We start from the raw sequence: 54,915 nt of genomic DNA on the forward strand, positions 1-54,915 counted from the left end.
GAATCCGGCTGTCCCCCGTCGTGACGATACCGGCCCCTCGGCCGCTCATACCCCGTACAGCTCGCCGTACTTCTTCTCGACGTAGTCGGTGAACGCGTCCGCGGAGAGCTCCTCGCCGGTCGCTCGCTCCACGAGCTCGTTCGTCTCGTAGCGCGCGCCGTGTCGGTGGACGTTCGCTGCGAGCCACTCCTGGAGGTCGTCGAACTCGCCGTCTGCGGTCTTCGCGTCGAGGTCGTCGATCTCGCTTTCTGCGGCCGCGTACAGCTGGGCGGCCATCACGGAGCCGAGCGAGTACGTCGGGAAGTAACCGAAGTTACCGTGGCTCCAGTGGATGTCCTGCAGACAGCCCTCGGCGTCGTTCTCGGGTCGGATCCCGAGATACTCCTCGTACTTGTCGTTCCACACTTCCGGCACGTCCTCGACCGCGAGGTCGCCGCGGACCAGGTCGCGTTCGATCTCGAAGCGGACGACGATGTGGAGGTGGTAGGTCAACTCGTCGGCCTCGACGCGGATCAGGTTGTCCTCGTACACCTGGTTTACGGCCTCGTAAGCGTCCTCGACGGTCGCGTCTGCGGTCTCGGGGAACCGTTCGTGAAACGTCGGGAGGAACCGCTCCCAGAACGCGCGGCTCCGACCGACGTGGTTCTCCCAGAGGCGCGACTGCGACTCGTGGACCGAGAGGTCGCGGTCGTCGCCGAGCGGGGTGCCGAACTGCTCTTTCGGGAGGCCGAGCGCGTACTGCGCGTGGCCGTACTCGTGGATCGTCGACCCGATCGCTCCGAGCGGGTCCGACTCGTCGAACCGCGTCGTGATCCGGCAGTCGAACTGGTTGCCCGACGTGAACGGGTGCGAGGAGACGTCGAGTCGTCCTCGGTCGAAGTCGTAGCCGACCAGATCCAGCGCGTCGCGCGCGAGCGCCTCTTGGTCGTCCTCGGGGAACTGCCCTTCGAAAGTGTCGACGGCGAGGTCGGCGTCCGACTCTCGGATCGCGTCGATGAGCGGCACGAGCGTCTCGCGGAGTTCGTCCAAGATGGCCTCCGTGCGCTCCATCGAGAGGCACGGTTCGTACTCCTCGAACAGCACCGCGTAGGGGTCCCGGTCGGGGTCGATGTGCTCGGCGTACTCGCGTTTCAACTCGACGTGCCGTTGCAGGTGCGGTGCGAACCGATCGAAGTCGTCCTCGGCTTTCGCCGCCTCCCACGCCTGCAGCGCCTCGGTGCTCGCCTCGGAGATCTCCTCGACGAGTTCGCGCGGGACGGCGTCGGCGCGCTCGTACTCGCGCGAGACCTCGCGCACGACGGCCGCCTGCTTGTCGGAGAGGTCGGCGTCGGCGAGCCGGTCCAGAAGCTCACCGGTCTCCGCGTCCGTTATCATCTCGTGGCGGACTGACGAGAGCGCCGAGAGCTGTCTCGACCGGGCGGGTGTGCCGCCCTCGGGCATCATCACCTGCTGGTCCCAGCCGAGCACGCCGGCCGCGCTCCCGACCGCGTTCCAGCGTCGAACGCGGTCCAGGAGGGCGTCGTACGCGTCTGGCGCGTCGCTCGCGTCGTCTGCGGCGGCTTCCGTTGCCATACGACACGGATCGGCCGCGTCGCATAAGAAGTGACCGCCGACTGGCGTAGCAACGCCGGCGACGAGTGTGGCCGCGCCTCCGACACGCCCGACGACGGACCCGACGGATCGCCCCGTCGCGAGCGCGACCTATATCTCTCCGGGCGTCGAATCCCCGCCAACGAATGACCGACGACGACTTCATCGACCTCCGGTCCGACACCGTCACGCGACCCTCAGACGCGATGCGCGACGCGGCCGCAACCGCCGAGGTCGGCGACGACGTGTACCGAGACGATCCCACCGTCAACGAACTGGAGCGGCGCGCCGCCGAAGCGGTGGGCACCGAGGCGGCGCTTTTCGTCCCCTCGGGAACGATGGCCAACCAGATCGCCGTCCGCGTCCACACCGACCACGGACAGGAGCTGCTCCTCGACCGGGAGTCCCACATCTACCGGTGGGAACTCGCCGGCGCGGCGACGCTCTCGGGCGCCCAGACGCGGCCGGTTGACGCCGGCGCGCGCTGCGTCCCGACCGCAGACCGGGTGCGCGCGGAGACTGTCACGGAGGACCTCCACCGGCCCGGAACCGGTCTGCTCGCGCTCGAAAACACGCACAACTACCGCGGCGGGCGGGCGGTCCCCGTAGACCGGATCGACGCGGCGGCAGCGGCGGCACACGAAGGTGGCGTACCCGTCCACCTCGACGGCGCGCGCGTGTTCAACGCCGCGGTCGCGCTCGGCGTCGAGGCGAGCGAGATCGTCGCGCCCGTCGACAGCGTCACTTTCTGTCTCTCGAAGGGACTCGGTGCGCCCGTCGGGTCGATACTCGCGGGGGAAGCGGCGTTCATCGAGGAGGCCAGACGGGTCCGGAAGCTGTTCGGCGGCGGCATGCGGCAGGCCGGGATGATCGCCGCGCCGGGACTGCTCGCGTTGGAGAGCGTCGACCGCCTCGCCGACGACCACGCCAACGCCGAGCGACTGGCCGCGGGGGTGGACGCCATCGACGGCGTCGACGCCGCGGAGCCCGACACGAACATCGTCGTCGCCGACACCGAGAGGGCCGGGATCCCAGCGAGCGACCTCGTCGCGGCCTGCGAGGAGCGCGGCGTCGGGTGCGTCGAGTTCGACACGCACACCGCGCGGTTCACGACGCACCGCGACGTGGACGCCGCCGACGTCGATACCGCGGTCGAGCGTGTCGGCGACGTGATCGCAGATCTCACCGCGTAGGTCGCAGATCGTGACGGGAAGTTCGCGGATCACAACACGTTGTCCGCGGATCGTGACTGGTAGCCGTCCCGCCGCGGCTCACCGGCCGAACCCGTTTTCGGCGACGATCCGCCTCACGCCGACGTACCCGACCGCGGCGATACCCACGTACGCGGCGGCGAGCGCCGTGGTCGTCGCGTCCGCGCTGCCGATCGCGAGCCTAGCGACCGCGTTGGCCGGGCCGCCGGCCATGGCCGTCGCGCCGCCGAAGAGTCCGAGGACCCCGAGCGAGTAGAGGAACTGCGCGGCGCGGCGGTCGGGCGCGAGCGCCGAAATGGCGACCGCCAGCGCAACGACGAGCGTCGTGAGCGCGGTCATCAAGACGAGTATCGTGGGGACGTTGGCGACGGGCGTGCCGTTCGCGCGGAGCAGCAGCAGCCATAAAAGCGCCTGCGCTGGAGCGATGGCGACTGCCGCGAGCGCCTTTCCGTCGACGATCTCCCCCAGCGTCACGGGCGCGACGCGGAGGAGTTCGAGCGTCCCCTCGTCGATCTCCTCCGTGATCGAGTCGACGACGAGCGACCCCGAGATGAACACCGGCAGGAACACTAACACCGGGATCAACACGGTGTACGTGAACGTGAAGTACGGACTCGAACCGCTCTGTGCCGGCAGCGGAAGCGGCGACTCGGTGAGATGCGCGGCGCGGTCCCTGCGCTCGTCGAGCTCGTAGGCGCGTAGCACCTCGCGAAGCTGGACGACGAGGACGGTCGTCTCGACCGTGGCGTCCGGCGCGGTGACTCGTACCGCGATCCGGTCGCCGCCGCCGTCGCCCGCGTCGACCCGGTTCGCGACCACCACCGCGTCGGCGGCGTTGCGGTCGAACGCGCGCCTCGCGGCACCCGCGTCCGCGTACGTCGTGACGCCGACGCTTTCGACGTCGGCGGCGGCGCGTTCGAGTCCGTCGACCGCGTCGCCGCTCGCGGCCACCTCTATCTCCGCGGCGTCGAGCGCGCCGGGGTCGTACATTGAGACCAGTCCGACGACGAGGAACGACGAGAACGCCGCGATGAACAGCTGGATGCCGATCGCGAGCAGGATGGTCTTCTCCGCGCGCAGCCCCGCAAGCTCGCGGCCGGCGATCGTCAGGCGGCTATCCATGGACGCTCACCACCGCGAAGTTGTACGCCGCGTGAAGCAGCGTCGCCAGCGCAAGCGTCAGGACGTACCGCGTCCGGCCGCGGCTCGCGCCCACCGCGGTCACCGCCGTCGCGACGCCGTGGAGCGCGAGCGGCGCGAACGCCAGCGCGACCAGCACGGGCACGGACAGTCCCTCCAGCCCGGCGACGCCCCCGAAGGCGGCGCGGCCGACGTACAGCTCCGTGAGTCCAACGGCCTGCACGACGGCGGTGGCCTTCTCGGCGAGGAAGAAGCCGACGGCGGAGGCCGCGCCGACCGCGACGGCGACCCGGTCGGTTCGGGCGAAGACGCCGCGCTCGAACCCGGCGTAGAGGTGGACGCTCTTCGCGACTTCCTCGACGAAGGCGATCGTGACGAGCAACACAGGGATCGAGACGGTGATGGGCAGCGCAAAGAGCAGGGCGACGGCCATGAGTTCCGCGACGAACACGAAGGGGATCGCACAGGCGGTGAGAAGCGCCACCGGTGCGAGCGCGCGGAGGCGGCCCCGCGCTCCCGTCCCGCGCCCCCGGTGAGCGTCCCCGCCGACCGGCGCGAGCCGCACGGCGAGCGCGTCGAGGAACTTCCGACCGACCGGCTTCTGCGTGAACATGTCCTCCTCGCGGTAGACGCCGAGCCCGAGCGCGAACAGGAGTCCGGCCCCGATCGACATCGGCGTCGTCGCGAAGAGCACGTCGCCGGCGGAGACGGCCTCGCCCTGGAGGTCGAAGACGACGAGCGTGAGCGGCGACACGAGCGCGACCGGCGTGACGTTGGTGAAGATCGCGGGGACGAACGCGTAGGTCGTGAGCAGGACGCTCACGCCGACCGTGACGAACGTGAGCTCCTTGAACGACCGCGCGAACATCGCGCCGACGAACGTCGCCCCGAGGAACGCCAGCGCGACCGGGAACACGGCGACGACGGAGAGCGGACCCCCGCCGACCGCGAGGGCGATGAGCGTCGTGACCGCCGCCGCGAGTGCGACATACGGGAGGGTCTTGCCGGCGACGATTTCGACCGGCGACAGCGGCGTGACGAGGAGCGGCTCGCCGCGCCGGTTCGTCCGCTCGTCGAGGATGGAGGAGCCGTACGCCTGAATGAGGAAGTTCATGGGCACGAGGAAGACGAAGGCCAAGAGCAGCGAGACGAACGGGAACGGCGGGGAGATCGACCCCGGCGATCCGACCGTGGCGGCACCGAAGGTCCCGCCCGCGATGGAGGGGACCGCGAGGTCGCCGTCACCGCCGTCACCGCCGTCACCGCCGTCAGCGGCTGCGCCCGGCGCGTCGGATACCCCTCCGCCTGCCGTCCCGTCGTCGGAGGTGTCACCGTCGCCGGCTCCTCCGTCGCCTGCGCTCCCGTCCGCAGATCCCCCTCCGCCGAGCGTCGCTCCGTCGTCGACCCCGCTTGTTCGGCTCACGTATCTGATCGTGACCGCGATCGGAAACGCCGCCGTCTCGTTCTCCTCGGCGGCCATCAGCCGCTCGTTGTGCGCCTCGACGGCCTCCCGAAACTCGGCCGCCGCAGCCGCGCCCTTCTCCGTGTCGCTGGCGCTGACCGCGACGCCGACGACGGTCGGTCCGCCTCCGGCCGCCCCCCCGCTCGTCTCACCGTCAGCCGGGACGCCGCGGACGTCTCGGACGATCAGGTCAGCCGAGGTGCCGAGCGACGCGCCCTCGACGGGGACCGCGGTGAGCGCGGGCGCGTTTTCGACCGCCTCGGCGTACGGCGAGTCGTCGTCGACGCCAATCCGGTAGACGTCGCGGTCGACATCGAGTCCGACGACGCCGGCCGCGAGGCCGCCGCCGACCACGCCGCCCACGACGACGAGGAGCGCGAGCGCCGCGAGCAGCGTTCGGCGGTCGACGCCGCCGCCCGCGCGGGCGGTCTCCCATCGGGCGACCCGGAGCACCCTCCGGAGTCGGTCGATCACTCGACACCCTCCGGTTCGTTCGGCACCTGCTCGCTCGTCTCCTCGTCTGCGGCGTCGTCGCTGGTGCCGGCCGTGTACCGCCCCGGCATCGGACGGCCGACGATGTCGAGGAAGACGTCTTCGAGGCTCGGTTCGCGCGTGCGGATGTCGACCACCTCACCGCCCGCGGCCGTCACCGCCTCGCGGACCGCCTCGACCGCCGTCATCGTCGGCACCGCGGTCCGGAACCGGTCGCCGACCTCGACCGTGAGCGCCGGCGCGTCGTCCGACTCGCCCACCCCGTTGTCAGACTCGCCCGCCCCGTCGTCCGCGATGTCACTCACTTCATCGTCCGCGAGGTCGGCGAGCGCGTCGGTTTGGCTCGGTGCGACGTCGGAGAACACATGGTAGGTCGTCTCGCCATGTCGCTCGCGGATCCCGTCGACGCTCCCGCGAGCGACGATTCGCCCCTCGTTCATCACGACGACGCGGTCGCAGACGGATTCGACGTGATAGAGGTTGTGCGCCGAGAACACGACCGTCTTTCCGGCCTCGCGTAGCTCGCGGGTGAACTGGAGCACGGAGTCCGTCGTCACCGGATCCAGTCCCGAGGCCGGCTCGTCGTACACGAGCACGTCCGGATCGTTGACGAGCGACCGCGCGATGGCGACCTTCCGTTTCATCCCCTTGGACATGTCTCCGAGCCGGCGCTCGCGGTGGTCGAGCTGGAGCCGGTCGAGTGCGGACTCGATCCGCTCGTCCGCGACGTCTCCCGGGACGTCGTAGAGGTCGGCGAAAAAGCGGAGGTACGACCGCGGCGTCATCTCCTCGTACAGCGGCGACTCCTCGGGGAGGAAGCCGAGCCGGCGGCGCATCTCTGGATCGTCGGAGTCGAAGCCGGCGACAGTCACCTCGCCGTCGGTCGGTTCGACGAGCCCCGAGAGCACCTTGAGAGTCGTCGTCTTTCCCGCTCCGTTCGGGCCGACGATGCCGAACACCTCGCCCTCTCCGACGGAGAACGTGCTGTCGACGACGGCGGCGAACTCCCCGTACGTCTTCCGTAGGCCCGCCACCTCGATCATGCGTCGCGATCTGCCCTCTGTCGGGTTAAACCCACCTCCGCGGTTATCGCCGCCGAGAACGCTCGCCGGTACGCTTACAGGACCGGTCGACGAACACGCTGGCAATGACCGACGCGGGGGAGACCGGCAACGGCGCTGACCGCCGAGTCGGCGCTGACCCCGACCGCGGGCGTGAACGCAACTGCGACGTCAACCGCAGGCGTGACGTCGACCGCGAGGGCAACCGCGACGTCGACCGCGGGACCGAGATCGATCCCGCGGTCGCGGCGACCGCCCGAGAGGAACTGCGCACGACGGTCACCTATCAGGTCGAGCGGCTCCGCGAGATCGACACCAAGGCCATCGAGATTCTCAAGGCGAATCTGGTTCTCATCGGCATCGTCGTCACGGGCGGCTCGCTCGTCGTGCAGACCGAGTTCGACCTCGGCGGCTTCCTCAACCCCTTCACGCTCGCAGGCGGCGTGATTCTGCTCGTCTCGACCGGGCTGGCGGCCGTCACCTACACCGCCTCCGACCTCCGAGGCGGACTCACCATCGCCGACGTCGACGCCCTGATCGCCGCCGAACGAGCCCGCAGCGGCGGCGAGAACGGACTGGGAGCCGACGCGCGCGACGCGACCGCTGACGACGAGGCCCGTGACGCGACCGCTGACGACGACGCGCACGGCGAGCCGCCGGCGGGCTTCGACGAGCGGCTGCTGCGCAGCTACGCCGAGTGGATCGACTACAACGCCCGCGTCATGGCCGTCAACGATCTGCTCGCGACAGTGACCGTCCTCTTGGTCTTCCTCGCGTTCGTCTACGTCGTCGCGGGGGTCGTGACCGGCGCGGTTGGACTCTCGGCGACGGAACTGTGGACCACGTTTGCCGTCTTGACGCTGTTCGCGGGCGGGTTCACATGGGTCGCCGCGCACATGGATCACCTCGGGCCCGAGACGCGGCACGCCGCGGCGTCGTTCGAGGGCGTGCAGATCTCCAAGGGGGCGGACCGAAGCGAGGCGTGGTCGTCGCTCCGCGCGATGATCGGGCGCGAGCCGCCCACGGAACCACCGGAACCGGACACCACACCACCTGACAGGACACGAGACGGGACGCGCGAGGACTAATCGCGGCTCCCGGGCGCTGCAAAATGGACGCAGACGTCGATCGAACGAGACCGCTACTCCTCTTTTTCCGCTGTTTCTCCCGGAACGCGCCCTCGCTCCCAGACGGCGTGAGCGGAGGTGCCGTTCGGCTGTCGGGCGTCGCCAGCGGCCCACTCGACCGTGTGTGCGGCCTCGACCGCGCGGTCGACGTTGGCCGGCGTCCCACGCGGGACCTCGCCGAGCGTTTCGCCGGTCGCCGGCTCCGGCTCGCGGACCTTCCCGAGCGAGAACTCGGCGAGCTACTCGCCGTCGACGTGCCGTTTGTTGATGTCTGCCATGTGTGTCGTTCGCGATCGTGAACAATCACCTCCGGTAGGGTATCGACTGGACGTCGCGAGACCGGATCACTCTCCCGTGGCGGCCGCGTCGCCGCTTGGACCGGTCGTCGTTGCGCGCTTTTCGAGTTCCCCGTTCAGTGCCGCGGCGTCGAAGTCGTGATCGGGACGGATGGCGACGAAATCGAGGAACCGTCGGGCGGCGAGCAGTTCCGCGGTCGAGTAGCTCGTGAGTGCGGCGTCGACGGCCGTGGACGCACCGACGAGCGGTTCGAGGGCGGCGAGCGCGCTCGCTAAGTCGTACGAGCGCGCCGACTCGCGTCCGTCGCCGCCCACGTTCGTCGCGTCGATGACGTAGAGGTCGCCGTCGCGAACGAGCACGTTCTCAGCACGGAGGTCGCCGTGTGCGAGCCCGGCGTCGTGGATCGTCCGAAGGGTGTCGAAAAGCGCCGGCGCGAGCGCGGCGACCGTCTCGTTCTCGAGGTCGTCGAGGGTCCGAAACTCGGGGAGGTACTCCAACACGAGCACGCCGAGGTCGCCGACCGAGAACGCCTCGACGGGTTCCGGGGCGTTCACACCGAGCTCGCGGACCTTCCGGGTCGCTTCCAGTTCGTGGAGAGCCATCTCGTAGGGGGTCTCGTGGCGCTCGAAGAACCCCTCGGTCCCCGCCGAGAAGGCTCCGAGGTTCCGTCCGGTGGTGAAGAGCGCGTGAACCAGCGTGTTCTGTCGCGTGATCACCTTCACGAACAGGTCGTCGTCGACGACCATCGGCGTCGACAGCCAGTTGTCGGCGTCGAGAAAGCGCACTCGCATCTCGTCGCGGTCGTACCGGTCCGCCAACTCGCGGACGACCCGTTCGATGTCGGGCCAGTCGACGCGGCCGCGAACGAGCTGCCGGAGCTCCATACCGAAACGGAACGCGGCGACGACAGATAAGTGGCGTCGTCGCGCGGGGGTCCGCGACGGCCGGCCGCCCGCGGGTCAACCGCGTTCGGTGCTCGCTGCGCGCGACCGATGGGGTTCGAACCGCGCGACCCGCTACTGCTCACGTCGTTCGCAGATCGCGGGCACGGCGGGATCCCCGCGAGCGACGTGCGGGCGGGGGTCAGCCGTGCCCGTGACTGAGCGGAGCGAAAGAGCGGGCACGGCGGGATTCGAACCCGCGATCGAGAGGTTAGGAACCTCTCGCCCTGTCCGCTAGGCCACGCGCCCGAATCGTATGGAGAAAACGCCGCGGTCGGTAATCGGTCGGCGTCGCAGGCGGGGATTACGCGCTCGTTTCTTTTTCGGTTTCGAGGTCCTCGAACTCCTCGTCGTCATCCTCGAGCGTCGAGTCAGTCTCCTCTTCGTCGCCCTGCATCTGTTTCAGTTCGTCTTCGACCTCCTCACGCCCCTTCTTGAACTCGCCCATCGCCTGTCCGGTGGACCGTGCCAGCTTCGGAATCTTGTTCGCCCCGAACAGAAGGACCAAGACGAGCAGGATGATGAGGAGCTCCGGCCCCGCCGGAATGCCGCCGATCAGTGGAATCGCGCTTGCCATCTCTATACGGGCGTAGCTCTCTGGCGACTATAGTCTTTTTGCCTCGATGGGTTCGAGGCCCGAAACGCGGGTCAGCCGCGAGCGGGACGATGGGGTCACCACTGGCGGCTCGCCGCCGCCGAAACTGTGATACGCCCCGCCGCTGATCGGAAGGTATGACAGACGTCGGTGATGACGCGCCGAATTTCGACGCGTCGATCGTAGACGGCGGCATCGAACCGTTCGAGTTGGCCGATCGCATCGGTGACGAACCGGTCGTCTTAGCCTTCTTCCCGGCAGCCTTCTCGAACACCTGTACCGACGAGATGGAGGCGTTCCGCGACGAGTTCGACCGCGACGGCTGCACACTCCTCGGGGTGAGTACGGACCTCCCGCACGCGCTCGAAGCCTACCGGGTGCAGTACGACCTGCCGTTCGCGCTCGTCGGCGATCCCGATCATCGCGCCATCGAGGCGTACGACGCGATAGAAGAATTCGAGCGCTACGGCGTCGACACGGTCGCACGGCGAGCCATCTTCGTGATCGACACGGACGGCGTCGTGACCTACCGCTGGCTCGCCGAGCACTCGGGACAAGAACCCGACTACGACGTGGTCGCGGAGGCAGTCGAAGCGGCGTCGTAGCCGGACGCTCTTACTGCGACCGTCTCGAACCGAGCTACTCGTCGTCCACGCTCCCGTCGACCTCGTCCGCGTACGCCGCTTCGGAGACGATATCCACGGACGCGACCTCGTCGTCCGGATCGAGGTTCATCACGATGACGCCTTTCGTGTTGCGACTCACCGTCGAGATCTCTTCGACGCGGGTCCGCATGATCTGACCGTCGCCGCTCATCGCGAGCAGGTGGTCGCCGTAGGTGACCGCCTCGATGGCGACGACCTCGCCGTTTCGGTCGCCGGTTTTGATGTCGATCAGCCCCTTTCCGTTGCGGGACTGCAAGCGATACTCATCGAGGTCCGAGCGCTTCCCGTAGCCGTTTTCCGTCACGGTGAGCACCCAGTTGTGCTGGTCCTCGTCGATCGCGGCGACGCCGGCGACGGCGTCGTCCTCGCGGAGATCGATCCCAATCACCCCCCGAGCGGTGCGGCCCATCGCGCGAGCGTCGGCCTCGTCGAACCGGATCGCCATCCCGTGTCGGCTTCCGATGACGATGTCTCGATCGCCGTCGGTCACCTCAACGTCGACGAGTTCGTCGCCGTCTTCCAGTCGAATCGCGCGGATCCCTGTCGAGCGGATGTTCCCGAACTCGTCGACGGCGGTCCGCTTGATGTACCCGTCGCGGGTGACCATCGTGAGGAACTCGTCGTCGTCGAGATCGTCCGTGTTCACCACTGCCTCGATCTCCTCGCCGTCGTCGAGATCGAGGAGGTTCACTGCCGACTTCCCGCGGGCGGTCCGCGACATCTCCGGGATCTCGTACGTCTTCAGCTCGTAGATCTGTCCGCGGTTGGTGAAGACGAGGAGGTAGTCGTGAGAGTTGGCGGCGAACACGGAGGAGACGCGGTCGCCCTCCTTCAGCCCAGTGCCGATGATCCCTTTCCCGCCGCGGTTTTGCGCGCGGAAGGTGTCGAGTGACATCCGCTTGATGTAGTCGTCCTCGCTCATCACGACGACGCACTCCTCTTCGGGGATCAGGTCCTCGTGGGTCACGTCGCCGACGTCCTCGATGAAGCTCGTGCGACGCTCGTCGTCGTACTCGTCTTTGATAGCCGCTAGCTCGTCGACGATCACCTGATCGAGTTCATCGGGATCGGCGAGGATCGCCTCCAGTCGTTCGATCCGGTCGACGACGTCCTCGTACTCCGATTCGATCTCCTGGGTCTCCATCGACGTGAGCGACCCGAGCTGCATCCGAACGATGTGTTCGGCCTGCGCCTCGCTGAACTCGTAATCGGTCTCAAGCGCCGCCTTCGCGGCGTCGCGGTCGGCGGAGTCCTGGATCGTCTCGACCACGCTGTCGACGTTGTCGAGGGCTTTCAGCCGCCCTTCGAGGATGTGCGCGCGGTCCTCGCGCTCCGCGAGCTCGTGTTCCGAGCGCCGCCGGATCACGTCGCGGCGGTGCTCGACGTAGTGTCCGAGCGTCTCTTTCAGGTCTAAGACCTGCGGTGAGCCGTCGACTAAGGCGAGGTTGATGACGCCGAAGGTGCGTTCGAGGTGACTCTCCAGGAGCTGATTCTTGACGACCTCGGCCATCGCGTCGCGCTTGAGGTCGACGACGACGCGGATCCCGTCGCGGTCGGACTCGTCGCGGAGGTCGCGGATCCCCTCTATCGCGCCCTCGTTTACGTCCTCGGCGATCCGCTCCACGAGACGCGATTTGTTCTGCTGGAAGGGAAGCTCCGAGATGACGATCCGGCCTTCTTCCTCGTCGACCTCGAACTCGGCGCGGACGCGGACGCGACCGCGACCCGTCTTGTACGCCTCGTGGACCGCGTTCCGGCCGACGATATTCGCGCCGGTCGGGAAGTCCGGTCCTTTGACGTGTTCCATCAGGTCCTCGACGGTGCAGTCGGGATCTTCGATGAGCGCAACCGTGGCGTCTATCACCTCGCCGAGGTTGTGCGGCGGGATGTTCGTCGACATCCCCACCGCGATCCCCGAAGAGCCGTTGACGAGCAGGTTCGGGAACGCCGACGGCAGCACCTCCGGCTCCTCCAAGCGGTCGTCGTAGTTGGCGGTGAACTCGACCGTGTCGCGCTCGATGTCCGCCAGAAGCTCCTCCGCGATCGGCGACATTCGCGCCTCCGTGTAGCGCATCGCAGCCGGCGGGTCGCCGTCGACGGAGCCGAAGTTACCCTGTCCGTCCACCAGGGGGTACCGCATCGAGAAGTCCTGTGCCATCCGCGCGAGCGTGTCGTAGATGGCGCTGTCGCCGTGCGGATGGTAATCACCCATCGTCTCGCCGACGACGGAGGAGGACTTGCGGTGTGCGGAGTTGCTCGTCACGCCCGCCTCGTGCATCGCGAACAGAATGCGGCGGTGAACGGGCTTGAGCCCGTCCCGGACGTCCGGGAGCGCGCGGCCCGCGATGACCGACATCGCGTAGTCAATATACGACTGCTCCATCTCGTCTTCGATGCGCGCGTTCGTTACCTGTGCGGCACGCACGTCCGTGGGATCGACGTCGGGGGTGTCAGAGCTCATATATCCACCCACTCCGCCTCGGTCGCGTGCTCCTTGATGAACTGCTTTCGCGGCTCGACCGCGTCACCCATCAGGATGTTGAACATCCGGTCTGCCGCGGCCGCGTCGTCGACGTTGATCCGCTTGAGCCGCCGGTTCTCCGGGTCCATCGTCGTGTCCCACAGTTGGTCGGGGTTCATCTCGCCGAGCCCCTTGAACCGCTGGACCTGCGTCGGGTTCCCGTCGCACTCTTCTTCGACGATCCGGTCGCGTTCCTCTTCGGTCATCGCGTCGTACGTCTCTCCGCGGTAGCGGACGCGGTAGAGGGGCGGCTGCGCCGCGTACACGTAGCCCGCCTCTAAGAGCGGCTTCATGTGGCGGTAGAGGAGGGTGAGGAGAAGGGTTCTGATATGGGCTCCGTCGACGTCAGCATCCGTCATAATAATTATTTTATTATATCTCACATTATTGATGTCGAACTCCTCGCCGATCCCCGCGCCGATCGCCGTGATCAGCGCGCGGATCTCGTCGTTCTCCAGAATGCGGTCGAGCCGGTGTTTCTCGACGTTGAGGATCTTTCCCTTCAGCGGGAGGATCGCCTGGTTCTCGCGGTTGCGGCCCTGCTTGGCCGAGCCGCCAGCGGAGTCTCCCTCCACCACGAACAGCTCCGCCTCCTCGGGGTCGCGCGTCTGACAGTCAGCGAGTTTGCCGGGCAGCGCCGTCGACTCCAGCGCGGACTTCCGGCGGGTCAGCTCCTCGGCCTTCTTCGCCGCCTTGCGCGCTCTGGCCGCCTCTGCCGCCTTGTGAACGACTTTGCGGGCCGTGTCGGGGTTCTCCTCGAAGAACGTGCCAAGCTGCTCGTGTGTCGCGGATTCGACGATGCCGCGGACCTCGCTGTTGCCGAGCTTGGTCTTCGTCTGGCCCTCGAACTGCGGGTCGGGGTGTTTCACCGAGATGACCGCGGTGAGCCCCTCGCGGACGTCTTCGCCCTTGAGGTTCGCGTCGAGGTCGTCGACGAGCCCGTGCTCGTTGGCGTAGTCGTTGACGGTCCGCGTCAGGGCCGTCTTGAACCCGGTGAGGTGGGTGCCGCCCTCGCGGGTGTTGATGTTGTTCGCGAACGCGTGGACGGAGCCCTGCAGCTCTTCGGTCGCCTGCATCGCGACCTCGACGTGGATGTCCTCCGCCTCGTCCTCGAAGTAGATCACCTCGTCGTGGATCGGCGTGCGCGTCTCGTTGAGGTACGAGACGAACTCGCGGATACCGCCCTCGTACTCGAAAGTGGTCTCCGCGCCGGCGTCGTCGACCGCCTCGGCGTCGCGCTCGTCGAGAAGGGCGATGGCGACGCCCGAATTGAGGAAGGCGAGCTCGCGCAAGCGGCTCGCGAGCGTCGAGAAGGCGAACTCGGTGGTCTCGAATATCTCTGTATCGGGCCAAAATTGGATCTCCGTGCCCGTCTCCTCGCCCGCTTCCATGTCGCGGACACGCTCGAACCCGTCTTCTTCGGGCTCGCCCCGTTCGAACGCGTGCCGGTAGACACCGCCGTCGCGTTTCACTTCGACTTCCAGCCGCTCGGAGAGCGCGTTGACGACGCTGACGCCGACGCCGTGGAGGCCGCCGGAGACCTGGTACGACTTCGAGTCGAACTTGCCGCCGGCGTGGAGGACGGTCATGATCACTTCGAGCGCCGGGCGGTCGTACTTCTCGTGGGTGTCGACGGGAATCCCCCGCCCGTCGTCGGCGACGCCGACGGAGCCGTCCGCGTGGAGCGTGACCGAGATGTCGTCGCAGTGCCCCGCGAGCGCTTCGTCGATCGAGTTGTCGACGACTTCGTAGACGAGATGGTGTAACCCGCGGTCGTCCGTGGATCCGATGTACATCGCCGGACGCTTACGGACGGCCTGGAGGCCTTCGAGGACCTGGATCTGGCCGGCTCCGTACTCACTCTGCTCTGACATAGAACTTACCTGAGGTAGTTCGTGGCGGCTTATAAAGCCGGCGCACGCCCGCGCGCGTGCGAGCGTCGATAGACCGGCGGTTCGGAACGGGTCGGCCGCCGTCGCCTCACCGCCTTCCCGTCCGCTCGTCGAGGTGCGCCCGTGCGCGATCGAGGACTGCAGTGCGGAACGCCTCCGGATCCACACCGCTCCTGTCGCCGACGCTGACGGCGGTTTCGCGGGCGATCGACTCGACGACTCGGTCTGTGAGATCGGCGACCGTCACCGGGTCACCGCGCCGTTCGAGCGCAGCGACGACGCGCTCGAACCGGTTCGGCGTCGCGTGGGCCTCCGCGAGTGCGTCGGGGGCACGCGCCTCGGCGGGAGGCGTCTCGGCCAGATTGTTGCGGTCGGCGTTTGCGAGCTTCCCGCGGCCGCCACGCTTGTTCCGGACCACGACGCCGGCCGCGGGACCGTCGCGCCACGCCGACTCCGGGATCGCGTACTCGGCCGGGTCGAAGTCGCGGGCGCGCACCTCGCGCTCGACGGCGTTGACGGCGGTGAGTCCCACGCCGTCGAAGATCGCCCCGACGGCGTCCGGCGGACGGAAGGCGTCAGCGTCCGCCGAGTAGATGTCGGTCCCGAGGAACGGCGGGAGGCGGTCCCAGTCGTAGTCGGTTCCGCGGTGGCGGGTCGCGACGCCGAAGAACGTGACGCCCGCGGGGTCGTCGGCGGCGGCCCGGAGCGCCTCGCGGTCGAACGTCTCGCGGACGTGCCGGACCGCGGGACGGAGCGCGAATGGAACGTCCTCGTCGTCGGCGTACGTCGTCTCCGGACCGCCGAATCGAAGCAGTCCCGACTCCGCCATCTGGAAGCGGAGCCCTGTCCCGTCGATCAGTTCGAGAATCCAGAGGTGCCCGTCGAGGAGGCCGTCGGGAGCGTTCGTACCCGTGAGCTTCGGGAGCGGGGGAAACGAGTGCATGCGGGAGTGTGACCTCGAAACGTGCGGCCCCGAGCGGGTTGGGTCTTTGGGACGCGGTGGACGCGACCGCCGCCTGCGCGTTGGGTCGCCACCTGCACGCCGGATCGCCGCCGGTGCGTCGGGAGCACCGCCAACGCGTCTGTCGCCGCCGGCGGATCAGACTCGCGTCTGCGGCTGCACTCCCACAGCTACAAGCCATCGCCCGACGACCGACCGTCCATGCTACCGATCGCGGACTCGTTCGACCACGCGTATCACGGCTGTGAGATACTGTACGGGCGCGGCCGCGCCGCGGATCTCGGGGAGTTTCTCGGTGACCGGGGCCTCAACGACGCGCTCGTCGTCTGCGGCTCGAACGTGGGTGCGAACGACGACCTGATGGAGCCAATCCGCGAGGGACTCGGCGACCGGTTCGCCGGCGTCTTCGACGGCACGACGCCCGACAAACGGATCGAGGACGCGTACGCGCTCCTCGACGAGCGAGCGGCCGCGGGCGCGGACGTCCTCGTCGCCGTCGGCGGGGGGAGCAGCCTCGACACGGCGCGGCAGGCCCCGATGCTCGCCGCGGACGGGCGCGACCTCGACCGGATCCGGGCGGCCGCGGAGGAGTCGCCGAGCGACCTCGGGCCGCTCGCGCCCGACGCCGACCCCGCGTTCCCGGTCGTCGTGATCCCGACGACGTTCGCGGGGGCCGACCTCTCGACTGGCGGATCGCTCGTGGTGCGTTCCGCCGACGCCTCGCCGACCGGGCAGCCGCTCACCGTGAGCGGCGACGCGCCGATGCCGATCGCGGACCTTGCGGACCCGGCGATTTTCGAGACCAGCCCGGAGTCGGTGCTCGCGGGGTCGGCGATGAACGGCTTCGATAAGGGGATCGAGACGCCCTACGCCGCCGACGCGACGCCCGTGAGCGACGCGGCCGCGATCCACGGCCTGCGCCTGCTCACCGGTTCGCTGCCGGTCGTCGCGGGCGATCGAGCCCACTCCGACCCCGAGGCCGCGATGGACCGCGCCGTGGTCGGCGCGCTGCTGGTTCAGATCGACCGCAAGATAAGCGTGATCCACGCGGTCGGCCACGGGTTCGCCCGGCGATACGACGTCCAGCAGGGTGCTGTCCACGCGATCGCCGCGCCCCACGTCTTGGCGTACCTCTTCGAGGAGGTAGACGGGAGCCGGCGCGCGCTCGCGGCCGGGCTGGGCGTCGACACCGAGGGACGGTCGGGCGCGGCGGTCGCCGAGGGTGTCGTCGAGTCGGTCGCCGCGGTCCGCGACGACCTCGCCGTCCCCTCGCGGCTGCGCGATCTCCCGGAGACGAGCGAGGATGATCTGCCCGCGATCGCCGAGTACGTCGTCGACGACTGGTGTATGGACCGCGCCCCTGACGGCCTCGACGCCACGCCCGAGGAGATCGAGGGCGTCCTGCGCGCCGCGTGGTGAGGCGTCGGGGAGTCGTGAGCGTCTCGCTGGGTCAGGTCAGTCGTCCGCGGCCGCGTCGGGCCTGTAGGCCTCGCTTATCTTCTTCCACTTGCCGGAGCGGAACCGCCAGTAGTTGATCGCGGCGGGGATCGTCGTCTCGGCGAGGAACGCCAGATACACCCCCCACAACCCGATCGCGGGCAACGCGATCTCGGGGGTCGTCACGCCGACGAGCGGCACGTCGATCGCGGGCGTGGCGTCGTGCGCGCCGACGTACGCGAGCGGGATCGACACGCAGAACATCCCGATGAACTGGCTCGCGAAGGGGATCTTCGTGTCGCCGGCCGCGTCGAGCGGCCCCGCAGCCCCTCCTGAGACGCCCCGAAAGACGACGGCGACGCAGGCCGCGTACACGAGGGTCACGGCGATCGGTATCTCCGGGCTCTCGGGGCTCTCGGCGAACAGCGTGACGATTTCGGTCGCGAAGCCGGCCGTAAGCGCCGCGAAGACGACGTAGGTCGCCACCGAGAACCGAATGATGTCGCGGGCGTACGCCTCGGCCTCGGCGACGCGCTCGACACCCAGTTCCTGTCCGACGAGACTGGAGGAGGCGAGCCCGAACCCCCACCCCGGCGTGTTCATGATCCCCCAGATGCGCCGCGCGATGACGAACGCCGCGACGGTGTTCTCGCCGAAGACGTCGAGGATGGCCAGCATCGGGAACTCCGCGACGGTCCACACGAGGTTGCGCGCGCCGACGGGGAGCCCGATCGAGACGAGGTCGCTGAGCATGTCCGGATTCACGTACGACCCGAACGGATCGATAGACACCGGGAACGCGCCGACCCCCGGCGCGCTGCCGCGGACGAGACCGACGGTGAAGGCGCTGGCCGCGACGACGTTCGAGAGCACCGTCCCGACGGCCGCCCCCTCGACGCCCCAGCCGAAGCCGAAGATGAACAGCGCACTGAGGACGATGTTTGCGAGCGCGCCGCCGGCGCGGACCTGCATCGCGGTGTAGGCGTCGTCACAGCCGACGAGCGTGCGGCTTCCGACGAGGTTCAGCGCAGCGAATGGAACGCCGAGCCCGACGATCCGGAGGTACGCGGAGCCGTACCCGATCGCCGCCTCGTTGCTGCTCAACACGTCGATGAGGGCGGCCGACTGCGTCCAGAAGGTCACGGAGACGGGAATGGTGACGGCCACGACGAGGAGGACGCTCGCCCGGACGGCGTCGCCGAGTTCCGCGAACGCCTCGGCACTGTACCGCTGTGAGACCAAGGCGATGGTACCGCCCGCGACGCCGCCGCCGATCGCGAACGCGAGCCCCCAGTAGGGTCCGGCGAAGCCGACGCCGGCGACCGCGCTGGTGCCGACGGCGACGCCGACCATTGCCACGTCGACGGCGTTCTTCGACATCCGGGCAATCCCCGTGACGATCCGCGGCCACGCGAGGTCCGCCGTTCGGACCACTCGGTGGCGGTCGATCAGGCCGACACGGGCGAGGGCCAGACCGATGTACACGATCGCGGCACGAAACGGGTTCGGGAAGCGGGTCACTGCGGGGGTGACGCTACCCCCGTATGGAGTATAGGGATTTCGCCACGTGCGCCGCACGAGGTGGCGTCGCGTCCCAGACGCGCCGTGGCGTCACGCCGCTGATGGAACTGCGAGCGCGATCTCGAATCGGGTGTCACGCCCCGGACACGAGGTATACCGACGCGGCCGCGAGCGCGATTCCGAACGCCTTGCGAGCGGTGAACGACTCGCCCAAGACGAAGAACCCGATCACGGAGGAGAACGCGAGAAACATCGCAAAGATTGGCGTCACGACGCTCACCGGGCCGAGCGCGAGCGACCGGTATAGCGCCAGGATGCCGATTCCCAAGAACAGTCCGGCCGCGAGGACGTACGGCAGCTTCGGCGAGCCGAGGTGCGTCGAGAATCCCTGACCGGTGTACGCCAGCACGCCGAGCGCCATCGCGACGAGAAGCGTGTTCGAGAGGACGACGGCGACATCGCTCGGAACCGCGTCCGGACCCGTCGTGGCGACGCGCATGAGCGGCGGCACGAACGCGTACGCCCCCATCGCGAGCAGCGCGTACGAGAGGTATCCTGTGTTCACACTGTTACCGTCGGGTCCCCGCGCGAAGTGCCTGCCGAAAGCGGTCGAAACATCTCCCACGGCTGCGGGGTGCAGTACGCTTTTGAGGCGAGCGGCCGATACTCCAGGCGTATGGACGGAACCTTTGATCACGTAATGATCCGCGTCGAGGACTTAGACGAGAGTCTCGACTGGTACCAGACGCACCTGAACTACGAGGAGAAGGACCGCTGGGAGGCAGACACGTTCACCAACGTCTACCTCGGTCCCGAAGACATGCACGAGGATGGCGCGCTTCTCGAACTCACGTACAACCACGGCGATCACACCTACGAGAACGGCGACGCGTGGGGACACATCGCCGTTCGCGTGCCGGAAGACGCCTTACAGGAGTCGTACGACCAGCTGATGGAGGAGGGCGTCGACGACTACCGCGACCCCGAGTCCTGTGACAACCGCTACGCGTTCGTGAAAGACCCCGACGGCCACGAGATCGAGATCGTCAAACGCGATCACGGCGCGAAGTGGAGCATCGACCACACGATGATCCGCGTTGAGGACGCGGACGAGGCGCTCGGCTACTGGACCCGCAAGTTCGAGCACACCGAGGTTCCGGGCCGCTGGGAGGCAGACACCTTCGCGAACTACTTCGTGGCCCCCGACGACGCCCCGCAGGAGGCCATGAAGCTGGAACTGACGTACAACTACGACGGCCGCGAGTACACGATGGGCGACGGCTGGGGACACGTCTGCGTCCGCGTCGACGACCTCGACGAGGCGTGGGAGACGCTCATGACCCGCGAAGCGCCCGACTACCGCGACCCCGAGTCGTGTGACCACCGCTACGCGTTCACGAAGGATCAGGACGGCCACGAGATCGAACTGCTCGTCACCGAGTAGTCCGTTTCAGCTTCTCTGGCCCTCTGCCGTCCCGCGACGCCTCACTCGTCCGTCGGCTGAAACACGACGATACGCTCGCCGTCCGTTTCGCGCGTTCCGACGGACGCTTCGAGTTCGTCGCCGATGTCTATCGCGTCCGGCTCCGGGTCGATCCCCCGCACGACGCCCGTGACTCGAACCGGACCGAAGTCGGCGATCGCGGTCACGTACGGCGCGTCCTCCGCGAAGCGCGGAGACGGCACATGCACGACGCTTTGCGTCTCGACCGCCCCCGTCGCGTCGAGCGGCTCGCGAGAGAGTTCCGTCGACCCGCACTCGGGACACACCCGGCGCGGCGGGAGCGACCCGTGGCCGTCCGGACAGACGAGCGCGTACCCCTCGCCGTCGGCGACCGCGTTGAGCCACTCGTCGTAGCCGGCGTTCGTCGCCGGCACTGACTCGCCGTCCGCCGTCTCGTCGCTCATTCCGCCACCTCCAGCACGTGGACGACGGCGCTCGCGACGGTCCCGCCGGCGTTGTGCGCGACGCCCACCTCCGCGTCGGCGACGTGCTCGCTGTTCGGATGATCTCCCCTGAGTAGTCGAGTCAGCTCCGCTATCTGTGACCCGCCGGTCGCGCCGACGGGGTGACCCTTCGCCTTCAGCCCGCCGGAGAGGTTCACCGGCACGTCGCCGTCGGCGGTGGTGAGCCCGTCGCGAGCGGCCGTGATCCCCTCGCCGCGCGGCGCGATTCCGAGCGACTCGATCGCGAGCACCTCCGCGATGGTGAAACAGTCGTGGACCTCGGCCACGTCGACATCGTCGGGACTCACGCCGGCGGTCGCGTACGCCGTCTCCGCCGCGTCGTCCGCGGCGGGCGTCTGCGCGACGTGCGCGCGGTCCGCGAGCGCCAGCCGGTCCGTCCCCTGACCGACGCCCGTCACCGCCACGGGCGCGTCGACGTCGTGGTCGGCGGCGTACTCCTCGGAGACGATCACCAGCGCGCTCGCGCCGTCGGTGATCGGACAGGCGTCATAAAGGTGCAACGGCTCCGCGACCGGCGGGGCGTCCATCGCTTCCTCGATAGACACCTCCGAGCGGAACTGTGCGTACTCGTTCGGGACCGCGTTCGCGTGATTCTTCGAGGCGATATGCGCGAGATCCTCTCGTTCGCCGCCGTACGCGTCGAAGTACGCGTTCGCCATCAGCGCGTACGCGCCGGGGAACGTCACGCCCTCTCGGACCTCGAAGAGGTCGTCTGCCGCGATGGCGAGGCCCTCCGTCACTTCCGCGGTCGGGAGGTTGGTCATACGCTCCATCCCGCCGGCCAACACCACGTCGGCGTCGCCCGCGCGAACCGTTCTGACCGCCTCGCGAACGGCGACGCCGGCCGAGGCACAGGCCGACTCGTATCGGGTCGCCGGACACCGAACGCCGGCCGCTTCCGCCATCAGCGGAGCCTGATGACCCTGGTGTTCGGCGAGCGCCCCCATGAAGTTGCCGTAGTTCAGTTCCTCGACGTCCTCGCGGGGGACACCGGCGTCCTCGAACGCGCGGAGCGCGGCAGTCGCGAAGAGGTCACGCCCCGTCCGCTTCGGATGGTTCCCGAAGCGAGTGAGCCCGACCCCCGCGACGCGTACGTCTGTCATACACGAACGATGATCCGGGTCGGGTTTATCCCTGCCGGAATCGGTGAGAATCGAACCGCGCGAGCCACAGACGACGGCCGATCAGCCGATGTACCGGAGGTCGTCGTCGGGGACTGCCGGCCCGTCCTGCATCTCGCGGATCTTGCCGACGACCTCCTCCATCTCCTCGGCGCGCTCCTCGAGCGTCTCGTAGTCGATATCGAAATCGAGCAGGAGTTCGATCGTTTCCAAGACGGTGCGCGCGCTCTTGGGATCGACGAGATAGCCGCTCGTCTCGCCCATCAGGCAGGCAGCGTCGAAGCCGCGGCGCTCGCCGAGCCCGAGCACGAGCCCCGAGACCCCGACGATACCGCCGGCCGGCTCGTCCGGACGAAACTCGACGCCGGCGTCTTCGAGCCCCTCGATAAGATCGGCGTCCGAGACCGCACCGAGCACAGTGTACTCCTCGACGAGCTCACCGGTGGGCACGCCGCCGAGCGCGTACGCGCGGTCTGCCCCGAACTCCTCGGCGATGTCGAGGAACGTCGTAGTGAGCCTGTAGTGTCCCGCGTTCGAGCCGGCCTGGTGGTCGCCGGTCAACACCAGAAGGTCCGCGCCGTCGGTCTCGATCGCGTGGAACTCCGCGCAGGTCAGCTCGGCGACGCCGTCGCCGTCGACGCTCACCTGCGGCGGGAATTCGGTGGTGTACACGCGTCGAACCAGTTCGCTTTCGAACTCTTCGAGCAGGTGCTCTGCGGCGAGCTTCCCAACGTGGCCGACGCCCGGTAGCCCCTCGATGAGCACCGGATCGTCGAGCGCTGGCGTCGCGACCGCGTCGATCTCGATGTCGTCCATGTCCAACCCCTCCGAGCGGCGTTCACAAGAGGGTGGCTATTCGTCCGGGCACGGCGGCGGGTCACCGCCGGCGAAGTGTGCGTCGCCGCTACCGGTCTTCCGCGCGTCGCCGGACGCGACGGCGATACTCGCCGTACGGATCCTCGGGGCTGAACGGCGCGGGCGCGCTGTTCTCTGTCGGACCGCCACACTCCGGACAGCGGTCGCCGAGGGCGTACACCGGGCGGTCGTGAGCGGTCTCCCAACTCGCACAGACGCGAATATCGGATTTCACAAAAACGGGGTTACTCGTCGTCTTCGCGGCGATCGCGGTGGTACGCTCCGGTGCCGCCCGCGGCCTCGATCGCCTCGCGGGCGCGGTCGGCCGCGGCTTCAAGCTGGTCCTCGGCCGTTTTGTAGTCGGGCGCGCGGACCTTGATCCGGTACTCCGGTGAGCCGACGTAGCCGACTTCGAGATCGACGCCGTCGGGGATCTCACCGTTGCCTTCGGCCGCTTCGAGCGCCGCCTTCACGTCGTCGACGCCGTCGGACGCCGCGGATTCGAGGTCGACGTATCCGGTCACGTCGACGTAGGGGACGGAGACGTTGTCGCGAGCTGCCTCGACGATCGACTCCGCGGCCGCGTCGTCGACGTCGACCGCGTCGAGGGCCTCGCTCCCGCTGATCGCGGCCGACTCGAAGGCGTCGTAGAGCGTGTCGTACTCTTCTAAGAGCGCGTTGGCGACCTCGGTGTATCGGTCGTCGTCGACGTCCTCGCCGAGCGCGATGAGCATCCAGTTGTCGGCCTTCTGTGAGTTCTTCCAGGCCTGTATCTTGTCTTTTCGCTGGTGCTCGTTGACGTCTTTGATCGACAGATCGATCTGGTTCGCGGACTCGTCGACATCGAGCACCTTCGCGACGACCGTCTGTCCCTCGCGGACGTGGTCGCGGACGTTCTTGATCCAGCCGGAGGCGACCTCGCTTATGTGACAGAGGCCGCGCTTGTCCTCGTACTCGTCGAGGTCGACGAAGACGCCGAAGTCGGCTATCTCGTCGACGTCGCCGACAACCAACTCGCCGGGTTCGGGCCAGCCGCTGTACTTCATGACGGAGCAGTGAGGCGGTTACCGTGCCTCAACGGTCTCGACTATCTCGCCGTGCAGCTCGGCCTCTCCGCCGGTCGGCGTCGCGAGGGTCGTACCGCAGACCGCACACGATACCGTCGAGGAGGCTTTGCCGAAGACGACCTGTTCGTTCTCGCAATCGCCGCAGGCGACGCGGTGGAAGCTTCCCGCCATGCTTACTCCTGGAACGTGAGCCGGCCGGCGCGCCAGCCCTCGCGCATGTGCGCTTTGCCGCAGTCGCCGCAGCGGTACTTCAGGTGGGTCTTCTTCGTCGGCTTGTCGCCACCGGGCACCTTCGAGTACCCGCCGGCGTTGCCGATCGTCGCGAGCGCGCGGCGTCGCTGGCGCGCGTCGCGTTTCATTCCGGTCGCCCGACCCGATCGAACCTTCTCCACTTCGTGCTCCTGATGGGAGTCACAGTTGGGACAGTACGTGTTGAAACGACGTGGCATCTCCATGTATATCGACCTTGAATCGCGGTTCGTCGCCGACGCTTAAAACGGGTTTGGTCTGTCTCGCACCCGGGGACGCCCGTGCGAGGCGGGTCCCAGTCCGGCGTCGAGCGTCACGCCTCCCACTCTGCGACCGCCCGCACCGGCGATCCGTCGCCGTCGCGGAGGCGGAGCGGAAACGCGTACAGGCGGAACCGGTCCGGCAGGTCGGCGAGCGAGCAGAGGTTCTCGACTATCGGCAGTCCGGCACCCAACAGCACGTCGTGGGCGGGCGTGCCGGTCGGCTCGCCGGCAGACGGATCTCCCGACTTTGACGCCGTCGGAGCCGAGGGCGTCGGGTCCGGCCCGAACGTATCGAGGCCGACGCCGACGCCCAGGTCTCGACAGCGCTCCGCGGCCGCCGCGGTCAGGTACGGGTGATCGCGGTAGCTGTCGGCTCCCCAGCGGTCCGCCCATCCGGTGTGGACGACGAGGAGATCGCAGTCGTCGCGGACCGATCCGGCGGTCGGGAGCGCCGCGGCCGTGATCGGCTCGCGGGCGTCGAATTCCCCCGCGAGGTCGACGAGGCGGGCGTCGAGCGCGAACGACCCTACCCCGACCGCGTCGACCGGCTTCCCGCCGGCCAGCGTGTGTCGGGGCGCGTCGACGTGCGTGCCGGCGTGGCTCCCGGTCTGGAGTTCGCTCGTCGCGTAGCCGTCCTCAGCGTGGGTCGCGTCCGGCGACAGCGTCACCTCTGGGTCGCCGGGATAGGTCGGCATCCCCGTCTCGATCGGCCGCGAGAGGTCGCGGAACATGGTCGGAGATGGCCCCGTATCGGATAAAAGTCGTCGTCCACCGCGTCACGGGTCGTCTCAGTGCTCGACGAACTCCACGAGCACGCCGCCCGTTGACTGCGGGTGCAAGAAGGCGACCTCGTGGCCCCACGCGCCCGGTCGCGGTTCCTCGTCGATGAGATCGACGCCGAGGGTACGGGCGCGGTCGAGCGCCGCCGAGAGGTCGTCCGTCGCGAGCCCGACGTGGTGGATCCCCGGACCCTCGCGCTCCAAGTAGTCGGCTATCGTCCCGTCTTCGGCCGGCTCCAACAGCTCGAAATAGCCACCGTCGTCGAGTTCGAGGAAGACGATGGACATCCCGTCGAACGCTTCCTCGTGAGCGATCGGGGCGTCGAACAGTCCGTCGAACAGGTCGGCGAGGTCGGCCGCGTCGCGCGTGGCGACCCCGACGTGATCGAAGCGCATGCGTTCCGGATCGGCCGTCGATACCTTATAACGACCGAGATGTCGGACCCATCCCGCCGGGATCCAAAGGTTTGGGTGCGAGCCGGGAGTAGCGGGGGTGGACCCCGACCAGTGAGCGACTCACCAGCAGACCCAGAGACGGAGCAGATGACGTCGCGGAACATCCTCGGCTCGCTGCTCGACAGCGGGCTTCATGAGATGAATCGAGAGCGGTCCGGACTGCTGCTCTCGGGGGTGTCGGCCGGTCTCGACATCGGGTTCGGCCCGCTGATGATGGCGGTGGTTCTAACGCTCTCACCCGGTGGGTTCGGCGATCTAACGACCGAACTCTTGCTCGCCAGCGTCTACTCGATCGGATTCATGTTCGTCATCTTAGGCCGCTCGGAGCTGTTCACAGAGCACACGACGCTGGCCGTGATCCCGGTCCTCGACGGTCAAGCCTCCCTCCGGCAGTTAGGGCGGCTCTGGGGACTGGTGTACGTCGGAAACCTCGTCGGCGGACTCCTGTTCACGCTGCTCGTGACGCTTTTGATGCCGGAACTCGGCGTCGTCTCGCCCGGATCCTTCGAGACGATCGCGTTGAAGCTCGTCGACCACGACCTCCCGTGGCTGTTCATCGGCGGCGTCTTCGCCGGGTGGTTGATGGGACTGCTGGCGTGGCTCGTGACGGCGGCCCAAGACACGACCGCTCGGCTCCTCCTCGTGCTGATCGTTACCGGGACGATCGGCCTCCTCCACCTCCCGCACTCGATCGCGGGCAACGTCGAGGTGCTGTTCGGACTGCTCGTCTCGGACGCGATCACGCTGACGGAGTACGCTGGGTTCCTGAGTCTGGCGACGCTCGGCAACGCCTTCGGCGGCGCGGTGTTCGTTGCGCTGTTGAAATACGGCCACGTCGTTCGCGGCGCGAACTGAGACCGTCGCAGTCGGCGGTCATCCGTCCCCGGCAGAGCGCCGCTCGCTAAGCTCCGACGCGAGTTCCTCGTCGATATCTCGGAGCCGCGCGACGAGTTCGTCGGTGACTTCCTCCTCAACCTGCTCTTCGACCTGATCTGTGACCTCTTCTTCAACCTGATCTGTGACCTGCTCCTCGACCTGATCTGTGACCTGCTCCTCGACTTTATCCGACACCTCCGTCTCGACTTTGTCCTGCACTTCTGTCTCGACTCGGTCCGATACCTCGGCTTCGACCTCTGACGGCACTTGCTCTTCCACCTCGGAGGCAACCTGCGCTTCGGCCTCGCCGGGGACTCGCTCGGCGACGGCCTCCGCCGCCTCGGCCGCGACTTCCTCCTCCAAGACGCGCTCGTAAATCGTCACGTTCTCCCACACCCGGAGGAAGTAGCCGAGAACCAGCCCGCCCTGGAAGGCGGCGACGCGCGGGTCCATGCCGACGAAGAGGAGGTAGCCGAACCCGATCGCGAAGGCGATCCCGTAGACGATGTCGATGTAGAACTGGGTCTGCCGTCCGGACAGGTCCATGTGTGACATGATGGTGCAGATGATACTTCACTGCTCCGTCGAGGCGACGGAATACACTTGACGCCGGACGGCGAATCCGGGGATGCAATGCAGGTCGGCACAGCGCTTGTCGTGGGCGTCGCCATCGCTTGCTTCGTCGCATACAACATCGGCGGAGCGACGACGGGGCCGGCGTTCGGGCCGGCAGTCGGCGCGGAAGCGATCTCGAAGACCGGCGCGGCAGCGCTCATGTCCGTCTGTTTCGCGCTTGGGGCGTGGACGCTCGGTCGACGCGTCGTGACAACGCTCGGGACGAGCCTCGTCCGCGATCCGAGCGTGTTCACGCTGCCGACGAGCGTCGGCGTCCTCGCGTTCATCGGCGGAGCGCTGCTCGTCGGCAATCTCTCGGGTGCGCCCGCGTCGACCTCGATGACGGCAGTCGGTGCGATCGCCGGACTCGGACTTGCGGCCGGCGAGCTGAACTGGACCGTGTTCGCCGAGATCGCCGTGTGGTGGGTCGTCTCGCCCGTTGCCGGTTTCTGGATATCCCTCGTTATCGGACGATATCTCTACCCGTACGTCGTCCGGAGGATCTCGATCGACCGGTCCGAGGGGCCGCTACTCGGTATCGATCGCTCCGGCTCGGTGCCACGATTGGCGCTCGCGCCCGACTCGACGCGGCGAGAGCTGGCGGGAACGCTGGTCGTCGTCGGGATCGGCTGTCTGATGGCGTTTAGCTCCGGCGCAAGCAACATCGCAAACGCGATCGCCCCGCTGGTGGGCAGCGATCGGTTGGGGATGGACCTCGGGATCCTCGTCGGCTCGGCCGCCGTGTCGGTCGGCGCGTTCACCATCGCCCGGCGCACGATGGAGACGCTTGGAAACGACATCGCGGATCTCCCGTTGACCGCGGCGATCGTCGTCGCGGTCGTGAGCTCCGGGCTCGTTGTGCTCCTGTCAGCGATCGGGGTCCCGGCGTCGTTCGTGATCATCTCGACGCTGTCCATCGCCGGTCTCGGCTGGGGGCGCGCTTCCCGCTCGTTCACCGTCGAGGAGGCGATTCGCGGCGACGGAACCGACGGCGTCAGCGTCGACGCGCTTGCACCGAGCGGTGAGGATCCGACGATCGCAGAGTCGGACCGGACAGCTTCGGCCGACGCGTCGGCCGCCACCGACGAACGGCCGGTCCGAGACGGGTCACTGTTCGACCCCGAAACGACCATCCGCGTCGTCGCCATGCAACACGTCGTGCCGATGCTCGCGACGGCCGGTTCGTACGCGACGTTCCGGCTGCTGTTAGCCGCGTAGAGGCAGGCGAACGACAGCGCGGAGAACGCTACCGCCCCGGCTTGTACTCGCCGAACTCCTCGCGGAGCACGTCGCTTATTTCTTGGACCGTCGCGTACGCCTTCACCGCGTCGACGATGTGCGGCATCACGTTCTCCGACCCCTGCGCGGCCTCGCGCAGCGATCCGAGCGCGTCCTCGACGGCGTCGCCGTCGCGGTCGGCTTTCACTTCTTGAAGCCGCTCGCGCTGTGCCTGTTCCTGTTCCGGATCGACCTCCTCTAGGTCCATCTCGGGCTCTTCGTCGACCTCGTACTCGTTGACGCCGACGATGATCCGCTCGCCCTCCTCGATCTCTTCTTGCCGGTCGAAGGCGACGTCTTGGATCTGGCGTTGGACCCACTGACTCTTGACGGCCTCCAGCATACCGCCGCGGCGGTCGACCTCGTCCAGTATCTCGAAGGCGTCCTCTTCGATCCCGTCGGTGAGGTTCTCGACGTAGTAGGACCCGGCGAGCGGGTCTATCGTGTCCGCCGCGCCCGACTCGTGTGCGAGGATCTGCTGGGTTCGGAGTGCGGTGCGGACCGACTGCTCGGTCGGGAGCGCGAGCGCCTCGTCTTTGCCGTTGGTGTGGAGGCTCTGAGTGCCGCCGAGCACCGCCGCGAGCGCCTGGTACGCGACGCGGACGACGTTGTTCTCGATCTGCTGGGCGGTCAGCGTGGAGCCGCCGGTCTGCGTGTGGAACTTGAGCTGCTTGGACTTTGGGTTCTCAGCACCGAATCGCTCTTCCATGATCTGTGCCCACATTCGGCGCGCGGCGCGGAACTTCGCCGCCTCCTCGAAGATGTTGTTGTGCGCGTTAAAGAAGAACGAGAGCTGCGGGGCGAAGTCGTCGACGTCGAGCCCGGCGTCGATGGCGGCCTGCACGTACTCGATGCCGTTTCCGAGCGTGAACGCGACCTCTTGGGCCGCGGTCGAGCCCGCCTCGCGGATGTGATATCCCGAGATGGAGATCGTGTTGAAACTCGGCGTCTCGGCGGCACAGAACTCGAAGATATCCGTGATGAGCCGCATCGAGTGCTCGGGCGGATAGATGTAGAGGTTCCGCGCGATGTACTCTTTCATGATGTCGTTCTGGATAGTCCCGCGGAGCTGTTCGCGCGGGACGCCCTGCTTGTCGCCCATCGCGACGTACATCGCGAGGAGGACTCCGGCCGGAGCGTTGATCGTCATCGACGTGGACACCTCGTCTAAGGGGATCCCGTCGAAGACGGTCTCGAAGTCGTCTAAGGTGTCGATGGCAACGCCCGAGCGTCCCACCTCGCCCTCGGCCATCGCGGCGTCGGAGTCGTACCCCATCTGCGTCGGGAGGTCGAACGCCATCGAGAGCCCCGACGACCCCTGATCGATGAGGTAGTTGAACCGCTCGTTCGTCTCCGTTGCGGTTCCCATCCCGGCGTACTGGCGCATCGTCCAGAGCCGCCCGCGGTGCATCGTCGAGTAGACGCCGCGCGTGTATGGCTCCTCGCCCGGATTCCCGAGATCCTCCCGGTAGTCGTGGTCCGGGATGTCGGCGGGCGTATACAGCGGATCGACCTCCTGACCGCCCGTGTCGGTGGTGAACGACTCCTTTCGCTCACCGAACCGGTCGACGGTCTCGCCGTAGGTCCCGTCTTCCCAGGACTGTTTGGCCTCCCGGATGGCGTCCAGTTCGTCAGGATCGTACATTAGTGAGACAGAGTGGCGAACGCGACTTAACAGTTTTCAGAATCTCGTTCATCGACGGACGCGCTCCCTTCCGACGTCCACGGGGCGCGCCGAGGTCCCGCACCGCTCGATCGCGAGTCGACGACAGCGCACGCGAGAGGACGAGCGGTCGCCCGGTTTCAAGTACCGTGCGTTCGATTCACACACATGGACGCACGCGCCGGCACAATCGAGCGGTTCCTCGCCGCGACCGCACCCGCCCACACGTCGATACAGGAGGAGATGGCCGACCTCGCCGACGACTGGGGGTTTCCAACCATCGGGCCGGAAGCGGGGGCGGTGCTCCGGCTTGTCGCCCGGTTGACCGACGCCGAGCGCGTTTTCGAGTTTGGCTCCGGGTTCGGTTACTCCGCGAGTTGGTTCCTCCGCGGCGGCGCGGACACCGTGATCTGTACCGAATTCGACGAGGAGGAGGCCAAACGCGGCGTCCAGTTCGCGGCCGAGGGTGGCTACGCCGATAGACTCACGTTCGAGGTGGGCGACGCGATGGAGACGATAGCGCGCTACGACGGCCCCTTCGATATCGCCCTGATAGACCACCAAAAACACCGGTACGCCGACGCATATCGGGCGGTCCTCCCGAAGGTTCGGACCGGCGGCGTGATCGTCGCGGACAACATCACGCGCGGCCCCATCGAGTTCGCCGACCTCGTGGCGCACTTCGAGGACGGCGCACCGCTCCCGGACCCCGAACGCGACGCCGAGACGCGCGGCATCGGCGAGTACGTCGGCACCGTCCGCTCCGATGACGCGGTCGAGACCGCGATTCTCCCGGTCGGCTCCGGGATCGCGGTGTCGACAAAGGTGCGGTGACGACCGGCCGCGCGGCCTCGGCCGACCCGAACTTCTTCGGGCCTCGGCGGCGAACCCCGATCCGATGAAGGTGGGGCTCATCTCCGACATCCACGCGAACCTGCCCGCGCTCGAAGCCGTCCTCGACGACATGCCCGCCGTCGACCGGATCGTCTGTGGCGGCGACGTGATCGGGTACAACCCGTGGCCGGCCGAGTGCGTCGAGCGCGTTCGCGACGTCGCGGCAGCGACGGTTCGCGGCAACCACGATCGGACGGTTGAGACGCCCGAACGCTATCGGGCGAACCGGATGGCAGAGGCGGGGCTCGAACACGCGAAGGCGTCGCTGTCAGACGGCCAGCTCGCGTGGCTCCGCGGACTTCCGCGAACCGCGGCGATCGCGGGCGGTCGGTACCTGCTCGTTCACTCACACCCCGCGGCGGAACGCGAGGACGCCTACGTCTACCCCGAGGAGTTCGGGTCGCTCGACCGCTACATGGACGAGTACGACGGGATCGTGCTCGGCCACACGCACGTACAGGGCGCGCGCTCGGTCGCGGGCGGCGTCGTGGTCAACCCCGGCAGCGTCGGCCAGCCCCGCGACGGCGACCCCGACGCCGCCTACGCCGTCCTCGACGCCGCGAGCGACGACGTGGATCTCCGACGGGTCGGCTACGACGTCGACCGGGTTCGCGACGCGGTCGCTGACGCCGGGCTTCCGGAGCGGACTGCAGACCGGCTCTCTCAGGGAAAGTGACCGTTCGGCCGCTCCCGGCAGGCTCGAAGCGCGGTCACCAGACCCCGGTGAGCATCAGGAGGTTCCGCGCGGCCGCGAGAAGCGAGAGCAGGCCGACGCCGCCGCACATCAGCGTGGCGACGAACCGCCGGGAGCCGCCCGCGAGGGCGACCGGCACGCCGATGAGCACCATGCCGACGGCCTTGGTGATCACCATGCCGCGGAGCGGACCGAACAGGGTGATGAGCGCGCCGCCCACCGGCGACCCCTCGACGTACTCGCCGGTGGTGATGGCGAGGTGCGTGGACCCCACGTCGGCGACGGTGCCGACGACGAGGAGAACCGCGGCGAGGGCGAGACGAGAAGCCACTGGCGGTGTGAACGCGGCGCGCGCAAATAAGTCTCCGGGGCACAGAGCGGTCGGCGACGGCGGTAGAGGGGTACTTCCCGACCCGACCGCCGCCGGACGTGACCGCGGGCTGGTCGCGGCGCGCGCACAGCACGACGCCATTTAAACCGGAGGACGCCCAATTAGCGGTAATGAGTTCGTCCGACGACGACTACGATATCGCGGTGGTCGGCGGCGGCCCCGCCGGGCTGACGACCGCGCTGTACGGCGCTCGATTAGGTCACGACACGGTGCTCGTCGACCGGGGCGGCGGCCGAGCGGCGATGATGGCGGACACCCACAACGTTATCGGCGTCACCGAGGAGACCTCCGGCAACGAGTTCCTCGCGACCGGTCGCGAGCAGGTGCAGTCATACGGCGGCACGTTCGAGCGCGGGTTCGTCACCGACGTCGAACACACCGACGACGGTCGGTTCCGGCTCTCGCTCGGCGACGACGAGCTTCGCGCCGACCGCGTCGTGCTCGCGACCGGGTTCTCCGATGAGCGTCCCGACCCGCCGCTCCCGCGGACCGGCAGGGGACTGCACTACTGCCTCCACTGTGACGCCTACATGTTCGTCGACGAGCCGGTGTACGTGATGGGACACGGCGAGGCGGCCGCCCACGTCGCGATGATCATGCTCAACGTCACCGACGAGGTGGACCTTCTGACCCGCGGCGCGGAGCCGACGTGGAGCGACGAGACCGCGGCCCAACTGGAGGCGCACCCGGTCGACGTCGTTCACGAGGACATCGCCGGCGTGGTAAACGATCCCGACTCCGGCTGGCTCGACGCCTTGGAGTTCGAGGACGGGACGACCCGCGAGTACCGTGGCGGCTTCCCGATGTACGGCTCCGATTACAACACCGGGCTCGCGAAGGGGCTCGGCTGCGATCTCACCGACGACGGCGCGGTCGACGTCGACGACCACGGCCGTACGAGCGTCGAGGGCGTGTACGCCGTCGGCGACGTGACGCCCGGGCACAATCAGGTGCCCGTCGCGATGGGACAGGGCGCGAAGGCCGGACTCGCGATCCACAAGGAACTTCGCGAGTTCCCCCGCTCGAAGGAGTCGATCGCCCGCGACGGTCCCGTCGCGGACGACGAGGTGCCCGCCATCTCAGCCGAACTCATGGCGACCGCCGTCGCTCACGAGGGCCACGCGGGCGGGCCGCGCGAGGGAGGGGATCAGGAGGCGGCCGCCGAGACGCCGCGGGCCGACGACGACTGAGGCGGATCGGCGTTTCGACGACTGAGTCCTCGCAGACGCCCGCTCTGTGTGTCGCAACGCTTTTGCGGTCACTCACTGGACTGGGGTGTATGAGCGACGTGAGATCTGAGCTTCGCGAACAGTTCTTGGACGCCTTCGACGGCGCGGACTACCCGGTCGAGTCCCAGATGGACCTCGTCCCGGTGCTCCCCGACGGTCCGACGACGACGTTCGAGGCCGGAGACGTGCGCGTCACCGCGATGGAGTTAGCCTCGAAACTCGGCGGCGAACAGGAGTTCCCGTACGAGTCGGCGGAGGCGCTCGTCGACGACATCCTCGACGGGCTCGAAGCGAAGGGTCTGATCTGAGGGCGGCCGCTCACCGCCGACGCTGCGCGCCGTTCTCTTCCAGACCCGCGTCTATCGGCCGCCCGGACCCGGATCGAGCGAGAGGTTGATACGCGACGAACCGCAACGAGTATCGTGGCCGTCGAATCCGTCACCGCGCTGCCGACGTGGGTCCTCCTCGGGGTCGCGGCCGGCATCGTCGCCTCCGGCGTCGTCGCGCTCGTCTTCTACCTCGGCGACAGGCTCATCGCTCCCGGTGGGACGGCGAGCGACGGCCGACAGCACGCGGGCGACGAGCGCCGCCGCCGCGAGATCCGAGACTACCTGACCGCGACGGACATCCGGTTCACCGAGGATCACGCGCTCGGCGAGGTCGGCGTTCCGTTTTATCTACCCGAGCGCGACGTCGCCATCACGTTCGACGCGCACGACTACTTCAGACTGGAGGGAGAAGGCGTGTACACGGTGCTCTGTGAACACGAGATGCCCGGCCGCGGGCTCGGCCGCCGGTTGCCCTTCGACGTGACCGAGCCCGACTGGGGAGAACGGAAGGGTGCCGCCGGGTCGGCTCCCGATCCGGTCGCCGCCGCGTTCGACGAGCTTGACGTCCCCCGCGACGCCGACGGCGACGAGGTGAAACGCGCGTACCGCGAGCGCGTCAAGGAGACGCACCCCGACCAGGGCGGCGACGAGGAGTCGTTCCGACGCGTCCGAGAGGCGTACGCGACGGCTCGAAACCACGTCGACGAACGCGGCGGCCGGAGCGGCACATCCCGTGAGGCCGACGCGCCGAGCCGACGGAGGCGAGGCCGTCGCTCCCGTCGCGCCGAGCCGCCGACCGGATTCGGGCGGTGACGGCGGTTCGCGTCGAAGCCGGTCGACCAGCCCGCGGTGAACGCTTTTGTCGTTCGGAACGTATTCCGATCCGTGAACACTGACACCGCCTGTCTCGGCTGTGGCGAACCGTTCGACTGGGGAGACGGCGACTGTCCGGCGTGCGGCTGGAGTCGCGACGAGTGGGCCGACCGCGGTCGACACGGCCTGCAAAAAGACGGCCACGGCGAACCCGACGAAGACGGGCGTTCCGGCGGAGCCGGCGGCGGACTCGGCGGGCTCGGACCGATACGGTGACGAGGCCGAGCCGGGGCGCGCTTATCCGCTCTCGTCGTCCGACCCGTGGCGAGCCCTGTGGAGCGCGTCGCACACCGCGCCCTGTCCGCTCATGTTGACGTCGGCGAGGCGGGCGCGCTTCTGGACCCGGTCGAGCCTGTCGGGCGCGATCCGATCGCCCTCGGGCGTCAGAAACAGCGTGTCACCGGCGTCGGTGACGTGGCCGCTTTCGGCCGCCCGGTTCACGTACGTCTCGATCGGGTCGCGGTCGACGACGACGGAGAACCCGTCGAGTTCGACGTGCGCGGCCTCGCCGTCGAGCGTCACGTCGTCGCGGTCGAGCGCGACGATCTGCGCCGGGTCGACGCCGGCGTCGAGCAGCGTCGCGATCGCCTCGCGCTGTCGCGAGACCCGGGCCTTGTCGGCGATGGCGGCCCTGACTTCGGCGACGCCGCCGTCGGCGTCCGGGAACGTCTCGCCGAAGGTGTCGCGGGCGTTGACGCCGGTGGTGATCTCCTCGTCGTGCATGTGGTCGCACAGTTCGATCCGCGCGGTCTCGACCCACGCGAGCGACTCGACCTCGTCGCGGGCGTCGACGGCCATCATCCACGCGAACGCCGGCGAACACCACGCGGTCGGCAGGGTGAACTGCACGAGCACGCGTCCGCCGTCGGCCTCGATCGTGTCGACGTAGTCGAGTTCGACGATCGACCGGGCCAGTTCCGGGTCCTCGACGCGGTCGAGTCTGTCGCGAATCGCCGCAGTCCGCGGGCCGTCCGTCAGCTCCGCGGCGTCGGCGGTGTCGGCGGCTCCGGCATCCCCGCCGGTATTTGTGCGGCTTCCAGACATCAGTCCGCCGCGGCCCCCGCGTCGCCGCCGTAGTGGTCGGCCAGATCGAACCGCTCGGTGACGGCGTCGTCGCGGAACTGGCGTTTCTTCTCCTCGATGTCGATGTCGTACAGCCGGGCGGCGTTCTCGCCCATGACCTTCTTCATCGTGTCGACGTCGAGTTCGACGCCGTACTCGTCGCGCTGCTCGTCTGTGAGTTCGGCGTTCATCACCTGATCGACGAGCCAGTCGGGGTTCCACAGCGCGTAGTCGGAGCCGAACAGGATCCGGTCTTCGCCGAGCCAGTAGAGCAGCTCGCCCATGATTTCGCCGAACTTCCGTTTCCGGTTCGTCGACATCGCCGACGCGACCGCGAGCCCGCCGTAGACGTTCGGCTCCTGGGCCGCGATCCAACAGAAGTCGTCGAGCCGCGGGAGTCCCACGTGGTTGACGATGAAGTTGAGTTCGGGGAACGACGAGGCCGCGTCGTCGATGTCTTTCACGTCGAAGGCGTCGCGGTTGAGCGGCCGGATCGTCGGTCCCTTGTGGGCGTTGATGTTCTCGATCCCGAGGTCGGCGCACTTCTCTAGGAACTCGAAGGCGTCGTCGCTGTCAAGCCGCCACCCCTTCGAATCGCCGCGCCACGCGGCCGTGTACAGCTTTACGCCGGGGATGTCGTACTCCTCTTTGAGGTGTTCGAGGTAGCGCAGGCCCTCCTCGCCGTCACGGGGATCGAAGCTCCCGTTCAAGACGAATCGCTCCGGGTACTCCTCCGCGAGTTCGGCGTTCTGTTCCGTCGTGTTGAACCCCTCGTCGTAGAACTCCGTGAGGTACGTGGGCTGGAAAATCGCCATGTCGGCCGCCGCGTTCCCGAACAGGTCGGTCGCCATCCGGTCTGCGCCGTAGTGACGGTACTCCTCCATGTCCCACTGCTTCTCCTCCGGCGTGAATCCCGTGTGATAATCGTAGAAACACTGGATGAACTGCTCGCCCCCCTCGTGCGTGATGTTCTCCGTGCGAGCGTCCCACAGGTGGACGTGCCCGTCGATGACGAAGATCTCCTCACCGGCCATCTCGTACATGCGCTTCGATGTGTGGTCCGACCACACATAACAATAAGGATCGTTCAGTATAATTACAAGACTATAACGAACGTTTATGCAGGAGGAAACGAGACAGTGTCTCACATGCAAGCTGCCCGACTCCACGAGTACACGGACGACATGACGGAGGGACTGCAGATCGACGAGGTCGACCGGCCGCACGCGACCGGAGCCAGCGACGTGATAGTCGAGGTCGAGGGCGCGGGCTGGTGTCAGACCGACAATCACATCATTGAGGGGATGTGGGAGGAGTACGTTCCACAGGACCTCCCGATGACCTTGGGCCACGAGAACGCGGGGACCGTGGTCGAGACGGGCGAAGACGTCGAGATCGTCTCCGAAGGCGACGCAGTGATCTGTCACCCCGTACAGACCTGCGGCACCTGTCGGCCCTGCCGACTCGGCGAGACGATGTACTGCGAGAACGACGCGTTCAACGGGCTGACGACGGACGGCGGCTTCGCCGACTACCTTCACACCAGCGAGCGCTCCGTGATCCCGCTCCCGGGCGGCGTCGATCCGGTGGATATCGCGCCGCACGCCGACGCCGGCATCACGGCGTACCACGCGGCGAAGAAGGCGGTCGGCGAGTTGAATCCCGGCGACCACGCGGTCGTCATCGGCATCGGGGGACTCGGCCACATCGGGCTCCAGTGTCTCGACGCGATGAGCGCGGCGCGGATCACCGCGGTCGACGTGAAAGACGCCGCGCTCGATCTCGCCGACCGATACGGTGCCGACCATCTCGTCAACCCGACCGAGGCCGACGTGCCTGCCGAAGTCGAGTCCATCACCGACGGGACGGGTGCCGCGCAGGTGCTGGACTTCGTCGGCGCGGACCAGACGACAGCCTACGCGCCCGACGTCACCGCCGCCGGCGGCGACCACCATATCATCGGCTACGGCGGCCACATCCACGAGCCGTCACAGGCGCTCGTGAACGGCGAGTTCTCGTTCGTCGGCAACATCGTCGGACGGTACGCCGAACTGCAGGAACTCGTCGCGCTCGTCGAGCAGGGCGACGTGGATCTGCACACCAGCCGGTACGACCTCGGCGACGTGAACACCGTCGCAGAAAAGCTCGAACACGGCGAGATCGACGGCCGCGCCGTGATCACGCCGTAGGCGACGTCGCCGCGAGCAGCGCGCCGACCGCCGCACCCACGAGCGTCGGTGCCATGCACGTCCTTGACGGTCACACGGCGATACGCACACCGGGGGTCGGCGTGACGGCGTCGAGGCGAGTCCTACTCCCGGATCAACACGATCCCGTCGCGGAACACGGAGTGGTTCGGGAGCACATGCTCCTCGCCGTCGGCCTCGATGCGCGTGACGAACAGGTCGACCTCTTGTACGATTCCCCGTTCGCCCGCGACGCGGACCTCGTCGCCGATCCCGTACGGCTGTCGCAACAGGAGGAAGACGCCCGCGGCGGCCGAGGCGACGAGATCCTTCGTCGCCAGCGCGGCGAACAACACGATCGCCAGCGCGAACGCCGCGAGCAGCACGACGAGCGCGAGCGTCTGGACGCCGACCTGTCCGAGGGCGACGAGCGCGGCGACGTACACCACGCTGTACTTGACGAGCGGCGGGAACACGCCGAGTTCGGGCAGTTTGATCCCACGAAGCCGCTCGGTGACGAGCAGTTCCGCCTTGTCGCCGACGACGACGCCCACGATGAGGACGATGACGGCGACGAACACGCGGGGAAGGAAGGCCGCGACGCCGGACCAGAACTGTTCGAGGTAGTTCACGTCGGCGACCGTGAGCGCGACGATGACCGCGACGGCGAGGATGAAGTAACTCGACAACTGCGCGAGGATGTGGACCGTGGAGGTGTCGAACTCGCGGGCGGTCCGCTCGAAGGCGGTCCCCTCGATGACTTCGGGGATCCCGGCTCTCGTCAACAGCCGGCGGTTGATCACGCCGACGACGTACGCCGCGACGAGCCCGAACGCGAGCACGAACAGGGCGAGCCAGAGCCGGTCGGGGACGGCCGCGACCGCCCCGGCGAGCGCGCTCGTGACCGTGGACATCGTTTCAGTACTCCTCCGGGTCGATCTCTAAGACGAGTTCGCCGGCCTTGAACGCTCGCACGAGCCCGTCGGACTCCGAGAGCACGATCGCGGTCGCGTTCGTGTCGCGGGTGATCGCGCCGCCGGCCATGTGGCGCGCGCCGAGCCCCTTCGGGATGTCGACGCCCTCCGCGCCCGGTTCGAGGTAGCGGTACGCGGAGACGATCTTCCCGGAGTCGGAGACGACGAACGCGCCGTCGAGCCGCGAGAACTCCTTCAACATCACGTTGACGATGGGGTCGCCGACGTGGACGTGCGACTTCTCGAAGGGGTTGTACGACAGCGGCCGCGATTTGTTCATCACCTTCCCCGCGTCGCCGACGACGAACAGCGCGCCCACCGGCTTCCCTTTCTGTCCCTTCTTGCCGAGTTCGATGGCGACCTCGAAGACGTCGCGAATGACGCTCGGCTCGGCCCGGGAGTTGACGAACAGATCGTAGATGCCGGTGTGGATCGTCTCGTCGGCGGTGACGCGGATCACGGCGTCGGAGCCGCCGTCGAACACCGACGCGATACAGACGACCGCGTCGCCCTCGGTCACGAGGTCGGCGTCCATCGCGCCCTCGATGCCGAACCGGATCCGGTCTTTGACGTTGTCGAACGGGAGGGGTAACTCGACGAACACCTCGGCGTCGACGTCGTTATCGGGCGCGACGACGACGATGTCGGGATCGTCGCCGCCGCCGTCGTCGACGAACCGGTCGTGAAACGAACTGGTCGGCGAGAACAACAGCGCGGCGTCCGCGTCCTCGACGAGGTCGGACAGGTGGTCGGTGAGCGAGGCCATTGTATCACGAACTCTCGGATAACGTATAATCGTTGTGTCGCCGTCTTGCACGCGTCTGACGCCGATTTTTCGATTCGGCTACCTCATCCGGCTGAGACTGACCGCGTGCACGCGACTTATGTCCTCGACGGCCGGAACCCACACGCATGGCGACCCGCGAATCCCTCTGGAACTACCGCGACGCGTTCGGCGACGCCTTCGGCCGGACGTACTTCAGGCGGTTCGGACCGGGCGTGGCCGCGAGCGTGGGGATCGGGACGTACCTCGGCGAGCCCACGGCCACGGTCGACGACGACTCCCGGGCGGCGATCGAACTCGCACTCCGGTCCGGCGTGAACCACGTCGACACCGCGAGTAACTACCGCGCCGGGCGTGCGGAGCGCGTCGTCGGCGAGGCGGTCCGCCGGTCGCCGACAGACCGCGAGGCGGTCGTCGTGTCGACGAAGGGCGGGTTCCTCCCGTTCGACGGCGAGCGTCCCGACGACCCGGGCGCGTACGTCCGCGAGCGGTTCCTCGATCCGGGGATCGTCGACCGCACCCACCTCGCGAACGGCGCGCACGCGATCGCGCCGGCGTATCTGTCGTGGTCGCTCGACCGGTCGCTGGAGCGGCTCGGGCTCGACGCGGTCGACTACTTTTACGTGCACAACCCGGAGACGCAGCTCGCCGTCCGTTCCCGAGACGAGGTGTACGACCAGCTGGAGGCCGCATTCAGGCTGTTGGAGCGGCGGCGAGCCGCGGGCGATATCGGCGCGTACGGCGTCGCGACGTGGGACGCGTTCCGCGTGCCCGCCGGTGCGGAGGGGTACCTCTCGCTCGCCGAGGTGCTCTCGCGAGCCGAGGCCGCCGGCGCGGCCGTCGGCCCGGACGACGACCACGGCTTCGAGGTGGTCCAACTCCCGTTCAACGTCGCAATGGCCGACGCGTTCACGCGAGCGAACCAGCCGGCACCGCCCCGCTCCGACGTCGACGGTCCGCTCTCGGCGCTGGAATTCGCCCACGAGGCCGGTCTCTCGGTGGTGACGAGCGCGAGCATCGGACAGGGTGACCTCGCGGTCGAGGGCGCGATCCCGGACGACGTCGACGCGGCGCTCGCCGGCGAGACGCCGGCCCAGCGAGCGCTCAACTTCGCGCGGAGCGCGCCGGGCGTCACGTCGTCGCTCGTCGGGACGACCGACATCGATCACGTCCGCGAGAACGTCGCGGCCGGCACGTTCGACCCGCTCGGCGCGTCCGCGTTCGACGCGGTGTTCGAGTAGCTCGCGGGGGGTGACGCTCTGAGACGCGTTCCGAACTCGAGAGGAAAACGGCGACGCGAGCGGAGGGAGAGACCGATCCCGGCCGCAAAGGCGGAGGTCTCGGTCGGCGGTGACGATCGATCCGGGGACGGGGACCGCTACCGGAGTTCCTTGTACGTCGCTCCGCACTCCGGGCAGACGCGGACCGCGAACACTTCGTCGGGATCGTTCTTCTTTTTCAAGACCATCTCGCACTCGGCGCAGTTGAGCCGCTCGTATGTGTCCTTGAACAGGTCGCCGTCCCGCAGTCCCTTCCGTGTCGATTTCATGAATCCTCGTTGATCGCGTGGCTGTATAAAAACCCCGTACGACGTCGGTCGGACGGCGCGACCGGTCGCGACCCGTGGCCGTGCGCTTGGACAGCGGTCAGCGTGTCTCGACCCGCCACGCGCTCCGGCCTTTCGCAACGTTTGTCTCACACCGCGAGAAAGGCCGCCCGTGTCACGGACTCGGCTGTTCGGCTCGCTCTGTGCCCTCGTCTTCCTCGTGAACTTCGCGCGGGTCGTGTTCGCCCCGCTCGTGGGGGAGTTCATCGGGGAGTTCGGGATCGGCGAGGGGACCGCCGGACTCATCGTCACGCTCGCGTGGCTCGGCTCGGCCGCGCCCCGGATTCCGGCCGGATGGGCGCTCACCCGCATCTCGCGGCAGGTCGTCGTCCTCGCGTCCGGTGCGGTGGTGACGCTCGGCGCGCTCGGCGTCGCGCTGGCCCCCGGCGTGCCGACGCTGATGGTCGCCGCGTTCGCCGTCGGCTGCGGCTCGGGCGTCTACTTCGTGGCCGCGAACCCGTTCATCGCGGAGCTGTTCCCCGACCGCGTCGGTCGCGTGATGGGCGTCCACGGGATGGCGAGCCAGTTGGCTGCCGTCGCCGCCGCGCCGGTCGTCACCGTCGCGCTGTGGTACGACTGGCGAGTCGCCTTCTACGGGCTCGCCGCGGTCGCCGCCGGAACCACGCTCGTCTTCGTCGCGCTCGCGAACCGGACCGACCTCCCGAACGCCGGCGCACAAGACACCGACTTCGCCGGTGCCGCGCGGGGAGAGTGGAAGCTCATCCTCACGGGCGTCGTGTTGATGGGGCTCACGAGCTTCGTCTGGCAGGGGCTGTTCAACTTCTACGAGCTGTACATGATAGACAAGGGGCTGCCGCCGGCGACCGCGCGCAACCTGCTCACGGTGATCTTCGCCGCCGGCGTGCCCGCGTTCCTCGTCTCAGGCGACCTCGCCGACCGGCTCCCGCACGTCCCGTATCTCCTCGGGATCGTCTCGACGTTTATCGTCGGCGTCGTCTTCGTCGTCTTCGCGTCGGGGGTCGCCGCCGTCGTCGCGGCGAGCGTCGTCGTCGGGTTCGCGGTCCACATGCTGTTTCCCGCGGGCGACACCTACCTCCTCGCGTCGCTGCCGGACGAATCGCGGGCGTCGGCGTACGCCGTGTTCTCGGCCGGAATGATGTCCACGCAGGCCGTCGGGTCGTGGGTCGTCGGCGAGGCGATCGAGGCCGGCGCGAGCTACGACGCCGTCTTCCTCGCGCTCGCCGGCGGACTCGGCGTCCTCGTCGCCGCGTACGCGGTCCTCGATCGAGCGGGCCGCGTGCCGGGCGGCGCGGCCGGCGTGGAACCCGCGGCCTGAGAGCGACTATCGGAGTCGACCGGAGTCGACCAGTGTCGTTCAAGGCTGACCGGAGTCGACCAGTGTCGTCCAAGGCTGACCGGAGTCGACACCATGTCGTTGGTCGCGGGATCCGGCGGAGACCGGGACCGGAACGCACCGCGGGTATCGCACCTATTTAGGGTGTCGCGCCCCTGTCTTCTCCCAATGGAGTACGTCCAAGAACGCGTGACGACCTTGCACGCGTTGACCGATCACCGGCCGGACGCCCCCACCGGCCGGGCGGCGGTCGTGGTGCCGATGACGGAACGCGAGTACGGAACGCTCGCGGCCGAGCGCGTCCTGAACGCGCTCGAAACCGTCGCGCCGGCCCGCGTGATCGTTCCCCTCCGCGCTCCCGCAGAGCGCGTGGAGCCGTTCGTCCGCTGGCTCGACGGATTCGACGTCGACGTGGAGACGCTCTGGTGTGGTGGCCCCCGTCTCGCCGACCTGCTCCGCGACCACGGGCTCGACGGCAGCCGCGGGAAGGGACGTGACGTGTGGCTCGGACTCGGCCGCGCGCTCGATTCGGAGTACGTCGTCGTCCACGACGCCGACACGAAGACGTACTCGCCCGCGTTCGTCAACCGTCTCCTCTTCCCGCTCGCTCGGGGCCACGAGTTCTCGAAGGGGTACTACGCCCGCGTCGAGGACGGGTCGCTGTACGGGCGGCTCTTCCGGCTGTTCTTCCGGCCGCTCGTACGAGCGATCGCCGACGACGCCGGCGGCGACGAGGAGGTTGTGGCGTACCTCGACGCGTTCCGCTACGCGCTGGCGGGCGAGTTCGCGGCGACGAGCGACCTCGTCTCGCGGCTCCGCCTTCAGCGCGGCTGGGGGTTGGAAGTCGGGACGCTCGGCGAGGCGTTCGAACACGCCGGCTTCGCGGACAGCGCGCAGGTCGATCTCGGACGGTACGAGCACGACCACCGCTCCGTCGACGGCCCGACGGGGCTCGCGGACATGAGCCGAGCCGTGGGGGCGGCGACGCTCCGGGCGGTCGAGAGCACCGGCGTCTCGGTCGCGTACGACACGCTCGCGGGCCGCTACCGCGAGGCGGCCGCAGACCTGATCCGCGGCTACGAGACCGACGCCGCGTTCAACGGGCTCGCGTTCGACCGGGAGGACGAGCGCGCACAGGTCGAAACGTACGCCGACGCGCTCGCGCCGCCGGGACCGGACACGCGACTGCCGGCGTGGAGGGACGCGCCGATATCGCCCGCCGACGTCGCCGAGGCGGCGAGCGCCGATCTCGCAGACATCACTGAGACCGCGACGGCCGCTCCCGCCGCGGAACGGGCGAGGGCCGAGGACGTACGCCAGCGCCGGAACGGCCACCGGACGGCGGAGGACAGCGCACCCGACACAACTCCGGGGGACGAGACGTGACGGCGGAGGACGCGCCGAGCGTGGCGGCCCGCGACGACCTCGCCGGAGTCGTCGACCTCTTCGAGTGGCTCACGCGCGCGGAACTCTCTCGGGCGCTCGCAGAGCTCGCGTTCAAACAGCGCGCGGCGGTCGACGAGGAGGCCATCACAGCCGCCATCGACGTCGCAATCGCGGAGTACGCGCTCGTCCCCGCGCCGCCGGACGCGCTCTCGGAGGGCAGAGAGACGGCGGGCGCGGCGTCGCCGGACGCGGTCGCGTCGCCGGACGCGAACGACGCCGCTACGACGGGCGACTCGTCGGATCGCGTCGCGCTCGCTGTCGGTCCCGCCGCCTTCCCGTCGCTCCCGCCCGACGCCGAGGACCTCCCGCACATCCTCGACGTGCCGGAGCGGAGCGTCGACCGCGAGGCGCTCTCTACGGCGGTGCTCGATCGGCTCTCCGCGGACGCGGTCGCGGCCATCAAGAACGGTGACGTCGACCGACTGGAGACGCTCGCGGACGTGACGTACGACGTCGAGGCGTGGGCTCCGGTCGACGCGGGCGACATCCGCGAGCGGATCGTCGCCGAGACTGAGTCGTAGCGGCCGCGGCTTCCTCGATGGCTCCACCTCTTCCGCCGGAGACGGGTTGAAAGGGATTCGGCCCGAATGGGCGGTATGGGAATGAAAGCGGACGGCGAGGCCGACCTCCACGAGATCGACCGACACGAGCGCGGCGTCGGCTGGATCGCCTACCCGAACGAGACGATGGAGCGCGCGAGCCACGCCGTCGCGGTCTCGAACGACGAGGCGGGAGAGAGCGACGTGTGGGTGTTCGACCCGGTCGACGCGCCGGGCGTCGACGACCTTCTCGCGGAACTCGGCACCGTCGCCGGCGTCGTCGTCGGACTCGACCGCCACAAGCGCGACGCGGCGACGATCGCGAACCGCCACGACGTTCCCGTCTACGTCGCTGACTGGATGACCGGGGTCGCGGACGACCTCGACGCACCGGTCGAACGGTTCGGGTCGCGGCTGGCCAACACCGGCTTTGAGACGGTTCGAATCCGCGACAGCACCGTGCCGCCGTGGCAAGAGGTCGGCTTCTTCGACGGGGAGACGCTCATCGTTCCCGAGTCGCTCGGCTCCGCGTCGTACTTCCGGGGCGACCGCGAGCGGCTCGGCGTCCACCCGATGCTCCGGCTTACGCCCCCGACGACCGCCCTCTCGGGGCGGAATCCCGATCGTGTGTTAGTCGGCCACGGCGTCGGCGTCCACGAGCGGGCCGCGATCGCGGTCGAGGACGCGCTCTCGGGGTCCAGATGCAAGGCACCGGGACTGTACGCGAAGACGCTCCGCGACGCGATCGGTATCTGAGCTGATGGTCGGAGTCCGATCGCCGTGATCCACGTCACGCGCGGCCTGTTGACGGTCTTGCTTGACCACGCCGCCGACCGCGATCCGGCCGCGACGAACCTCCGGCTCTCGTCGACGGCCGCCGGCGACTTCGAGGAGCCCACCGGGCTCGATCCGGAGACACCCGTGTTAACGCACTTTACTCCTGCCGGCGTCGGCGGCGCGGTGAACGCCGTGTTCGGCGTCGACCTCGGGACGCCCGTCGGCCGCGGCGGCGCGCGGTTCCTCTCGCATCCGAAGGGGTTCCTCGGGGTCTCGAAGACCGACGATCTCGCCGCGATCGTGCTCGTCGCCGTCCCGCCGTACGACGATGACGCGGTCGCCGCATTCGACCGCGCCGGCGACGGAATCGAACTCGCCGTGCTTGACGCCGCACCGCCGGAAGAGTCGGTACCCGAGTGAGTGAGGGTACTCGAGTGAGCAGGAATCCCCGCCCGCGTGAAGCCGAGAGCATGGGTTTCAAGCGTTCGGGGTGAGTACGCCGTCTCGATGGCAGCACGCCCACCCGGCGGCGGATCCTCGGAACCCGAGGCGATCGAGTTCGGGATCGCCGTGCTCGACGCCCGAATCGAGGAGGCTGGCGTGTCGTTCCCCGCGACGAGCGAGGAGATCGTCGGCGCGCTCGACGACCCGGAGATCCCGTACGACGCCGCGGGGCGGACGGTCTCGCTCGATGCGGTACTCGACGAGCTTCCTCAGCGGCAGTTCGAGAACGAGACGGAACTCCTCGACGCGGTGTACCCCGTCTTCGACGAGAAGCGGCGGACGAGCGGCGGCGTCTTGTCGGCCCTTCGCGACGCGTTACCGTTCTAGACGGTGTCGATCGGTCGGTTACCGGGGCGCTTGCCCGACGTCGGCCTCGTCCTCGTCGGATCCGGTGTCGAACCGCTCGATGACGTCGTTGACTAAGACCACGTCGCCGACCGCGCGCACCCATCGGTACGGGACGATGACGCCGGTGTTCCGCTCGACGCGCCCCGCGAACAGCTCGTGGTTGAGTTCGGCGAGGGCGAGCCCGGTCACCGCCTGCGCGTCCAGATCGAGACGCACATCCTCGATCTCACCGACGAAAACCCCGTTGTTCGAGTACACCTCACGACCGACGAGCGACGTGATCTCCTGTGGAGCCGCGTTCATATCAGACACGGTCACGAGCGCGCCTAATAAGCGTTCGTTGTCGAACGACGCCCGTCAGACGGTGCGGTCGCGACCGACCGCGGTCCGCTCGCAGCGGTCGTCAGCTCGGGCCAGCGACGGTGGCGTCACTCCCGCGGGGCGACGAGCTCGACCGGATGCATCGGCGCGTCACCGAGCAGCGCGTCGATCTGTTCGGTACACGACGTGCCGGCGGCGACGACCGTCCGGTCGGTGTCGCCGAACTGCTCGCGGATGGGCTCGCCCACGTCCATGCTCAGCTCGTAGTAGTCGTGCTTGTAGCCGAACGAGCCGGCCATCCCGCAGCACTCGGTGTCGGAGGTTCGGACGTCGTAGCCGAGTCGCTCCATCACCGCGGTGGCGTGCTCGCCGACGCCGATCGTCCGGGCCTGACAGTGCGGGTGGTACGCGACGCGCGCCCCGGACGCGACGGGGCCGGTCCCCTCGGCCGGCGCGCGAAGCGCGGCCGGGTCGCCGCCGTTGTCCAACAGGCCGAACAGGTACTCCATCACGTCGTAGCTGGCGTCGGCGAGCCGCTCGTGAGACGCCTCGGGGAGGAACTTCTCGTACTCGCGTCGGAACATCCCGAGGTCGCTCGGCTCGATGACGACCACGTCGCGGCCGGCATCGACGTGGCGCGCGAGCCCGGCGTACACGTCTTCGGCCTTCGCCTCGGCCGTCGAGACCATCCCCTGTGAGAGCGGCGGCCGGCCGCTGCCCGGGAGGTCGGGAACCCTGACGTGCACGTCGAGCGCTTCCAGCGCGCGCACGGCCGCCTTCCCGCGGTCGACGTCGACGTAGTTGGTCGCGGTGTCCGGGTAGAGGACGGCCTCGCGGCTCGCGTCCTCGGGCGACACCGCGGCCCCGCCGCGCGCCTCGAACCAGTCGACGAGCGGCTGGCTCGCGAAGTCGGGGAGGTCGCGCCGGCGGTCGATCCCGGCGACCCGCTCGCCGAGCGCGCGGAGCGGCCCGACGTCAGCGAGCCGGTTCGCTATCGGCGCGGTCCTGCTTCCCCACTTCGCGAGCGTCTCGTAGTTGCCCACGATCCGGGTACCGAGGTCGAGGCCCGCGGGCTCCTCGTCGGGCACCAGCTCCTCGAACATCCAGTCCGTCTGGCCAGGGTCGGCCTCGCCGCGGTTGATCCGGTCACGCACGACCGTGTTAATCCACGGGATGTCGATCTCGACGGGACACGCCGGCACGCAGCGCGAGCAGCCGGTACACAGATCGTTGAACTCGGCGGCGGTGTCGAGTCCCTCGATGCCGGCCTCCCAGCCGGTGGCGATGCCGCCGGAGTACGTCTCGCCGCCGAACGCGTGGCCCCCGACGCTCTGGAAGTTCCCGCAGGAGTTCGAGCAGGCCGAACACCGGATGCAGTACAGCGTCTCTTTCAGCTCCTCGTCCTCGCGCATCGCCAGCCGGCCGTTGTCGATCAGAACGAGGTGGAAGTCGCGGTCGTCGCCGGTGCCGTCGCTCGCGCCGTCGTCGGGATCGCCGCCAGCGAGCGGTTCGCCGTCCTCTTGGAAATCCGGAACCGGGGAGTCGACCGGCGGCGTGAGCGTCGAGATGTAGGAGGTCACGTCCTGTCCGGTCCCCGACCGACCGATCAGCTCGACGAACGGGGCGAACTCCTCGACGCTCGGAACGATCTTCTCGACGCCCGCGACCGCGACGTGGGTGTCCGTCGCGGTCACCGTCTTGCGGGCGTTCCCCTCGCTCGTGACGAGCAGCATCGTGCCCGAGTCGGCCGCGATGAAGTTCGCGCCCGTCATCCCCACGTCGGCGTCCTCGATCAGCTCGCCGAGCCGCTCGCGAGCGAACATCGTCAGCTCCTCCGCGGTCTCCGGCGGCTCCGCCGGGTCGAACCGCTCTGCGAACAGCTCCGCTATCCCCTCGCGGGACTTGTGGATCGCCGGCGCGACGATGTGTGACGGGGCCTCGTCGGCCAGCTGGAGCACCCACTCGCCGAGGTCGGTCTCGACCACGTCGACGCCCTCGGCTTCGAGCGCCTCGTTGACCTCGATCTCCTCGGACGTCATCGACTTCGACTTTACCAGCCGGTCGGCGTCGCGCTCGTCGGCCGTCAGCTCAGTGATGTACCGGTTCGCGTCGGCGGCGTCGTCGGCGACGTAGACCGTCCCGCCGTTCGCCTCGACGGTCGCTTTCACCTCCTCGATTAGCTCCGGGAGCCGCGCGATCGCGTCCTCCTTTATCGCGCGCGCCTCGCCTTTCAGTTCCTCGTAGTCGTCGAGCCGCGACGTCGACTCGTACCGTCCCTCGTTGAACCCGCGAGTGTTTGCTGCGACCGCGTCGCCCTCGGTCGCCATCAGCTCGCGGATCCGGTCGGCCTTCGCGGCGTCGCTACTCATCGAGGTCCCCCCCTTCGGCCGCCGCCGATTCACCGTCTTTCGTCTCCCCGTCCTCCCGAAGCAACACCACGTGGACCTCCTTCGGACCATGCGCGCCGTGGACGAGCCCGCCCATGTCGGCGGTCGCGCTCGGGCCGGTCGCGAACACGACGTCGACCGAGCCCTCGCGGGTCTTCGGGCCGAGCCAGTCGAACGCGTCCGGCATGTCGGGGACGAGGTCGCGCTCGCGGAGGACGACGACGTGGCGGTCGACGAAGAGGCTCACCGGCTCCGTGCCGGCGGCGTCGGCTTCGATCGCGACGCTGCCGTACTCGGCGACGCCCAGTTCGGCGTCGGTGACGCCGGTGTGGGCCGCCCGCAGGTCGGCGGTCGTCGGCTCGGTCTCGATCCGGTCTGGGAGCGGCGCGTCGGAGACGCCCACGGCCGGATCGCCAGCAGCTTCGGCTATCAGATCGCGACACGCGCTCTCGGGGCCCTCGCTGACGGTGACCCCGAGGTCGTCGAGCCGACGTTTGAACGTCGATCGGTCGGCGAGTGACATATCGGACGATTCGGGGGGACGCATATGGGTGTTGTGCCGATCGTTCGTGAGGGACTCGCGACCGCTTCGGGGGTTCTCGTGCGATCGTGTCACCCGCTGCGACCGAGACCGCCATCCTCGCCGACGTCAGGAGGTTTTTGACTGTTCGACCGTGACGGTCTCACATGGCAACCAACACGCCGGACCCGCGGGACGGGGGAGACTTCGATTACACCGGGGGGTCGGTCGATCGGCCGGACCTCGTGGACGCGCTGGACCGCCGAGTCGACGGCGACGTACGGTTCGACGAGTACTCGAAGCGGCTGTACGCGACCGACGCCTCGGCGTACGAGGTGACGCCGATCGGCGTGGTGATCCCCGAGTCGACCGCGGACGTCGCCGCGGTCCACGAGTACTGCTTCGAGGAGGGGATCCCGGTGCTCCCGCGCGGCGGCGGCACGTCGCTCGCGGGCCAGACCGTCAACGAGGCGGTCGTCCTCGATCTGACCGGCGAGATGGACGCCGTGATTGAGACGGATTCCGACACGGCGACCGCCCGCGTGCAGGCCGGCGCGTACGTCGGCGACCTCAACGCAGCCGTCAAGTCGGACGGGCTGAAGTTCGCGCCCGACCCGGCGTGGCGCGACAAGTCCGCGGTCGGCGGCGCGATCGGAAACAACTCCACCGGATCGCACTCGCTGAAGTACGGGAAGACAGACCACTACGTCGAGGAACTGGAGGTCGTGCTCGCGGACGGCACCGTGACGACCTTTGGAGAAGAGCGGGTCGCGGACCTGCGCGAATCCGCCGACGCCGACAGCGACGACCTCCTCGACCGGATCCACGCCGAGATCGTCCGTATTCTGGACGAGGAAGCCGCAGAGATAGGCGAGCGGTTCCCGGAGATGAAACGCAACGTCTCCGGGTATAATCTCGACCGGCTGCTCGCGGAGTACCGCGGCGAGTACGGCGAGGAGGGCGTCGTCAACCTCGGTCGGCTCATGGCCGGCAGCGAGGGCACGCTCGCGACGGTGACGGAGGCGACCGTCTCGCTCGTCGAGATCCCCGAGACGAAGTCGGTCGCGCTTCTCACCTACGACGACCTGCTCGACGCGATGGAGGACGTGGCCCCGATCCTCGAACACGACCCGTCCGCGGTCGAGGTGATGGACGACGTGCTTCTCGGCCTCGCGGCCGACACGCCGGAGTTCGCCGACGTGGTCGACATGCTGCCGGACGGGACGAACTCCGTGCTCCTGGTCGAGTTCTACGCCGAGAGCGACGAGGAGGGAAGACAGAAAGTCGCCGATCTGGTCGCCGACCGCGTCGGGCCGGCAGCCGAGGGCGGCCCGGAGACGGTGGAGACGCCTCGGTCTGGGGCGGCGGAGACGACGAGCCAGCCGCGCCGCGCCGTCGACGCGATGGAGGCGCACGACCCCGACGAGCGCGAGCGATTCTGGAAGATGCGCAAGTCCGGCCTCCCGATCCTGCTCTCGCGCACCACCGACGAAAAGCACATCTCCTTCATCGAGGACTGCGCGATCCCTCCGGAGCACCTCCCCGAGTACACCCGCGAGTTCCAGGAGATCCTCGAGGACAACGACACCTTCGCGACGTTTTACGCGCACGCCGGACCGGGGGTGCTCCACATCCGCCCGCTGATCAACACGAAGAACGTCGAGGACGTGGACGCGATGGTCGACATCGCGGACCGGGTCACCGACGCCGTCGTCCGGCTCGGCGGGTCGGTGTCGGGCGAGCACGGTGACGGACACGCGCGGACGCAATGGAACCGGAAGCTCTACGGCGACCAGCTGTGGGACGCCTTCCGCGAGCTGAAGACCGCGTTCGACCCCGACTGGCTTCTCAACCCCGGGAACGTCTGCGGCGACCACGACATGAGCGCGGACCTGCGGTTCGACTCCGAGTACGAGTACGACGCCGAGTTCGACCCCGCCCTGGAGTGGGCCGTCGACAACGGGATGCAGGGGATGGTCGAACTCTGTCACGGCTGTGGCGGCTGTCGGGGGCGACAGGAGACGACCGGCGGCGTGATGTGCCCGACCTACCGCGCCTCCGAGGAGGAGATTCAGGCGACGCGGGGACGCGCCAACATGCTCCGGGGAGCGATGAGCGGGGAGCTTCCGGAGGACCCCACGAACGACGAGTTCGTCACCGAGGTGATGGACCTGTGTGTCGGCTGTAAGGGCTGTACGGTCGACTGTCCGAGCGGCGTCGACATGGCGAAGCTGAAAGCCGAGGTCGAACACGCCCACCACGAGGAACACGGCGTCGACCTCCGCACCCGGCTGCTCGGAAGCTTCGAGTCGCTCGCCCCGCTCGGATCGAAGCTCGCCCCGCTATCGAACCTCCCGAACAAGCTTCCCGGCGCGGGGCTGCTCGGCGAGAAGCTCCTCGGAATCGCCAAGGAGCGCGACCTCCCGGCGTTCCGGTCAGAGAGCCTCACCGATTGGTTCGACGCGCGCGGCGGCGCGGGGGTCTCGCGCGCCGAGGCCGACCGCGAAGTGTTGCTGTTCCCCGACGTGTACACGACCTACACGAACCCCGGTGCCGGCAAGGCCGCAATCCGGGTGCTGGAGGCCGCGAACTGTCATGTGCAGATTCCGGACGTCGACGGTAGCGGTCGGCCGCCGCACTCGAAGGGACTGCTGGAGAAGTCGCGGGCGACGGCGCGTGACGCCGTCGAGACGCTCGCCCCCGACGTTCGAGAGGGGAAAGACGTGGTCGTCGTCGAGCCGACGGACGCTGTCATGCTCCAGTCCGACTATCACGACCTGCTCGATGGCGACGCCAGTTCGGTTCCCGACGCCGACGTGGCGACTGTCTCGGAGAACACCTACGGGATCATGGAGTACGTCGACGCCCACCGCCTCGACGAGCAGTTGGCGCTCGATGCGCCCACGGAGTCGCTCACGTACCACGGGCACTGTCATCAGAAGGCGACGAAGAAGGACCATCACGCGGTCGGCGTGCTCCGTCGGGCCGGCTACGGCGTCGACCCGCTCGACTCCTCGTGTTGCGGCATGGCCGGCTCGTTCGGCTACGAGGCGGAACACTACGCGATGAGCAAGGCGATAGGTGAGACGCTCTACGAGCAGGTCGCGGCGAGCGACGGGGACGACGTGGTCGCCCCCGGTGCCTCCTGCCGGACGCAACTCAAAGAGCGCGACGCGGACGCCGGCGAGCCGCCGCACCCGGTCGAGAAGCTGGCGGCGGCGCTGGCGTAGGCGGCGAGTGGGCGGCGCTGGCGTGAGCGGCGACGCGCCTGTGCTCTCTCCGTACCGCCCGACGCTCACTCAGGGGGTCCGCCGGACGTTCGCGGCGAGGAGAGCGCCAGGTTCGGGAACCGCAGACGCTGGCACGGGTATCGATCACGCATCTGCACGCGCGTGACCTGTTCCGTCAGGTGTCGCGGCCGGGCGCGCCGGGGGTCCGGTCTTCCTCCGCGCCGCCGCGATCGACCGCGTCGTCGCCGCGTGCGATTCCGTCGCGATCGCGCTCTCGGCGGCGGTTCAGAAGCCACTGAATCCCCTTCCCGGGACCGCCGTCGATCGGCCAGCCCCGCGTTCGCCACTGCGGCGGTTCGGGTGAGAACTGCGGACACGACCCCGAACACTCCCGCGCGGTCGGGAGCGTCGACTTCGCCGCACAGTGCGGAACGAGCGCCCTGTCTTCGCGGCGAAGTTCGAAGTGACGGCAGTCGGGTCGCATCGTGTCGTGAAACGACCGCCACCCCTTCCCGTACGCCCGCTCTGCGATCTCCAATCGTCGAGTCACCGTGTCGGACTCCCTGCCGCCGGTCGGCGACAGGTCGCTCGGGTGCCACGCCACGTCGCCGCTCGCTCCGTCGACCCCCCCAGAGAAGTCGGTCGCGAGGACACCGGCCTCGACGGGCATCTCGCGCAGTAGGGCGCGCTCGATCCGGTCGCCCGTGGTCTCGGTCGCGAGCCAGGCCTCGTCCGCGAGAGCGGTCTCGACGTCGTGTGCGAGTTGGTCGGCGAGTCGATCGGCGGCGGACCGGTCCAGATCGGGCTTGTTCTCGATCGCGACGATCCGTCGAACCCAGTCCGGGTACGGTCGCTTCCGACGGATCTCGACTCTGTTTCCGTCTCGCCGCGTCTCGATCAGATTCCGGCCGGCAGCGCGGTGGACCGCCTCGCGGACGTAGCGCCACGGGTAGCCGGGATCGGGGAGCGCGTCCCGATACCACGCCCACCCGGCGGGCGCGCCCCGGACGACGTGGAGGAGATCGGAGTCGAGGGTCCGGTCGCCGAAGGCCCGCCGTGCCGCGAACGCCGCCGGATTCACCTCGATGACCACCGTGTCCCACCGGCGCTCGCGGGTGCCGAGCTGGCGGGAGACGATCGCCGGCCGCGGGCCGTCACCCGGGTGCCACGCCAGTTCAGCGTACCGACAGACGTGAAGCTCGTAGCCGAACTCGGCGTCTGGAGTCACGACTCGGGGGTCAGTGCCGATCGACAAAAACCGGTCCGTCCGGTGACTCCGCCGGCGCTCTGCTCCGGGTGAGGGTGGCGGGGCCGTCCTCGGTCCACCGACCGTCTTACCCCGGCCGATCGCGCCGTCTCAGATGTACTCGTCCGTCTCCTCGTCTTTCCGCTCGTCGAGGTACTCGTGTGCGTCTTCGAGGATGTCACGGGGACCGTCTTGAGTGATCGTGTTGATCGCCTGGTCGTAGTCGCGCCACTGCAGGTCGCGGTGTTCGTTCGAGATCTCGGCGCTCGCTTCGAACGAGCGGGCGATGAACAGGTGAACCGTCTTGTGGATGGTGTTACCGTTCGCCTCGAACACGTAGTCGTACTCCTTCCGGAAGCCGTCGATCAGCCGGAAATCCTCGATTCCGGCCTCCTCGGAGACCTCTCGTATCGCCGTCTGCTGGAGCTCCTCGTCCCCCTCGACCCCGCCTTTGGGGAACTCCCAGTCCCCCGGTCGGCTCTTCAGGAGCAAGTACTCCCGTTCGCCGCGGGTATCGCGGAAGAGGATGGCTCCAGCGCTTGTCGCTTCGACCGTCATTAGCGTCAGGTAAGCAACCACCCCTAAAGAGGGTGTCGGACTCATCAACGCACCGGGCGTTTCAGCCGTCGTCGTCGGATCTGCGCGGCGGGCAGTCCCCGAAACACACCCACTTTTGTGCGGATCCCTGCAGTCCGCCACAGACCACCCTCGATTGCCCGGAACCGCCCCCGACCGCCGGACAGGTAGGTGCGCTTTTACTCCTCGGGCCACCACACACGCACGACCCCAAGCCATGACCTTCGTCACGAAACTATCGTTTGCGTCCGGCGACCGCGACGTGCTCGCAGAGACCGTCCAAGACCTGAAGGCGACGCTCGAACGCAAAGGCGCGGAGTGTAAGGGCCCGCACGCCACGCCGGCCGAGACGGTTCGCGTCCCCCTCTACAAACAACTCCGCGCCGGCGACGAGTTCTCGCCGTGGAGCTACTCGGTGTACAAGCGCTCGATGGAGATCCACGGCTCTGACGACATCGCGCGCGCCGTCGTCGCGCGCGACTTCCCGGACTCGATCCACGTCGAGGTCGAGGTCGACCAAAAGAAGCCGCTCGGACACCGCAGAGACTAAACGGTCAGTTCCTGACGGAGACCTGCCGGCC

General features: G+C 68.4%; 57 protein-coding genes and 1 tRNA gene. 24 read left to right on the forward strand and 34 right to left on the reverse strand.

Translation table 11 applies throughout. The features are described from left to right. Nucleotides 1-45 precede the first annotated feature (45 nt). The gene (locus EP28_RS04770) at nucleotides 46-1,572 is read right to left on the reverse strand and encodes a carboxypeptidase M32 (RefSeq protein ID WP_049982881.1); all 1,527 of its coding nucleotides are present in this window, start codon (nucleotides 1,570-1,572) and stop codon (nucleotides 46-48) included. A 164-nt stretch (nucleotides 1,573-1,736) separates the two neighbouring features. On the opposite strand from EP28_RS04770, the gene EP28_RS04775 reads away from it, so the two are divergent. Then, nucleotides 1,737-2,783, forward strand: a complete 1,047-nt coding sequence (locus EP28_RS04775; RefSeq protein ID WP_049982882.1) for a threonine aldolase family protein — start codon at nucleotides 1,737-1,739, stop codon at nucleotides 2,781-2,783. Nucleotides 2,784-2,861: 78 nt separating this feature from the next. Here the strand turns inward: EP28_RS04775 and EP28_RS04780 are convergent, their stop codons facing one another. From EP28_RS04780 to EP28_RS04790, 3 genes are read right to left on the reverse strand one after another with little or no spacing between them, the layout of a single operon-like run. Continuing rightward, nucleotides 2,862-3,923 carry an ABC transporter permease gene (locus EP28_RS04780; RefSeq protein ID WP_049982883.1) on the reverse strand — a complete coding sequence of 354 codons (1,062 nt, stop codon included), beginning with the start codon at nucleotides 3,921-3,923 and terminating at the stop codon, nucleotides 2,862-2,864. Then, nucleotides 3,916-5,877, reverse strand: a complete 1,962-nt coding sequence (locus tag EP28_RS04785; RefSeq protein WP_049982884.1) for an ABC transporter permease family protein — start codon at nucleotides 5,875-5,877, stop codon at nucleotides 3,916-3,918. The genes EP28_RS04780 and EP28_RS04785 overlap by 8 nt, the downstream gene beginning before the upstream one ends. Beyond that, entirely contained in the window at nucleotides 5,874-6,938 is a 1,065-nt protein-coding gene (locus tag EP28_RS04790) for an ABC transporter ATP-binding protein (RefSeq protein WP_049982885.1), read from the reverse strand. Before EP28_RS04790 ends, EP28_RS04785 begins: the two co-directional genes overlap by 4 nt. Before the next feature lie 104 nt (nucleotides 6,939-7,042). On the opposite strand from EP28_RS04790, the gene EP28_RS04795 reads away from it, so the two are divergent. Beyond that, a complete protein-coding gene (locus tag EP28_RS04795) occupies nucleotides 7,043-8,044 on the forward strand; it encodes a hypothetical protein (RefSeq protein WP_230455260.1) in 1,002 nt (333 codons plus the stop codon). Nucleotides 8,045-8,067: 23 nt separating this feature from the next. Next, on the forward strand, nucleotides 8,068-8,382 hold the full coding sequence (locus EP28_RS04800) for a hypothetical protein (protein WP_049982886.1): 315 nt from the start codon (nucleotides 8,068-8,070) through the stop codon (nucleotides 8,380-8,382). A 45-nt stretch (nucleotides 8,383-8,427) separates the two neighbouring features. Here the strand turns inward: EP28_RS04800 and EP28_RS04805 are convergent, their stop codons facing one another. From EP28_RS04805 to EP28_RS04815, 3 genes are all read right to left on the reverse strand, one after another. Continuing rightward, nucleotides 8,428-9,264 (reverse strand): RIO1 family regulatory kinase/ATPase domain-containing protein, encoded by an 837-nt coding sequence (locus EP28_RS04805; RefSeq protein ID WP_049982887.1) that lies wholly within the window; start codon nucleotides 9,262-9,264, stop codon nucleotides 8,428-8,430. A 233-nt stretch (nucleotides 9,265-9,497) separates the two neighbouring features. After that, nucleotides 9,498-9,570, reverse strand: a tRNA-Arg gene (locus EP28_RS04810). Between the two features lie 55 nt (nucleotides 9,571-9,625). Then, nucleotides 9,626-9,898 carry a Sec-independent protein translocase subunit TatA/TatB gene (locus EP28_RS04815; RefSeq protein WP_049982888.1) on the reverse strand — a complete coding sequence of 91 codons (273 nt, stop codon included), beginning with the start codon at nucleotides 9,896-9,898 and terminating at the stop codon, nucleotides 9,626-9,628. Nucleotides 9,899-10,053: 155 nt separating this feature from the next. Between EP28_RS04815 and EP28_RS04820 the strand changes: the two genes are divergently transcribed. Beyond that, entirely contained in the window at nucleotides 10,054-10,521 is a 468-nt protein-coding gene (locus tag EP28_RS04820; RefSeq protein ID WP_049982889.1) for a redoxin domain-containing protein, read from the forward strand. 34 nt (nucleotides 10,522-10,555) lie between these two features. On the opposite strand, the gene gyrA is transcribed toward EP28_RS04820, so the two are convergent. From gyrA to EP28_RS04835, 3 genes are all read right to left on the reverse strand, one after another. Beyond that, nucleotides 10,556-13,042 (reverse strand): DNA gyrase subunit A, encoded by a 2,487-nt coding sequence (gene gyrA / locus EP28_RS04825; RefSeq protein ID WP_049982890.1) that lies wholly within the window; start codon nucleotides 13,040-13,042, stop codon nucleotides 10,556-10,558. Continuing rightward, on the reverse strand, nucleotides 13,039-14,976 hold the full coding sequence (gyrB, locus tag EP28_RS04830) for a DNA topoisomerase (ATP-hydrolyzing) subunit B (protein WP_049982891.1): 1,938 nt from the start codon (nucleotides 14,974-14,976) through the stop codon (nucleotides 13,039-13,041). The genes gyrA and gyrB overlap by 4 nt, the downstream gene beginning before the upstream one ends. 106 nt (nucleotides 14,977-15,082) lie before the next feature. Next, a complete protein-coding gene (locus EP28_RS04835) occupies nucleotides 15,083-15,937 on the reverse strand; it encodes a hypothetical protein (RefSeq protein WP_049982892.1) in 855 nt (284 codons plus the stop codon). A gap of 219 nt (nucleotides 15,938-16,156) precedes the next feature. Between EP28_RS04835 and EP28_RS04840 the strand changes: the two genes are divergently transcribed. Continuing rightward, nucleotides 16,157-17,374, forward strand: a complete 1,218-nt coding sequence (locus EP28_RS04840; RefSeq protein WP_049982893.1) for an iron-containing alcohol dehydrogenase family protein — start codon at nucleotides 16,157-16,159, stop codon at nucleotides 17,372-17,374. A 36-nt stretch (nucleotides 17,375-17,410) separates the two neighbouring features. Here EP28_RS04840 and EP28_RS04845 read toward each other — a convergent pair whose 3' ends face one another. Continuing rightward, nucleotides 17,411-18,913 (reverse strand): MATE family efflux transporter, encoded by a 1,503-nt coding sequence (locus EP28_RS04845; RefSeq protein WP_155118434.1) that lies wholly within the window; start codon nucleotides 18,911-18,913, stop codon nucleotides 17,411-17,413. A 133-nt stretch (nucleotides 18,914-19,046) separates the two neighbouring features. Next, the gene (locus EP28_RS04850; protein ID WP_049982895.1) at nucleotides 19,047-19,478 is read right to left on the reverse strand and encodes an EamA family transporter; all 432 of its coding nucleotides are present in this window, start codon (nucleotides 19,476-19,478) and stop codon (nucleotides 19,047-19,049) included. A 111-nt stretch (nucleotides 19,479-19,589) separates the two neighbouring features. Here EP28_RS04850 and EP28_RS04855 point away from each other — a divergent pair, with 111 nt between their 5' ends. Beyond that, nucleotides 19,590-20,357, forward strand: a complete 768-nt coding sequence (locus EP28_RS04855) for a VOC family protein (RefSeq protein ID WP_049982896.1) — start codon at nucleotides 19,590-19,592, stop codon at nucleotides 20,355-20,357. A gap of 41 nt (nucleotides 20,358-20,398) precedes the next feature. Here EP28_RS04855 and EP28_RS04860 read toward each other — a convergent pair whose 3' ends face one another. The 9 genes from EP28_RS04860 to mce form a co-directional block, all read right to left on the reverse strand. Next, the gene (locus EP28_RS04860; RefSeq protein WP_049982897.1) at nucleotides 20,399-20,821 is read right to left on the reverse strand and encodes a Zn-ribbon domain-containing OB-fold protein; all 423 of its coding nucleotides are present in this window, start codon (nucleotides 20,819-20,821) and stop codon (nucleotides 20,399-20,401) included. Continuing rightward, nucleotides 20,818-21,984 carry a thiolase domain-containing protein gene (locus EP28_RS04865; protein ID WP_049982898.1) on the reverse strand — a complete coding sequence of 389 codons (1,167 nt, stop codon included), beginning with the start codon at nucleotides 21,982-21,984 and terminating at the stop codon, nucleotides 20,818-20,820. The genes EP28_RS04860 and EP28_RS04865 overlap by 4 nt, the downstream gene beginning before the upstream one ends. A gap of 81 nt (nucleotides 21,985-22,065) precedes the next feature. Next, nucleotides 22,066-22,818 (reverse strand): proteasome assembly chaperone family protein, encoded by a 753-nt coding sequence (locus EP28_RS04870; RefSeq protein WP_049982899.1) that lies wholly within the window; start codon nucleotides 22,816-22,818, stop codon nucleotides 22,066-22,068. Between the two features lie 88 nt (nucleotides 22,819-22,906). Continuing rightward, nucleotides 22,907-23,092 carry an RNA-protein complex protein Nop10 gene (locus EP28_RS04875; RefSeq protein WP_049982900.1) on the reverse strand — a complete coding sequence of 62 codons (186 nt, stop codon included), beginning with the start codon at nucleotides 23,090-23,092 and terminating at the stop codon, nucleotides 22,907-22,909. 10 nt (nucleotides 23,093-23,102) lie between these two features. Further along, on the reverse strand, nucleotides 23,103-23,903 hold the full coding sequence (locus EP28_RS04880; RefSeq protein WP_049982901.1) for a translation initiation factor IF-2 subunit alpha: 801 nt from the start codon (nucleotides 23,901-23,903) through the stop codon (nucleotides 23,103-23,105). A gap of 18 nt (nucleotides 23,904-23,921) precedes the next feature. After that, the gene (locus tag EP28_RS04885) at nucleotides 23,922-24,095 is read right to left on the reverse strand and encodes a 30S ribosomal protein S27e (RefSeq protein ID WP_004050354.1); all 174 of its coding nucleotides are present in this window, start codon (nucleotides 24,093-24,095) and stop codon (nucleotides 23,922-23,924) included. A 2-nt stretch (nucleotides 24,096-24,097) separates the two neighbouring features. Then, complete coding sequence (locus tag EP28_RS04890) at nucleotides 24,098-24,379, reverse strand: 50S ribosomal protein L44e (protein WP_008004085.1); 282 nt, start codon at nucleotides 24,377-24,379, stop codon at nucleotides 24,098-24,100. A gap of 107 nt (nucleotides 24,380-24,486) precedes the next feature. Next, nucleotides 24,487-25,167, reverse strand: a complete 681-nt coding sequence (locus tag EP28_RS04895) for a cyclase family protein (protein ID WP_049982902.1) — start codon at nucleotides 25,165-25,167, stop codon at nucleotides 24,487-24,489. 57 nt (nucleotides 25,168-25,224) lie between these two features. Next, nucleotides 25,225-25,611, reverse strand: coding sequence for a methylmalonyl-CoA epimerase (gene mce / locus EP28_RS04900; RefSeq protein WP_049982903.1), 387 nt, complete (start codon nucleotides 25,609-25,611; stop codon nucleotides 25,225-25,227). A 111-nt stretch (nucleotides 25,612-25,722) separates the two neighbouring features. Between mce and EP28_RS04905 the strand changes: the two genes are divergently transcribed. Then, nucleotides 25,723-26,526, forward strand: a complete 804-nt coding sequence (locus tag EP28_RS04905; RefSeq protein ID WP_049982904.1) for a formate/nitrite transporter family protein — start codon at nucleotides 25,723-25,725, stop codon at nucleotides 26,524-26,526. Between the two features lie 18 nt (nucleotides 26,527-26,544). Here the strand turns inward: EP28_RS04905 and EP28_RS04910 are convergent, their stop codons facing one another. Beyond that, nucleotides 26,545-27,093 carry a hypothetical protein gene (locus EP28_RS04910; RefSeq protein ID WP_049982905.1) on the reverse strand — a complete coding sequence of 183 codons (549 nt, stop codon included), beginning with the start codon at nucleotides 27,091-27,093 and terminating at the stop codon, nucleotides 26,545-26,547. Nucleotides 27,094-27,180: 87 nt separating this feature from the next. Between EP28_RS04910 and EP28_RS04915 the strand changes: the two genes are divergently transcribed. Then, a complete protein-coding gene (locus tag EP28_RS04915; protein ID WP_049982906.1) occupies nucleotides 27,181-28,380 on the forward strand; it encodes an inorganic phosphate transporter in 1,200 nt (399 codons plus the stop codon). 28 nt (nucleotides 28,381-28,408) lie between these two features. Here the strand turns inward: EP28_RS04915 and EP28_RS04920 are convergent, their stop codons facing one another. Continuing rightward, nucleotides 28,409-30,085 (reverse strand): acyl-CoA mutase large subunit family protein, encoded by a 1,677-nt coding sequence (locus tag EP28_RS04920; RefSeq protein WP_049982907.1) that lies wholly within the window; start codon nucleotides 30,083-30,085, stop codon nucleotides 28,409-28,411. Nucleotides 30,086-30,271: 186 nt separating this feature from the next. Here EP28_RS04920 and EP28_RS04925 point away from each other — a divergent pair, with 186 nt between their 5' ends. Together EP28_RS04925 and EP28_RS04930 are read left to right on the forward strand one after the other, a co-directional pair. After that, a complete protein-coding gene (locus EP28_RS04925) occupies nucleotides 30,272-30,937 on the forward strand; it encodes an O-methyltransferase (protein WP_049982908.1) in 666 nt (221 codons plus the stop codon). A 64-nt stretch (nucleotides 30,938-31,001) separates the two neighbouring features. After that, nucleotides 31,002-31,673: a metallophosphoesterase family protein gene (locus EP28_RS04930; RefSeq protein WP_049982909.1), complete on the forward strand. Its 672-nt coding sequence runs from the start codon at nucleotides 31,002-31,004 to the stop codon at nucleotides 31,671-31,673. A 34-nt stretch (nucleotides 31,674-31,707) separates the two neighbouring features. On the opposite strand, the gene EP28_RS04935 is transcribed toward EP28_RS04930, so the two are convergent. Then, entirely contained in the window at nucleotides 31,708-32,022 is a 315-nt protein-coding gene (locus EP28_RS04935) for a hypothetical protein (protein WP_049982910.1), read from the reverse strand. 170 nt (nucleotides 32,023-32,192) lie between these two features. Here EP28_RS04935 and EP28_RS04940 point away from each other — a divergent pair, with 170 nt between their 5' ends. The 4 genes from EP28_RS04940 (at nucleotide 32,193) to EP28_RS04955 (ending at nucleotide 34,729) form a co-directional block, all read left to right on the forward strand. Next, nucleotides 32,193-33,272: an NAD(P)/FAD-dependent oxidoreductase gene (locus tag EP28_RS04940; RefSeq protein WP_049982911.1), complete on the forward strand. Its 1,080-nt coding sequence runs from the start codon at nucleotides 32,193-32,195 to the stop codon at nucleotides 33,270-33,272. Nucleotides 33,273-33,361: 89 nt separating this feature from the next. After that, nucleotides 33,362-33,619, forward strand: coding sequence for an MTH865 family protein (locus tag EP28_RS04945; protein ID WP_049982912.1), 258 nt, complete (start codon nucleotides 33,362-33,364; stop codon nucleotides 33,617-33,619). A gap of 114 nt (nucleotides 33,620-33,733) precedes the next feature. Beyond that, nucleotides 33,734-34,453, forward strand: coding sequence for a J domain-containing protein (locus EP28_RS04950; RefSeq protein ID WP_049982913.1), 720 nt, complete (start codon nucleotides 33,734-33,736; stop codon nucleotides 34,451-34,453). A 72-nt stretch (nucleotides 34,454-34,525) separates the two neighbouring features. Beyond that, the gene (locus EP28_RS04955) at nucleotides 34,526-34,729 is read left to right on the forward strand and encodes a hypothetical protein (protein WP_049982914.1); all 204 of its coding nucleotides are present in this window, start codon (nucleotides 34,526-34,528) and stop codon (nucleotides 34,727-34,729) included. A 21-nt stretch (nucleotides 34,730-34,750) separates the two neighbouring features. On the opposite strand, the gene EP28_RS04960 is transcribed toward EP28_RS04955, so the two are convergent. Together EP28_RS04960 and EP28_RS04965 are read right to left on the reverse strand one after the other, a co-directional pair. Further along, nucleotides 34,751-35,557 (reverse strand): iron-sulfur cluster assembly protein, encoded by an 807-nt coding sequence (locus tag EP28_RS04960; RefSeq protein ID WP_049982915.1) that lies wholly within the window; start codon nucleotides 35,555-35,557, stop codon nucleotides 34,751-34,753. Continuing rightward, nucleotides 35,557-36,618, reverse strand: a complete 1,062-nt coding sequence (locus EP28_RS04965) for an amidohydrolase family protein (protein WP_049982916.1) — start codon at nucleotides 36,616-36,618, stop codon at nucleotides 35,557-35,559. The genes EP28_RS04960 and EP28_RS04965 overlap by 1 nt, the downstream gene beginning before the upstream one ends. Before the next feature lie 105 nt (nucleotides 36,619-36,723). Here EP28_RS04965 and EP28_RS04970 point away from each other — a divergent pair, with 105 nt between their 5' ends. Beyond that, a complete protein-coding gene (locus tag EP28_RS04970; protein ID WP_049982917.1) occupies nucleotides 36,724-37,764 on the forward strand; it encodes an NAD(P)-dependent alcohol dehydrogenase in 1,041 nt (346 codons plus the stop codon). A gap of 122 nt (nucleotides 37,765-37,886) precedes the next feature. On the opposite strand, the gene EP28_RS04975 is transcribed toward EP28_RS04970, so the two are convergent. Next, entirely contained in the window at nucleotides 37,887-38,675 is a 789-nt protein-coding gene (locus EP28_RS04975) for a mechanosensitive ion channel family protein (RefSeq protein WP_049982918.1), read from the reverse strand. Between the two features lie 4 nt (nucleotides 38,676-38,679). Continuing rightward, nucleotides 38,680-39,501, reverse strand: coding sequence for a diadenylate cyclase DacZ (gene dacZ, locus EP28_RS04980; RefSeq protein ID WP_049982919.1), 822 nt, complete (start codon nucleotides 39,499-39,501; stop codon nucleotides 38,680-38,682). 146 nt (nucleotides 39,502-39,647) lie between these two features. Here dacZ and EP28_RS04985 point away from each other — a divergent pair, with 146 nt between their 5' ends. Continuing rightward, entirely contained in the window at nucleotides 39,648-40,760 is a 1,113-nt protein-coding gene (locus EP28_RS04985) for an aldo/keto reductase (RefSeq protein ID WP_049982920.1), read from the forward strand. A 137-nt stretch (nucleotides 40,761-40,897) separates the two neighbouring features. Here EP28_RS04985 and EP28_RS14365 read toward each other — a convergent pair whose 3' ends face one another. Continuing rightward, on the reverse strand, nucleotides 40,898-41,068 hold the full coding sequence (locus tag EP28_RS14365) for an HVO_0758 family zinc finger protein (protein ID WP_196219610.1): 171 nt from the start codon (nucleotides 41,066-41,068) through the stop codon (nucleotides 40,898-40,900). A 169-nt stretch (nucleotides 41,069-41,237) separates the two neighbouring features. Between EP28_RS14365 and EP28_RS04990 the strand changes: the two genes are divergently transcribed. The 6 genes from EP28_RS04990 (at nucleotide 41,238) to EP28_RS05015 (ending at nucleotide 46,033) form a co-directional block, all read left to right on the forward strand. Beyond that, nucleotides 41,238-42,422, forward strand: a complete 1,185-nt coding sequence (locus EP28_RS04990) for an MFS transporter (RefSeq protein WP_049982921.1) — start codon at nucleotides 41,238-41,240, stop codon at nucleotides 42,420-42,422. Between the two features lie 186 nt (nucleotides 42,423-42,608). Then, on the forward strand, nucleotides 42,609-43,826 hold the full coding sequence (locus tag EP28_RS04995) for a glycosyltransferase family protein (RefSeq protein ID WP_230455261.1): 1,218 nt from the start codon (nucleotides 42,609-42,611) through the stop codon (nucleotides 43,824-43,826). Then, on the forward strand, nucleotides 43,823-44,407 hold the full coding sequence (locus tag EP28_RS05000; protein ID WP_049982922.1) for a DUF7109 family protein: 585 nt from the start codon (nucleotides 43,823-43,825) through the stop codon (nucleotides 44,405-44,407). The genes EP28_RS04995 and EP28_RS05000 overlap by 4 nt, the downstream gene beginning before the upstream one ends. A gap of 81 nt (nucleotides 44,408-44,488) precedes the next feature. Further along, complete coding sequence (locus EP28_RS05005) at nucleotides 44,489-45,181, forward strand: hypothetical protein (protein WP_049983600.1); 693 nt, start codon at nucleotides 44,489-44,491, stop codon at nucleotides 45,179-45,181. 24 nt (nucleotides 45,182-45,205) lie between these two features. Then, nucleotides 45,206-45,622 carry a JAB/MPN domain protein-containing protein gene (locus EP28_RS05010; protein ID WP_049982923.1) on the forward strand — a complete coding sequence of 139 codons (417 nt, stop codon included), beginning with the start codon at nucleotides 45,206-45,208 and terminating at the stop codon, nucleotides 45,620-45,622. Nucleotides 45,623-45,709: 87 nt separating this feature from the next. Continuing rightward, nucleotides 45,710-46,033 (forward strand): DUF5789 family protein, encoded by a 324-nt coding sequence (locus EP28_RS05015; protein WP_049982924.1) that lies wholly within the window; start codon nucleotides 45,710-45,712, stop codon nucleotides 46,031-46,033. An 18-nt stretch (nucleotides 46,034-46,051) separates the two neighbouring features. On the opposite strand, the gene EP28_RS05020 is transcribed toward EP28_RS05015, so the two are convergent. The 3 genes from EP28_RS05020 to EP28_RS05030 all read right to left on the reverse strand — a co-directional run bounded on the left by EP28_RS05020 (nucleotide 46,052) and on the right by EP28_RS05030 (nucleotide 49,285). Continuing rightward, nucleotides 46,052-46,357, reverse strand: a complete 306-nt coding sequence (locus tag EP28_RS05020; RefSeq protein WP_049982925.1) for a PRC-barrel domain-containing protein — start codon at nucleotides 46,355-46,357, stop codon at nucleotides 46,052-46,054. 125 nt (nucleotides 46,358-46,482) lie between these two features. Continuing rightward, on the reverse strand, nucleotides 46,483-48,744 hold the full coding sequence (locus EP28_RS05025; protein WP_049982926.1) for an LUD domain-containing protein: 2,262 nt from the start codon (nucleotides 48,742-48,744) through the stop codon (nucleotides 46,483-46,485). Continuing rightward, nucleotides 48,737-49,285 carry an LUD domain-containing protein gene (locus tag EP28_RS05030; RefSeq protein WP_049982927.1) on the reverse strand — a complete coding sequence of 183 codons (549 nt, stop codon included), beginning with the start codon at nucleotides 49,283-49,285 and terminating at the stop codon, nucleotides 48,737-48,739. Before EP28_RS05030 ends, EP28_RS05025 begins: the two co-directional genes overlap by 8 nt. A 164-nt stretch (nucleotides 49,286-49,449) precedes the next feature. On the opposite strand from EP28_RS05030, the gene EP28_RS05035 reads away from it, so the two are divergent. Beyond that, a complete protein-coding gene (locus EP28_RS05035) occupies nucleotides 49,450-52,512 on the forward strand; it encodes an FAD-binding and (Fe-S)-binding domain-containing protein (RefSeq protein ID WP_049982928.1) in 3,063 nt (1,020 codons plus the stop codon). Between the two features lie 175 nt (nucleotides 52,513-52,687). Here EP28_RS05035 and EP28_RS05040 read toward each other — a convergent pair whose 3' ends face one another. Both EP28_RS05040 and EP28_RS05045 read right to left on the reverse strand, forming a co-directional pair. After that, nucleotides 52,688-53,740 carry a DUF5787 family protein gene (locus tag EP28_RS05040; protein ID WP_155118435.1) on the reverse strand — a complete coding sequence of 351 codons (1,053 nt, stop codon included), beginning with the start codon at nucleotides 53,738-53,740 and terminating at the stop codon, nucleotides 52,688-52,690. A 129-nt stretch (nucleotides 53,741-53,869) separates the two neighbouring features. Next, on the reverse strand, nucleotides 53,870-54,316 hold the full coding sequence (locus EP28_RS05045) for a bis(5'-nucleosyl)-tetraphosphatase (RefSeq protein WP_049982929.1): 447 nt from the start codon (nucleotides 54,314-54,316) through the stop codon (nucleotides 53,870-53,872). A 235-nt stretch (nucleotides 54,317-54,551) separates the two neighbouring features. Here EP28_RS05045 and EP28_RS05050 point away from each other — a divergent pair, with 235 nt between their 5' ends. Then, nucleotides 54,552-54,884, forward strand: coding sequence for an uS10/mL48 family ribosomal protein (locus tag EP28_RS05050; protein ID WP_049982930.1), 333 nt, complete (start codon nucleotides 54,552-54,554; stop codon nucleotides 54,882-54,884). Nucleotides 54,885-54,915: the final 31 nt, after the last annotated feature.

The sequence above is a fragment of the Halorubrum sp. BV1 genome (genome assembly GCF_000746205.1).
GTDB lineage: Archaea > Halobacteriota > Halobacteria > Halobacteriales > Haloferacaceae > Halorubrum.

Excerpts from the sequence above, each read along its gene's own strand:
- EP28_RS04770 (WP_049982881.1), bottom strand. The coding sequence starts at position 1,572 with ATGGCAACGGAAGCCGCCGCAGACGACGCGAGCGACGCGCCAGACGCG.
- EP28_RS04775 (WP_049982882.1), top strand. The coding sequence starts at position 1,737 with ATGACCGACGACGACTTCATCGACCTCCGGTCCGACACCGTCACGCGA.
- EP28_RS04780 (WP_049982883.1), bottom strand. The coding sequence starts at position 3,923 with ATGGATAGCCGCCTGACGATCGCCGGCCGCGAGCTTGCGGGGCTGCGC.
- EP28_RS04790 (WP_049982885.1), bottom strand. The coding sequence starts at position 6,938 with ATGATCGAGGTGGCGGGCCTACGGAAGACGTACGGGGAGTTCGCCGCC.
- EP28_RS04795 (WP_230455260.1), top strand. The coding sequence starts at position 7,043 with ATGACCGACGCGGGGGAGACCGGCAACGGCGCTGACCGCCGAGTCGGC.
- EP28_RS04800 (WP_049982886.1), top strand. The coding sequence starts at position 8,068 with ATGGACGCAGACGTCGATCGAACGAGACCGCTACTCCTCTTTTTCCGC.
- EP28_RS04805 (WP_049982887.1), bottom strand. The coding sequence starts at position 9,264 with ATGGAGCTCCGGCAGCTCGTTCGCGGCCGCGTCGACTGGCCCGACATC.
- EP28_RS04815 (WP_049982888.1), bottom strand. The coding sequence starts at position 9,898 with ATGGCAAGCGCGATTCCACTGATCGGCGGCATTCCGGCGGGGCCGGAG.
- EP28_RS04820 (WP_049982889.1), top strand. The coding sequence starts at position 10,054 with ATGACAGACGTCGGTGATGACGCGCCGAATTTCGACGCGTCGATCGTA.
- gyrA (WP_049982890.1), bottom strand. The coding sequence starts at position 13,042 with ATGAGCTCTGACACCCCCGACGTCGATCCCACGGACGTGCGTGCCGCA.
- gyrB (WP_049982891.1), bottom strand. The coding sequence starts at position 14,976 with ATGTCAGAGCAGAGTGAGTACGGAGCCGGCCAGATCCAGGTCCTCGAA.
- EP28_RS04835 (WP_049982892.1), bottom strand. The coding sequence starts at position 15,937 with ATGCACTCGTTTCCCCCGCTCCCGAAGCTCACGGGTACGAACGCTCCC.
- EP28_RS04840 (WP_049982893.1), top strand. The coding sequence starts at position 16,157 with ATGCTACCGATCGCGGACTCGTTCGACCACGCGTATCACGGCTGTGAG.
- EP28_RS04855 (WP_049982896.1), top strand. The coding sequence starts at position 19,590 with ATGGACGGAACCTTTGATCACGTAATGATCCGCGTCGAGGACTTAGAC.
- EP28_RS04860 (WP_049982897.1), bottom strand. The coding sequence starts at position 20,821 with ATGAGCGACGAGACGGCGGACGGCGAGTCAGTGCCGGCGACGAACGCC.
- EP28_RS04865 (WP_049982898.1), bottom strand. The coding sequence starts at position 21,984 with ATGACAGACGTACGCGTCGCGGGGGTCGGGCTCACTCGCTTCGGGAAC.
- EP28_RS04870 (WP_049982899.1), bottom strand. The coding sequence starts at position 22,818 with ATGGACGACATCGAGATCGACGCGGTCGCGACGCCAGCGCTCGACGAT.
- EP28_RS04880 (WP_049982901.1), bottom strand. The coding sequence starts at position 23,903 with ATGAAGTACAGCGGCTGGCCCGAACCCGGCGAGTTGGTTGTCGGCGAC.
- EP28_RS04885 (WP_004050354.1), bottom strand. The coding sequence starts at position 24,095 with ATGGCGGGAAGCTTCCACCGCGTCGCCTGCGGCGATTGCGAGAACGAA.
- EP28_RS04890 (WP_008004085.1), bottom strand. The coding sequence starts at position 24,379 with ATGGAGATGCCACGTCGTTTCAACACGTACTGTCCCAACTGTGACTCC.
- EP28_RS04895 (WP_049982902.1), bottom strand. The coding sequence starts at position 25,167 with ATGTTCCGCGACCTCTCGCGGCCGATCGAGACGGGGATGCCGACCTAT.
- mce (WP_049982903.1), bottom strand. The coding sequence starts at position 25,611 with ATGCGCTTCGATCACGTCGGGGTCGCCACGCGCGACGCGGCCGACCTC.
- EP28_RS04910 (WP_049982905.1), bottom strand. The coding sequence starts at position 27,093 with ATGGACCTGTCCGGACGGCAGACCCAGTTCTACATCGACATCGTCTAC.
- EP28_RS04915 (WP_049982906.1), top strand. The coding sequence starts at position 27,181 with ATGCAGGTCGGCACAGCGCTTGTCGTGGGCGTCGCCATCGCTTGCTTC.
- EP28_RS04920 (WP_049982907.1), bottom strand. The coding sequence starts at position 30,085 with ATGTACGATCCTGACGAACTGGACGCCATCCGGGAGGCCAAACAGTCC.
- EP28_RS04925 (WP_049982908.1), top strand. The coding sequence starts at position 30,272 with ATGGACGCACGCGCCGGCACAATCGAGCGGTTCCTCGCCGCGACCGCA.
- EP28_RS04930 (WP_049982909.1), top strand. The coding sequence starts at position 31,002 with ATGAAGGTGGGGCTCATCTCCGACATCCACGCGAACCTGCCCGCGCTC.
- EP28_RS04940 (WP_049982911.1), top strand. The coding sequence starts at position 32,193 with ATGAGTTCGTCCGACGACGACTACGATATCGCGGTGGTCGGCGGCGGC.
- EP28_RS04945 (WP_049982912.1), top strand. The coding sequence starts at position 33,362 with ATGAGCGACGTGAGATCTGAGCTTCGCGAACAGTTCTTGGACGCCTTC.
- EP28_RS04960 (WP_049982915.1), bottom strand. The coding sequence starts at position 35,557 with ATGTCTGGAAGCCGCACAAATACCGGCGGGGATGCCGGAGCCGCCGAC.
- EP28_RS04965 (WP_049982916.1), bottom strand. The coding sequence starts at position 36,618 with ATGTACGAGATGGCCGGTGAGGAGATCTTCGTCATCGACGGGCACGTC.
- EP28_RS04970 (WP_049982917.1), top strand. The coding sequence starts at position 36,724 with ATGCAAGCTGCCCGACTCCACGAGTACACGGACGACATGACGGAGGGA.
- EP28_RS04975 (WP_049982918.1), bottom strand. The coding sequence starts at position 38,675 with ATGTCCACGGTCACGAGCGCGCTCGCCGGGGCGGTCGCGGCCGTCCCC.
- dacZ (WP_049982919.1), bottom strand. The coding sequence starts at position 39,501 with ATGGCCTCGCTCACCGACCACCTGTCCGACCTCGTCGAGGACGCGGAC.
- EP28_RS04985 (WP_049982920.1), top strand. The coding sequence starts at position 39,648 with ATGGCGACCCGCGAATCCCTCTGGAACTACCGCGACGCGTTCGGCGAC.
- EP28_RS14365 (WP_196219610.1), bottom strand. The coding sequence starts at position 41,068 with ATGAAATCGACACGGAAGGGACTGCGGGACGGCGACCTGTTCAAGGAC.
- EP28_RS04995 (WP_230455261.1), top strand. The coding sequence starts at position 42,609 with ATGGAGTACGTCCAAGAACGCGTGACGACCTTGCACGCGTTGACCGAT.
- EP28_RS05005 (WP_049983600.1), top strand. The coding sequence starts at position 44,489 with ATGAAAGCGGACGGCGAGGCCGACCTCCACGAGATCGACCGACACGAG.
- EP28_RS05015 (WP_049982924.1), top strand. The coding sequence starts at position 45,710 with ATGGCAGCACGCCCACCCGGCGGCGGATCCTCGGAACCCGAGGCGATC.
- EP28_RS05020 (WP_049982925.1), bottom strand. The coding sequence starts at position 46,357 with ATGAACGCGGCTCCACAGGAGATCACGTCGCTCGTCGGTCGTGAGGTG.
- EP28_RS05025 (WP_049982926.1), bottom strand. The coding sequence starts at position 48,744 with ATGAGTAGCGACGCCGCGAAGGCCGACCGGATCCGCGAGCTGATGGCG.
- EP28_RS05030 (WP_049982927.1), bottom strand. The coding sequence starts at position 49,285 with ATGTCACTCGCCGACCGATCGACGTTCAAACGTCGGCTCGACGACCTC.
- EP28_RS05035 (WP_049982928.1), top strand. The coding sequence starts at position 49,450 with ATGGCAACCAACACGCCGGACCCGCGGGACGGGGGAGACTTCGATTAC.
- EP28_RS05045 (WP_049982929.1), bottom strand. The coding sequence starts at position 54,316 with ATGACGGTCGAAGCGACAAGCGCTGGAGCCATCCTCTTCCGCGATACC.
- EP28_RS05050 (WP_049982930.1), top strand. The coding sequence starts at position 54,552 with ATGACCTTCGTCACGAAACTATCGTTTGCGTCCGGCGACCGCGACGTG.